Source organism: Streptomyces griseiscabiei (genome assembly GCF_020010925.1).
GTDB classification, from domain to species: Bacteria; Actinomycetota; Actinomycetes; order Streptomycetales; family Streptomycetaceae; genus Streptomyces; species Streptomyces griseiscabiei.
Window position 1 is genome coordinate 1 of record NZ_JAGJBZ010000002.1, and the last position, 57,671, is coordinate 57,671.

49 protein-coding genes (1 of these 49 running past the window's edge) are annotated in these 57,671 nt (G+C 69.6%); 24 read left to right on the forward strand and 25 right to left on the reverse strand.

Annotation, left to right across the window (positions count from 1 at the left end; all coding sequences use genetic code 11):
- Positions 1-105 precede the first annotated feature (105 nt).
- The 3 genes from J8M51_RS17620 to J8M51_RS17630 all read right to left on the reverse strand — a co-directional run bounded on the left by J8M51_RS17620 (position 106) and on the right by J8M51_RS17630 (position 1,459).
- Positions 106-354, reverse strand: coding sequence for a hypothetical protein (locus J8M51_RS17620; protein WP_086752679.1), 249 nt, complete (start codon positions 352-354; stop codon positions 106-108).
- Positions 351-845, reverse strand: coding sequence for a sigma factor-like helix-turn-helix DNA-binding protein (locus tag J8M51_RS17625; protein ID WP_256964052.1), 495 nt, complete (start codon positions 843-845; stop codon positions 351-353). The genes J8M51_RS17620 and J8M51_RS17625 overlap by 4 nt, the downstream gene beginning before the upstream one ends.
- 119 nt (positions 846-964) lie before the next feature.
- Complete coding sequence (locus J8M51_RS17630; RefSeq protein ID WP_179202896.1) at positions 965-1,459, reverse strand: MarR family winged helix-turn-helix transcriptional regulator; 495 nt, start codon at positions 1,457-1,459, stop codon at positions 965-967.
- 164 nt (positions 1,460-1,623) lie between these two features.
- Between J8M51_RS17630 and ilvA the strand changes: the two genes are divergently transcribed.
- From ilvA to J8M51_RS17645, 3 genes are all read left to right on the forward strand, one after another.
- Positions 1,624-2,853 (forward strand): threonine ammonia-lyase, encoded by a 1,230-nt coding sequence (ilvA, locus tag J8M51_RS17635; protein WP_086752696.1) that lies wholly within the window; start codon positions 1,624-1,626, stop codon positions 2,851-2,853.
- Positions 2,854-2,998: 145 nt separating this feature from the next.
- The gene (locus J8M51_RS17640) at positions 2,999-4,015 is read left to right on the forward strand and encodes an ATP-binding cassette domain-containing protein (RefSeq protein ID WP_086752675.1); all 1,017 of its coding nucleotides are present in this window, start codon (positions 2,999-3,001) and stop codon (positions 4,013-4,015) included.
- The gene (locus J8M51_RS17645; RefSeq protein WP_086752673.1) at positions 4,012-4,857 is read left to right on the forward strand and encodes an ABC transporter permease; all 846 of its coding nucleotides are present in this window, start codon (positions 4,012-4,014) and stop codon (positions 4,855-4,857) included. Before J8M51_RS17640 ends, J8M51_RS17645 begins: the two co-directional genes overlap by 4 nt.
- 151 nt (positions 4,858-5,008) lie before the next feature.
- Here the strand turns inward: J8M51_RS17645 and greA are convergent, their stop codons facing one another.
- The gene (gene greA / locus J8M51_RS17650) at positions 5,009-5,509 is read right to left on the reverse strand and encodes a transcription elongation factor GreA (protein WP_086752671.1); all 501 of its coding nucleotides are present in this window, start codon (positions 5,507-5,509) and stop codon (positions 5,009-5,011) included.
- A gap of 171 nt (positions 5,510-5,680) precedes the next feature.
- Positions 5,681-6,085, reverse strand: a complete 405-nt coding sequence (locus J8M51_RS17655; protein WP_086752669.1) for a DUF4307 domain-containing protein — start codon at positions 6,083-6,085, stop codon at positions 5,681-5,683.
- 270 nt (positions 6,086-6,355) lie between these two features.
- Here J8M51_RS17655 and mca point away from each other — a divergent pair, with 270 nt between their 5' ends.
- Positions 6,356-7,207 (forward strand): mycothiol conjugate amidase Mca, encoded by an 852-nt coding sequence (gene mca / locus J8M51_RS17660; RefSeq protein WP_179202895.1) that lies wholly within the window; start codon positions 6,356-6,358, stop codon positions 7,205-7,207.
- A 21-nt stretch (positions 7,208-7,228) separates the two neighbouring features.
- Positions 7,229-7,474, forward strand: a complete 246-nt coding sequence (locus J8M51_RS17665; RefSeq protein ID WP_086752667.1) for a hypothetical protein — start codon at positions 7,229-7,231, stop codon at positions 7,472-7,474.
- Between the two features lie 84 nt (positions 7,475-7,558).
- Here the strand turns inward: J8M51_RS17665 and J8M51_RS17670 are convergent, their stop codons facing one another.
- The gene (locus J8M51_RS17670; protein WP_086752666.1) at positions 7,559-10,822 is read right to left on the reverse strand and encodes a tetratricopeptide repeat protein; all 3,264 of its coding nucleotides are present in this window, start codon (positions 10,820-10,822) and stop codon (positions 7,559-7,561) included.
- A gap of 263 nt (positions 10,823-11,085) precedes the next feature.
- Between J8M51_RS17670 and J8M51_RS17675 the strand changes: the two genes are divergently transcribed.
- The 5 genes from J8M51_RS17675 to J8M51_RS17695 all read left to right on the forward strand — a co-directional run bounded on the left by J8M51_RS17675 (position 11,086) and on the right by J8M51_RS17695 (position 20,091).
- Positions 11,086-13,158 (forward strand): thioredoxin domain-containing protein, encoded by a 2,073-nt coding sequence (locus J8M51_RS17675; protein ID WP_086752695.1) that lies wholly within the window; start codon positions 11,086-11,088, stop codon positions 13,156-13,158.
- A gap of 213 nt (positions 13,159-13,371) precedes the next feature.
- The gene (locus J8M51_RS17680; protein WP_086752665.1) at positions 13,372-14,640 is read left to right on the forward strand and encodes a glycosyltransferase; all 1,269 of its coding nucleotides are present in this window, start codon (positions 13,372-13,374) and stop codon (positions 14,638-14,640) included.
- Entirely contained in the window at positions 14,637-16,307 is a 1,671-nt protein-coding gene (locus J8M51_RS17685; RefSeq protein WP_086752664.1) for an ArnT family glycosyltransferase, read from the forward strand. Before J8M51_RS17680 ends, J8M51_RS17685 begins: the two co-directional genes overlap by 4 nt.
- Positions 16,304-17,599, forward strand: a complete 1,296-nt coding sequence (locus J8M51_RS17690) for a glycosyltransferase (protein WP_086752663.1) — start codon at positions 16,304-16,306, stop codon at positions 17,597-17,599. Before J8M51_RS17685 ends, J8M51_RS17690 begins: the two co-directional genes overlap by 4 nt.
- A gap of 32 nt (positions 17,600-17,631) precedes the next feature.
- A complete protein-coding gene (locus J8M51_RS17695) occupies positions 17,632-20,091 on the forward strand; it encodes a galactose oxidase-like domain-containing protein (RefSeq protein ID WP_179202894.1) in 2,460 nt (819 codons plus the stop codon).
- A gap of 90 nt (positions 20,092-20,181) precedes the next feature.
- Here J8M51_RS17695 and J8M51_RS17700 read toward each other — a convergent pair whose 3' ends face one another.
- Positions 20,182-20,655, reverse strand: coding sequence for a MarR family winged helix-turn-helix transcriptional regulator (locus tag J8M51_RS17700; RefSeq protein WP_256964051.1), 474 nt, complete (start codon positions 20,653-20,655; stop codon positions 20,182-20,184).
- A gap of 96 nt (positions 20,656-20,751) precedes the next feature.
- Here J8M51_RS17700 and J8M51_RS17705 point away from each other — a divergent pair, with 96 nt between their 5' ends.
- The 4 genes from J8M51_RS17705 to J8M51_RS17720 all read left to right on the forward strand — a co-directional run bounded on the left by J8M51_RS17705 (position 20,752) and on the right by J8M51_RS17720 (position 25,705).
- Positions 20,752-21,945 carry an FAD-dependent oxidoreductase gene (locus J8M51_RS17705; RefSeq protein WP_086752660.1) on the forward strand — a complete coding sequence of 398 codons (1,194 nt, stop codon included), beginning with the start codon at positions 20,752-20,754 and terminating at the stop codon, positions 21,943-21,945.
- 119 nt (positions 21,946-22,064) lie between these two features.
- The gene (locus J8M51_RS17710) at positions 22,065-23,630 is read left to right on the forward strand and encodes a multicopper oxidase family protein (protein ID WP_256964050.1); all 1,566 of its coding nucleotides are present in this window, start codon (positions 22,065-22,067) and stop codon (positions 23,628-23,630) included.
- A gap of 190 nt (positions 23,631-23,820) precedes the next feature.
- Positions 23,821-25,194, forward strand: a complete 1,374-nt coding sequence (locus J8M51_RS17715) for a hypothetical protein (protein ID WP_086752659.1) — start codon at positions 23,821-23,823, stop codon at positions 25,192-25,194.
- 190 nt (positions 25,195-25,384) lie between these two features.
- Complete coding sequence (locus J8M51_RS17720) at positions 25,385-25,705, forward strand: hypothetical protein (RefSeq protein ID WP_086752658.1); 321 nt, start codon at positions 25,385-25,387, stop codon at positions 25,703-25,705.
- A 54-nt stretch (positions 25,706-25,759) separates the two neighbouring features.
- On the opposite strand, the gene J8M51_RS17725 is transcribed toward J8M51_RS17720, so the two are convergent.
- From J8M51_RS17725 to J8M51_RS17735, 3 genes are all read right to left on the reverse strand, one after another.
- Positions 25,760-26,020: a hypothetical protein gene (locus J8M51_RS17725; protein ID WP_086752657.1), complete on the reverse strand. Its 261-nt coding sequence runs from the start codon at positions 26,018-26,020 to the stop codon at positions 25,760-25,762.
- A 217-nt stretch (positions 26,021-26,237) separates the two neighbouring features.
- Complete coding sequence (locus tag J8M51_RS17730) at positions 26,238-26,429, reverse strand: hypothetical protein (RefSeq protein ID WP_086752653.1); 192 nt, start codon at positions 26,427-26,429, stop codon at positions 26,238-26,240.
- 294 nt (positions 26,430-26,723) lie between these two features.
- The gene (locus J8M51_RS17735) at positions 26,724-27,443 is read right to left on the reverse strand and encodes a GntR family transcriptional regulator (RefSeq protein ID WP_086752651.1); all 720 of its coding nucleotides are present in this window, start codon (positions 27,441-27,443) and stop codon (positions 26,724-26,726) included.
- Between the two features lie 57 nt (positions 27,444-27,500).
- On the opposite strand from J8M51_RS17735, the gene J8M51_RS17740 reads away from it, so the two are divergent.
- Positions 27,501-28,316, forward strand: a complete 816-nt coding sequence (locus tag J8M51_RS17740) for a class I SAM-dependent methyltransferase (RefSeq protein ID WP_086752649.1) — start codon at positions 27,501-27,503, stop codon at positions 28,314-28,316.
- A gap of 332 nt (positions 28,317-28,648) precedes the next feature.
- Here J8M51_RS17740 and J8M51_RS17745 read toward each other — a convergent pair whose 3' ends face one another.
- The 7 genes from J8M51_RS17745 to trhA all read right to left on the reverse strand — a co-directional run bounded on the left by J8M51_RS17745 (position 28,649) and on the right by trhA (position 37,126).
- Positions 28,649-31,498 carry an NACHT domain-containing protein gene (locus J8M51_RS17745; protein ID WP_179202892.1) on the reverse strand — a complete coding sequence of 950 codons (2,850 nt, stop codon included), beginning with the start codon at positions 31,496-31,498 and terminating at the stop codon, positions 28,649-28,651.
- A gap of 423 nt (positions 31,499-31,921) precedes the next feature.
- Positions 31,922-32,251 (reverse strand): hypothetical protein, encoded by a 330-nt coding sequence (locus J8M51_RS17750; protein ID WP_086752648.1) that lies wholly within the window; start codon positions 32,249-32,251, stop codon positions 31,922-31,924.
- A gap of 212 nt (positions 32,252-32,463) precedes the next feature.
- Positions 32,464-32,829 (reverse strand): hypothetical protein, encoded by a 366-nt coding sequence (locus tag J8M51_RS17755; protein WP_086752646.1) that lies wholly within the window; start codon positions 32,827-32,829, stop codon positions 32,464-32,466.
- 321 nt (positions 32,830-33,150) lie between these two features.
- Positions 33,151-33,921, reverse strand: coding sequence for a Mut7-C ubiquitin/RNAse domain-containing protein (locus tag J8M51_RS17760; protein ID WP_256965994.1), 771 nt, complete (start codon positions 33,919-33,921; stop codon positions 33,151-33,153).
- A 33-nt stretch (positions 33,922-33,954) separates the two neighbouring features.
- Positions 33,955-34,599, reverse strand: coding sequence for a TetR/AcrR family transcriptional regulator (locus J8M51_RS17765; RefSeq protein ID WP_086761058.1), 645 nt, complete (start codon positions 34,597-34,599; stop codon positions 33,955-33,957).
- Positions 34,600-34,603: 4 nt separating this feature from the next.
- Entirely contained in the window at positions 34,604-36,208 is a 1,605-nt protein-coding gene (locus J8M51_RS17770) for a DHA2 family efflux MFS transporter permease subunit (RefSeq protein ID WP_086761056.1), read from the reverse strand.
- 126 nt (positions 36,209-36,334) lie between these two features.
- Complete coding sequence (gene trhA / locus J8M51_RS17775) at positions 36,335-37,126, reverse strand: PAQR family membrane homeostasis protein TrhA (protein WP_086761054.1); 792 nt, start codon at positions 37,124-37,126, stop codon at positions 36,335-36,337.
- A gap of 353 nt (positions 37,127-37,479) precedes the next feature.
- On the opposite strand from trhA, the gene J8M51_RS17780 reads away from it, so the two are divergent.
- From J8M51_RS17780 to J8M51_RS17810, 7 genes are all read left to right on the forward strand, one after another.
- Positions 37,480-39,318 carry a phosphoenolpyruvate carboxykinase (GTP) gene (locus J8M51_RS17780; protein WP_216588057.1) on the forward strand — a complete coding sequence of 613 codons (1,839 nt, stop codon included), beginning with the start codon at positions 37,480-37,482 and terminating at the stop codon, positions 39,316-39,318.
- A gap of 596 nt (positions 39,319-39,914) precedes the next feature.
- Positions 39,915-40,904: a serine/threonine-protein kinase gene (locus J8M51_RS17785; RefSeq protein ID WP_216588056.1), complete on the forward strand. Its 990-nt coding sequence runs from the start codon at positions 39,915-39,917 to the stop codon at positions 40,902-40,904.
- Positions 40,891-41,436, forward strand: coding sequence for a hypothetical protein (locus J8M51_RS17790; protein WP_179203313.1), 546 nt, complete (start codon positions 40,891-40,893; stop codon positions 41,434-41,436). The genes J8M51_RS17785 and J8M51_RS17790 overlap by 14 nt, the downstream gene beginning before the upstream one ends.
- A 177-nt stretch (positions 41,437-41,613) precedes the next feature.
- On the forward strand, positions 41,614-42,792 hold the full coding sequence (locus tag J8M51_RS17795) for a hypothetical protein (protein WP_317852981.1): 1,179 nt from the start codon (positions 41,614-41,616) through the stop codon (positions 42,790-42,792).
- Between the two features lie 74 nt (positions 42,793-42,866).
- On the forward strand, positions 42,867-43,628 hold the full coding sequence (locus J8M51_RS17800) for a vWA domain-containing protein (protein ID WP_086760119.1): 762 nt from the start codon (positions 42,867-42,869) through the stop codon (positions 43,626-43,628).
- A 1-nt stretch (position 43,629) separates the two neighbouring features.
- Positions 43,630-44,418 (forward strand): PP2C family serine/threonine-protein phosphatase, encoded by a 789-nt coding sequence (locus J8M51_RS17805; protein WP_086760117.1) that lies wholly within the window; start codon positions 43,630-43,632, stop codon positions 44,416-44,418.
- 70 nt (positions 44,419-44,488) lie between these two features.
- Positions 44,489-45,652, forward strand: coding sequence for a hypothetical protein (locus J8M51_RS17810; protein WP_086760115.1), 1,164 nt, complete (start codon positions 44,489-44,491; stop codon positions 45,650-45,652).
- A 381-nt stretch (positions 45,653-46,033) separates the two neighbouring features.
- On the opposite strand, the gene J8M51_RS17815 is transcribed toward J8M51_RS17810, so the two are convergent.
- The 6 genes from J8M51_RS17815 to J8M51_RS17840 all read right to left on the reverse strand — a co-directional run bounded on the left by J8M51_RS17815 (position 46,034) and on the right by J8M51_RS17840 (position 53,024).
- Complete coding sequence (locus tag J8M51_RS17815; protein ID WP_086764691.1) at positions 46,034-46,618, reverse strand: hypothetical protein; 585 nt, start codon at positions 46,616-46,618, stop codon at positions 46,034-46,036.
- A gap of 28 nt (positions 46,619-46,646) precedes the next feature.
- Entirely contained in the window at positions 46,647-48,227 is a 1,581-nt protein-coding gene (locus J8M51_RS17820) for a substrate-binding and vWA domain-containing protein (RefSeq protein WP_086764688.1), read from the reverse strand.
- Positions 48,224-49,435 (reverse strand): toxic anion resistance protein, encoded by a 1,212-nt coding sequence (locus J8M51_RS17825; RefSeq protein ID WP_086764685.1) that lies wholly within the window; start codon positions 49,433-49,435, stop codon positions 48,224-48,226. Before J8M51_RS17825 ends, J8M51_RS17820 begins: the two co-directional genes overlap by 4 nt.
- A 21-nt stretch (positions 49,436-49,456) precedes the next feature.
- The gene (locus J8M51_RS17830) at positions 49,457-50,530 is read right to left on the reverse strand and encodes a substrate-binding domain-containing protein (protein ID WP_086764682.1); all 1,074 of its coding nucleotides are present in this window, start codon (positions 50,528-50,530) and stop codon (positions 49,457-49,459) included.
- Positions 50,531-51,319: 789 nt separating this feature from the next.
- Complete coding sequence (locus tag J8M51_RS17835; RefSeq protein WP_086763684.1) at positions 51,320-51,739, reverse strand: SCO4983 family protein; 420 nt, start codon at positions 51,737-51,739, stop codon at positions 51,320-51,322.
- A 73-nt stretch (positions 51,740-51,812) separates the two neighbouring features.
- Complete coding sequence (locus J8M51_RS17840; RefSeq protein WP_086763686.1) at positions 51,813-53,024, reverse strand: pyridoxal phosphate-dependent aminotransferase; 1,212 nt, start codon at positions 53,022-53,024, stop codon at positions 51,813-51,815.
- A gap of 248 nt (positions 53,025-53,272) precedes the next feature.
- Here J8M51_RS17840 and J8M51_RS17845 point away from each other — a divergent pair, with 248 nt between their 5' ends.
- Together J8M51_RS17845 and J8M51_RS17850 are read left to right on the forward strand one after the other, a co-directional pair.
- Entirely contained in the window at positions 53,273-54,178 is a 906-nt protein-coding gene (locus tag J8M51_RS17845) for a hypothetical protein (protein WP_267299304.1), read from the forward strand.
- Between the two features lie 212 nt (positions 54,179-54,390).
- Positions 54,391-55,293, forward strand: a complete 903-nt coding sequence (locus J8M51_RS17850) for a S1 family peptidase (RefSeq protein ID WP_267299305.1) — start codon at positions 54,391-54,393, stop codon at positions 55,291-55,293.
- A gap of 80 nt (positions 55,294-55,373) precedes the next feature.
- On the opposite strand, the gene J8M51_RS17855 is transcribed toward J8M51_RS17850, so the two are convergent.
- Both J8M51_RS17855 and J8M51_RS17860 read right to left on the reverse strand, forming a co-directional pair.
- Entirely contained in the window at positions 55,374-56,996 is a 1,623-nt protein-coding gene (locus J8M51_RS17855; RefSeq protein ID WP_267299306.1) for an N-acyl-D-amino-acid deacylase family protein, read from the reverse strand.
- A 27-nt stretch (positions 56,997-57,023) separates the two neighbouring features.
- Positions 57,024-57,671, reverse strand: the 3' portion of a protein-coding gene (locus J8M51_RS17860; protein ID WP_398856365.1) for an amino acid deaminase. 666 nt of this gene lie beyond the right edge of the window; only the last 648 of its 1,314 coding nucleotides appear in the window; the start codon falls outside the window, past its right edge — the gene reads right to left on this strand; it ends in the stop codon at positions 57,024-57,026.

Genomic DNA, 57,671 nt, shown 5'->3' on the forward strand with positions numbered 1-57,671 from the left:
CGCCGAGAGCACGCACCGGACGCCGCTCCTTGACGGGCAAACGTTGCCTGCCGCGGCACTGGTCACGACCGCGAGCCGGGCCCTTCGGGGCCCGGCCCCGGGCGCTCACCAGCCCGTCACCTGCGGGGTCGTCGTCGACGGCGGCTCCACCCAGGGGCGGGCGGTCAGCGCCCACACGAAGAACGCGACCACGGCGGCCGTCAGCACCAGCCACATCACGCGCCGGGCCACCGTCCGGCGCCGCAGCATCCGCCCGCCGCGCCGCACCGCCGCCCCGCACAGATCGGGCGGCACCGGCACCGGCCCGCGCTCCAGGATCCGCCGTACGGCCGCCTCGCGCTCCCGCAGACTCATGACGGCGCCACCTCCACGACCTTCTTCTCGGGAGCGACCGCGCGCGGGGGATGCAGAACGGTCGCCATCGCCCGCAGACAGATCGTCCGCACCCGCTCCACGGGCAGCCCGAGCAGCGCCGCCGTCTGCTCCTCCGCGACGCCCTCGTGCAGCCGCAGGACGAGGACCAGCCGCTCCTGGGGGCTGAGCACGCTCAGCACGCCCCCGCGCGCGTGGCCGAAGAGAGTGTGGTGGTGCCATGCCTCGCGCGCGAAGCGGACGGCCAGCTGCTGCCGGGTCCGGTCGTAGGGGTCCTCGCCGCGCAGCCGGTCCCAGCCGGCGTACGTGTGGGCGAGGGCGTGGGTCAGCAGCCGCCGCGCGCGTGGATTGGCGTCCGCGGGCTCGGCCGTGAGCAGGGTGGCGGTCCGCAGCAGCCGTCCCGCCGCACCCGCGACGAACGCCTCGAACTCCCGGGCCCGGCGGGCGCCTTGGGCCACATGCCGATCTCGCACCACGCCCTCCCGTCCGACGCCGGTCCTGAGGGACCGAGATCGGCCGAGTCCGGACTCGGCCGCCGCCCACCACGGGTCCCGGTCTCATATCAGGCCAGGAGCGGGGGTGCGGTCAAGGGTCAGGAGGGCGCCGGTGCCTCGGGGGCGGCCGCCATACGGGTCGACAGCGCGGTGTTGAAGCGGGTGAGCAGGGAGCAGAAGGCCTCGCGCTCCTCGGGGGCCCAGTCCTGGGTGAGTTCGGCCATCAGCTGACGCCTGGAGGAACGTACCTCCTCAAGGCGGGACAGTCCGCGCGGCGACAGCTGGAGCACCACGGCCCGGCCGTCCTCCGGGTGGGAGGTGCGCTTGACGAGTCCGGTGTCCACGAGCGGCGCCACCTGGCGGGTCACCGTCGAGGAGTCGATCCCCATGCTCGCCGCGAGCGCCTTGACGCCCATCGGACCCTCGTTGTCGAGGCGGTTGAGCAGCAGGTACGCGGCACGGTCCATGGAGTTGCGCACCTGCCCGACGCCGCCGAGCCGGGTCTGTTCGGCACGGCGTGCGAACACCGCGACCTCGTGCTGCAGCGTGTCGAGAAGACCGTTGTCACCGACGGTCGTCATGTCCATCGACATTTCAGGTGTTGTGGGCATGGCCAAAGGCTCAATTCATGCGTGGGGCGCTGGGTTGGGGGACAGAGTACGCGGACCGGGCGCGGGGTGTACGGGCCCCGCTGAAACCGGGTCCCGCCCCTTGGTCACACCCGCCTGCGGCCCCTGTGAACTGCGAGACTGTGGTCATGAGCTACAGCACGGCTGACTCCTTTCCGCGCGTGACGATCGACGACGTGCGGGGCGCGCAGAAGATGCTTACGGGTGTTTCACGTGTCACCGCCATGGAGGGCAGCAGGCATCTGTCGCAGCTCGTCGGCGCCCCCGTGCACCTCAAGTGCGAGAACCTGCAGCGGACGGGCTCGTTCAAGCTGCGCGGCGCGTACGTCCGGATCGCGGGCCTGCTGCCCGAGGAGCGCGCCGCCGGTGTCGTCGCCGCGAGCGCCGGCAACCACGCCCAGGGCGTCGCCCTCGCCTCCTCGCTGCTCGGGGTGCGCTCCACGGTCTTCATGCCGAAGGGCGCCCCGCTGCCGAAGATCAGCGCGACCGAGGAGTACGGCGCCGAGGTGCGGCTGCACGGCACGGTGGTCGACGAGACGCTGGCCGCCGCCCGGGAGTACGCGGAGGAGACGGGCGCGGTGTTCATCCACCCGTTCGACCACCATGACGTCATCGCGGGTCAGGGCACGGTCGGCCTGGAGATCCTGGAGCAGTGCCCCGAGGTGCGCACGATCGTCGTCGGGATCGGCGGCGGCGGGCTCGCGGCCGGTATCGCGGTCGCGGTGAAGTCGCTGCGCCCGGACGTGAGGGTCGTCGGCGTCCAGGCGGAGGGCGCCGCCGCGTATCCGCCGTCGCTGGCCGCCGGGGTGCCCGTGGCCGTGGAGAACCCGGCGACGATGGCCGACGGCATCAAGGTCGGACGCCCCGGCGACGTACCGTTCGCGATCGTCGCCGACCTGGTGGACGAGGTCCGTACGGTCTCGGAGTACAACCTCTCCAGCGCCCTGCTGCTCTGTCTGGAGCGGGCCAAGCTGGTCGTGGAACCGGCCGGGGCCAGTCCCGTCGCGGCCCTGCTGCGGGATCCGGGGTCCTTCGCGGGCCCGGTCGTCGCGGTGCTCTCCGGCGGCAACGTCGACCCGCTGCTGATGCAGCGCATCCTGCGGCACGGCATGGCCGCGGGAGGCCGCTACCTGCAGGTACGCCTCCGTCTCACCGACCGCCCCGGCGCCCTCGCCACACTTCTGGGAGTGTTGTCAGTGGTCGACGCTAATGTCCTGGATGTGAGTCACGTACGGACCGACCCCCGGCTCGGGCTCACGGAGGTGGAGGTCGAACTGCACCTGGAGACGAGGGGCCCCAAGCACTGCGCCGAGGTCAACCACGCGCTCCGCGAGGCGGGTTACACCGTCATCGACTGAGCCGGGCGCCCCTTCGGTCCTCCCTCGTCACTCGTTCGGGAAAGTCCATTGAGAGACGCGATACATCGCGTTATGGTGTGTCTCGTGTTCGTTGCGAAGAACCCGATATCGCTGTGAAGAACCCCCAAAGACGTGGAGACATCACATGCCAGGCGCCATCCATGCCGAAGGTCTGGTGAAGACCTTCGGCGACGTAAGAGCCCTCGACGGCGTCGACCTCGACGTCCCCGAGGGCACCGTCCTGGGTCTGCTCGGGCCGAACGGCGCGGGCAAGACGACCACCGTCCGCTGCCTCACCACCCTGCTCCGGCCCGACAGCGGCAGAGCCGTGGTGGCCGGCATCGACGTGCTGAAGGACCCCGACGCCGTACGGCGCTCGGTCGGCCTCTCCGGCCAGTTCGCCGCGGTCGACGAATATCTGACGGGCCGGGAGAACCTCCAGATGGTCGGCCAGCTCTACCAGATGCGGGCCAAGGCCGCGAAGGTGCGCGCGGGTGAGCTGCTGGAGCAGTTCCATCTCGCCGACGCCGCCGACCGCCCCGCCAAGACGTACTCGGGCGGAATGCGCCGCCGGCTCGACCTCGCCGCCGCGCTGGTGGTGTCGCCGCCGGTCATGTTCATGGACGAGCCCACCACCGGCCTCGACCCACGCAACCGCCAGGAGCTGTGGGGAGTGATCAAGCAGCTGGTCTCCGGCGGTACGACCCTGCTGCTCACCACCCAGTACCTCGAAGAGGCCGACCACCTCGCCCACGACATCGCCGTCGTCGACCACGGCCGGGTCATCGCCCGCGGCACCTCCGACCAGCTCAAGGCCCGCACCGGCGGAGAGCGCGTCGAGGTCGTCGTGCACGAGCGCGAGCGCATCCCGGACGCCGTCGAGGTGCTCACCGGCTTCGGCAAGGGCGACACCACGGTCGAGGAGCACACCCGCAAGCTCACCGTGCCCGTGACCGGCGGTGCCAAGCTCCTTGCCGAGGTCATCCGCGAGCTGGACACCCGGGGCATCGAGATCGACGACATCGGCCTGCGCCGCCCCACCCTGGACGATGTGTTCCTCTCCCTGACGGGACACCTCGCCGAGGTGAAGGACGAGGCCGAGGAGACCGGCGGGGCCGCCGACGCCAGAGGCCACGGCCGCCGGAAGGAGGGGGCGAAGTGAGTGCCGCCACCGGCGCCGCGCGCGTCGCACCGTCCGGCAATCCGATCACCCGGTCCGTCCGGGACTCGATGGTCGTCGCCAAGCGCAATCTGATCAGGATGTCCCGTATTCCAGAAATGGTAATTTTCGGGCTTATTCAACCCATCATGTTCGTGGTGCTGTTCACCTATGTGTTCGGTGGCTCCATGAACATCGGCGGCACCACGGACCCCGACGTCTACACCGAGTTCCTGATGGCCGGCATCTTCGCGCAGACCGTCACCTTCGCCACCGCCGGTGCGGGAGCGGGCATCGCCGACGACATGCACAAGGGGCTCATCGACCGCTTCCGTTCGCTGCCCATGGCGCGCGGGGCCGTGCTCACCGGGCGGACGCTCGCCGACCTGGTCCAGACGGCGCTCACCCTCGCCGTGCTGGCCGTGGTCGCCCTGCTCGTCGGCTGGCGCACCCACACCAGCTTCGGCGAGGTGCTCGGCGCGTTCGGCCTGCTGCTCCTCCTCGGATACGCCTTCACCTGGGTCGGCGCTCTCATCGGTCTCTCGGTCCGCACCCCCGAGGCGGCCACCTCCGGCGGGCTGATCTGGCTCTTCCCGGTCACCTTCATCTCGAACGCGTTCGTGGACTCCAGCCGTATGACGCCCTGGCTGCAGCATGTGGCCGACTGGAACCCGTTCAGTGCCACCGTCCAGGCCTGCCGTGAGCTGTTCGGCAACCCCGGGGTGTCACCGTCGGACGCCTGGCCCATGCAGCACCCGGTCTGGGCCTCACTGATCTACTCGGTCCTGATCATCGTCATATTCCGGACCCTGTCCGTACGGAAGTACCGCTCGGCGGCGGGATGAGCGGGACGAGCGGGATGGCGGGATGAGAAGGAGAGCGAGCGCAAGGCCGAGCGGCGACCGGCCCCGGACATGACCGTGGCCCCCGGCGCCGAAGGGGCGCCGGGGGCCACGGGACGAGCGACGGTGGAGCGCTCGGCTCCCCGGATATCGCTCAGCTCTGGTAGGGCACGGCCTTGAGGATCTTCACCGAGGCGAACTTGCCGTTCGGCAGCTCGTACTGCGCGTCCTGGCCGACCTTCTTGCCGGTCACGCCCGAGCCGAGCGGGGACTGCGGCGAGTAGGTCTCGATGTCGGAGCTGGCGTACTCACGGGAGGCGAGGAGGAAGGTCACGGTGTCGTCCTCGTCGCCGTCGAAGGCGATCGTCACGACCATGCCGGGCGCCACCGCGCCGTCCGCGGACGCCGGCGCCTCGCCGACCTTCGCGTTCTCCAGGAGCTGGGTCAGCTGCCGCACACGGAGTTCCTGCTTGCCCTGCTCTTCCTTGGCCGCGTGGTACCCGCCGTTCTCGCGCAGGTCGCCCTCCTCGCGCGCGGCCGCGATCTTGGCGGCGATCTCCGTGCGCGCAGGACCAGACAGGTACGCCAGCTCGGCCTTCAGCTGGTTGTACGCCTCCTGGGTCAGCCAGGTGACGTTCTCACTGGTCTGGGTCACAGGTGCTCCTCGTAGGTACTGGGAATACAAAGCATCGCCCTACCCAGAAGAATGTTCCTTCACGAGTGGGCGAAACCACGAGCCTAACAATTCAGCGGCGGAAGGGGGAGGACATAAACCACAAGCGTTACGTCCACGCAGGTCAGCCCGCGCTCACGGAGAGCCGAGGGCTCAGCTCGCGCTCGCGTGACAGCCGAGCAGTTCGGCGGTGGTGCCGCGCGAGGTGGTCTTCAGGGTGACGACCTCGTCGATGTCCGTGGTGTCGGCGGCGAAGCGGAAGTCGGCGCGGCCGACCTCGGCACCGTCCTCGGACTGGGAGCGCACCGTGCAGTACGCCTCGACACCGGCGTCCTTGTCGCCCCTGAGATGCACCTTGACCGAGTTCGCCGAGGTATCGAAGGTGTAGACCTCGACGCTGATCTTGTTGCCGGCCACATAGTGGTAGGCGAACCAGCCGATGAGCACGAGCAGGGCCGCGCCCAGGACACTGCCGATGACCTTGAGTCTGCGGTCGGCGCGCTCGTCCGCGGAGGGGCCGTAGCGGCCCTCGGGAGGCCGCGTGCTCGCCGTGGTCATCGTCGTCCTCTCGGAGTCCTCATCGGAAAGGGGCCGGGAGGATGCCCCCGGCAGGGCGTCCGGGCCGTGGAACGGTCCGGGCCGGGAATTTCCCGCCCCCCGATGCCGTCACTATAGAAGCCCCCCGCCCAGAGCCTGACGGCCGCCCCGTACGGGTGTCCGCGCGGGACGGCAGTATGGACTCACCGGATCGCGCCGGGCCGAGTCACCGAAGTCCAGGCCGGGCGCCGAGTTACGAGGGAATGAGTCTTGACTGACCAGCTGCGACTGATGGCCGTGCACGCACACCCCGACGACGAGTCGAGCAAGGGTGCGGCCACCATGGCGAAGTATGTGTCCGAGGGGGTGGACGTGCTGGTCGTGACCTGCACGGGCGGGGAGCGCGGCTCCATCCTCAATCCGAAACTGCAGGGCGACAAGTACATCGAGGAGCACATTCACGAGGTGCGCAAGAAGGAGATGGACGAGGCCCGGGAGATCCTCGGCGTCGGGCAGGAGTGGCTCGGCTTCATCGACTCCGGTCTCCCGGAGGGCGACCCCCTGCCGCCTCTTCCCGACGGCTGCTTCGCCCTGGAGGACGTCGACAAGGCGGCCGGCGAGCTGGTCCGGAAGATCCGCGCCTTCCGTCCCCAGGTGATCACCACCTACGACGAGAACGGCGGATACCCGCACCCCGACCACATCATGACCCACAAGATCTCCATGGTGGCGTTCGAGGGGGCGACGGACACCGAGAAGTACCCCGAGGGCGAGTACGGCCCGGCGTACCGGCCGCAGAAGCTGTACTACAACCAGGGCTTCAACCGCGCCCGCACCGAGGCGCTGCACAACGCGCTGATCACGCGCGGCATGGAGTCCCCGTACGGCGACTGGCTGAAGCGCTGGGACGAGTCCGAGCACAAGGACCGCACGCTCACCACGCATGTGCCCTGCGCCGACTTCTACGAGATCCGTGACAAGGCTCTCATCGCCCACGCCACACAGATCGACCCCGACGGCGGCTGGTTCCGTGTCCCCCTGGACCTGCAGAAGGAGGTCTGGCCCACCGAGGAGTACGAGCTCGCGAAGTCCCTCGTGGACACCTCGCTCCCCGAGGACGACCTCTTTGCGGGCATCCGTTAGCCCTGGGGGACAATGCCAGGCATGAGCGTAAGCCTGGCAGTCGCACACCTCGTCCCCCTCGCCAAGGAGGTGGACGAGGACAAGGTCACCCCCGGCGTCCTCGGTTTCATCGTCTTCGCGGTGATGGCCCTGGCCGTCTGGGGTCTGATGAAGTCCATGAACAAGCAGATGGCCAAGGTCGACTTCAAGGAGTCACCCGACCCGGACGCCCCCGTCGGGGAGACGACGACGGACGCGGCCGGGAAGTCGACTCCGGCGAAGAGCTGACCGCCGCGTCGACCGGCGCGACAGGCTCCACGGCATGACTCTGCGGCACCGCGCCGGTGCCGCAGGGTCACGTCGTGCCGTCGCTCAGCGCACCGGCACCCCCATCACCTCCCGGGCGTGGCGGTTGGGGACCATGCCCAGGGTCCAGGCCCGCCAGCCGGTCTCCAGGTTGATGCCGCGTTCGAGGAGGAGTTCGTAGGCCTCGATGTACTCGGTGAGTTTCTCGTCGCGCAGGGGATGGGCCGTGCGGGAGAGGTGCGCCAGGTCCTCCTGGGCGACGGCGGTGCCGATCTCCACGCCGCCGGGGGCCGCGTAGGGGAGCAGGGTGCACTTCAGGAAGCGGGCCCAGTCCTCGCCGCGGCGGTCGCCGTAGGACGTGAAGAGGCGGACGGCCTCCTCGCAGAGGGCCAGGGCCTGCGGGGTGCGGGTGTTGCCCGCGTCCACGACCGCCAGCTCCAGGCAGGTCCAGGCCTCGCCGTGGGCGACGCCGATGCGCTGGAAGTCGGCGCGGGCGTCGACGAGGAGCTGCCGGGCGAAGCCGGAGTTGCGCAGCGAGCCGGTCTGCACGGCCCGCTGGTCGCGGGTGACACGGGCCGAGTGGTGCCGGGCGCAGGCCAGACCGTAGACGTCCCGCATCCGGGAGAACATCGTGCGGGAGCGTTCCAGTTCACGGACCGCCTGGTCGAGGTTGCCGGTCTCCTCCAGCGCCTGGCCCAGGTAGTAGCCGGACCAGGCCTCGCCGCGCGCGTCCTCGTTGTCGCGGTGGCGGGAGACGGCCTGGCGCAGCCCGTCCACGGCGGCCGAGGGGTCGCCGGCGACGAGCCGGGCACGGGCCAGCTGGGTCATCGACCAGGCCTGGCCCCGGGCGTCGCGGGTACGGCCGAACAGGTCCAGGGCGGTCCGCAGTTCGCTCTCCGCCTGCGGTATCTCGCCCATGCGCAGCAGGAGTTGGCCGAGCTGGAAGTAGGCCCAGCCCTCGCCGTGCAGGGACTCCTGCTGGCGGTGGACGACCAGGGCGCGGGTCAGCAGGTCCAGGGCGTCCGCCAGATGGGAGCGGTCGCGTTCCACCGCCGCCAGCGCGTGCATCGTCCACGCGCGGTCGGCCGCCAGCTCGGGGACCGACTGCATCTGCAGCGCCTCCAGGAGCTTGGCCGCCGCCTCGGTCAGATTGCCCTGGTGGTGGAGGGTGATGCCCAGGGAGCACAGCGCACGGGCGGCGCCCGCGTCGTGGTTCGTCTCGCGGTAGAGGTCGACGACCGAGGCGAGCGTCGTGCGGGCCTTGTCCAGCTCGCCCAGCTGCCGGGCCGCGATACCCGTACGCCACTGGACCGAGCGGGTCAGCAGGCCCTGGTCCACCGACTGGGCCAGTTCGCTGAGTTCACCGAGGCGGTAGAGGTCGCCGCGCAGCAGGCAGTAGTCGCACAGGGCGCCCAGGAGGCTCAGGACGGCGGCTTGGTTGACGCCCTCCGCGTGCCGGAGCGTGGAGGTGATGAAGCTGGTCTCGTCGTCCAGCCAGCGCAGCGCCTCCTCCAGTGACACGAAGCCGTGCTGGCCGAAGCGGTCCGAGCGGGTCGACATGTTGCCGTCGACCAGACGCAGCACGGAGTCGGCGAGGTCGGCGTAGGTGACGATGAGGCGTTCCTGCGCGGCGGTGCGCTCGCTCGCCGGCTCCTCGTCGAGCAGCCGGGCGTGGGCGAAGGCGCGGACCTGGTCGTGCAGCCGGTAGCGGTTGCCGTGGACGTGGTCGATCAGGCCGGCGTGGGAGAGCGCTCTGAGATGGCGGGTCGCCTCCGCCTCGTCGGTGGCGAGGAGCGAGGCGGCCGCCGCCGCGCCCAGGGAGGCGCGGCCCGCCAGCGCCAGCCGGCGGAACAGCTGGCGCGAGGACTCCCCGAAGTCGGTGTAGCGCAGCCACAGGGCGCGCTCGACCGGCTCGACCGGGCCGTACGCGCCCAGGTCGGTGGCCAGTCGGCGGGGCTCACGCGGGCCGAGGGAGGAGCCGGCGACGCGCAGGGCGAGCGGCAGGCCGCCGCACAGCTCCCGGATGCGGGCGACGGCTTCGGCGTTGTACGCGTACGGTTCGGTCACTTTCACGGCTTTCGCCGAGCCCGAGTTGCCGTGCGCCTGTGCCGGGGGCCCCGAAGACAGCACCTCGGCCGCCTGAGCCACCGTCTCCAGGAGTTCCAGCGCGCCCTTCCCGTCGAGCGCCTCGACCGGGAGCTGGTGGACCCAGGCGGGCAGGTCGGCGGGGAGGGCGAGCGGGGCGCGGGAGGTGATGAGGACGAGGCTGTCGGAGCGTTCGGGGACGAGGGTGCGGACCTGCTCGGGGTCGGCGGCGTCGTCGAGGACGATGGCCACCGGCAACGCCGTCAGATGCTGGTGGTACAGCTCGCTGAGCCGTTTGACCTGCTGGTCCTGGGAGGTGCGCTCCCGGAACAGGAGCTGGTCGCGGGGGGCGCCGAGACGATTCAGCAGGTGCATCAGCGCGTCCCGGGTGGACAGCGGGGTCTCCTCCGGGCTGTCGGCGCGCAGATCGACCACGCACGCCCCGCGGAAGTGGTCCCGCAGCTCGTGCGTCGCGTGGACGGCGAGCGCGGTACGGCCGGAGCCGGGGGTGCCGTGCAGCACGACGACGGTCGGCCGGGTCTCGGTCTCCGCGCGGGCTGCCTGCACCCACTGGCGGATCTTGCCCATCTCCGCCTTCCGGCCCGCGAACCGGTCGTCGGCCTCCGGGAGTTGGGCGAACGACTGCTCCAGTACGTTCCGCCGCCGGGCCGCCGCGCTCTTGTCGGCGCCGCGCAGCTGGGGCGCCTTCTTCTTCGCCGTGGACGCGGCGAGGACGCGCTGCTGGTCGAGGAACGGCCGTATCCCGCGCACCTCCAGCGCCGTCAGCCACTGCAGCCGCAGCTGTTCGGGGCCGCCGGGCTGGCCCAGGGCGCCGGCCCGGTGGTGGTTCGCGGGGACGTGGGACGCGGTGACCTTCAGGACCGTGGCCACGGCGCTCGCGATGCCGACGATCACGCCGGTGCTCACGGCGGTACCGGCGTCGACGCCGAACGACAGGTCGGTCACGACCGCCGTACCGGCCGCGACGGCCGCGACCAGCAGGGGAGTTCCGGAGCCCTCCTTCGCGTAGCGCTGGCCGAAGGTGAGACGGCCGGCCTCCGACTCGTCCAGCGCGCGGGTGTACGCCTCGTACTCCTCCGCGGCGTTCCGCGCCATCGTGTCCAGGGCGGAGCGGGCCCGGCCGAGCAGGACGACGCCGTCCGTGCGCCCGCCCGACCTGCGGACCTCGTCCTCGACCGCCCGCACCAACAGCCCTTCGGCGTCTCCCCGGTGGCTGTCCCGCATCACGATTCCCCCTGTCGCCGAAACGGTTGCCTCCGGCCAGTGTGCGGGGCGTAGTCCAACTAGGCGAGAGGGCCTGATCGATGGTGAAGGTTCAGGTGCGGGGGTGCGCCGTGGGGCATCAGGGTGGTTCGCCGGGTGCGGGTGCGTCGTGGTTGCTCGCGCTCACGCGGCGGAGCCGCATATCGACTCGGCCCCGCGCCCCTTTCAGGGGCGCGGCCCTGTGCTGAACCGTCATCCCCGGGTACTGGGTGATGATGGTGACCATGGCGAATCGACTGGCCCACGAGACCTCCCCCTACCTCCTCCAGCACGCCGACAACCCGGTGGACTGGTGGCCCTGGTCGGCCGAGGCGTTCGAGGAGGCGCGGCGGCGCGGGGTGCCGGTGCTGCTGAGCGTGGGGTACAGCTCCTGCCACTGGTGCCACGTCATGGCCCACGAGTCCTTCGAGGACCAGGAGACCGCCGACTACCTGAACGCGCACTTCGTGAGCGTGAAGGTGGACCGGGAGGAGCGGCCGGACGTCGACGCCGTGTACATGGAGGCCGTGCAGGCGGCGACCGGGCAGGGCGGCTGGCCCATGACCGTGTTCCTGACGCCGGAGAGGGAGCCCTTCTACTTCGGGACCTACTTCCCGCCCGCTCCCCGGCACGGCAGCCCCTCCTTCCGGCAGGTGCTGGAGGGCGTGCGGGCGGCCTGGGCCGACCGGCGGGACGAGGTCGCCGAGGTCGCCGGGAAGATCGTGCGGGATCTGGCGGGCCGGGAGCTGACGTTCGGGTCGGTCGAGGTGCCCGGGGAGGACGAGCTGGCGCAGGCGCTGCTGGGGCTCACCCGGGAGTACGACGCGGCGCGCGGCGGCTTCGGCCGGGCGCCCAAGTTCCCGCCCTCGATGGTGATCGAGTTCCTGCTGCGGCACGCGGCCCGCGCCGGCTCCGAGGGCGCGCTGCAGATGGCGCGGGACACCTGTGAGCGGATGGCCCGCGGCGGTATCTACGACCAGCTCGGCGGCGGCTTCGCCCGGTACTCGGTCGACCGTGACTGGATCGTGCCGCACTTCGAGAAGATGCTGTACGACAACGCCCTGCTCTGCCGGGTCTACGCCCACCTCTGGCGGGCCACCGGCTCCGAGCTGGCCCGGCGGGTGGCGCTGGAGACCGCCGACTTCATGGTCCGTGAACTGCGGACGAACGAGGGCGGGTTCGCCTCCGCCCTGGACGCCGACAGCGACGACGGCACCGGCACCGGGAAGCACGTCGAGGGGGCGTACTACGTCTGGACGCCCGGGCAGCTGACCGAGGTGCTCGGCGAGGAGGACGCCCGGCTGGCCGCGCACTACTTCGGGGTCACGGAGGAGGGCACCTTCGAGGAGGGCGCGTCCGTGCTGCAACTGCCGCAGCACGAGGGCGTGTTCGACGCGGAGACGATCGAGTCGGTCAAGGCGCGGCTGAGCGAGGCCCGTTCGCGCCGCCCCGCCCCCGGCCGCGACGACAAGGTGGTGGCCGCCTGGAACGGCCTCGCCGTCGCCGCGCTCGCCGAGACCGGCGCCTACTTCGACCGTCCCGACCTGGTGGACGCCGCGATCGCCGCCGCCGACCTCCTCGTACGACTGCACCTGGACGAGAAGGCGCGGCTCGCGCGGACCAGCAAGGACGGGCGGGTGGGGGCCAACGCGGGGGTGCTGGAGGACTACGCGGACGTCGCCGAGGGGTTCCTGGCGCTGGCGTCGGTCACGGGGGAGGGGGTGTGGCTGGAGTTCGCCGGGTTCCTGCTCGACCATGTGCTCGCCCGGTTCGCCGACCCGGAGTCCGGGGCGCTCTACGACACCGCCGTGGACGCGGAGAAGCTGATCCGGCGCCCGCAGGACCCGACGGACAACGCCACGCCGTCCGGGTGGAGCGCGGCGGCCGGGGCGCTGCTGGGCTATGCCGCGCACACCGGCTCCGAGCCCCATCGGGCCGCCGCCGAGCGGGCGTTGGGCGTGGTGAAGGCCCTGGGCCCGCGCGCGCCGAGGTTCATCGGGTGGGGGCTGGCCACGGCCGAGGCGCTGCTCGACGGACCGCGCGAGGTGGCGGTCGTGGGACCCGAGTCCGGGCCCGGGGCAGGGCCCGAGGGGCATCCGGGGACGCGGGAGCTGCACCGGGCGGCTCTGCTGGGCACCGCGCCCGGTGCGGTGGTGGCTGTCGGGACGGCCGGGAGCGACGAGCTGCCGCTGCTCGCCGACCGTCCGCTCGTCGGCGGTGAACCGACCGCGTATGTCTGCCGTAATTTCACATGTGATGCTCCGACGACCGATGTGGACCGGTTGCGTTCGACCCTTGGAACGGTCTCGTCCGGCTGAAAGTCGCCGGTCAGGGACCGGGGCAAGGGCGCACAACTGACCGGAAACGGCATGGTGTGCGGACACGTCCGATTAGATGTTCTACCGAACGGAAACACGCTTTTTATCGGAAGGGTCCCCAGGGTTCACAGTTTCCCCCTAGTCTCTGCACAGTGACGCGTCGGGAGTAACTCCCGCCGCGACAGGGGGTATTGGGATCCGGGGGGATCTATTTTGCTGACGTCTGTCTTCATAGCCGTCGTTTCGCTTGCCTTGTTCTGGATGGCGGCCTTCACCTTGTGGTGGCAGATGCACGCGTGGCGAACGCCCGAAGTGCTGGCCTCCACCCGCTTCAGCAGACCGGACGGCGACGAGCATGTGTCGTTCTCACTGCTGCTGCCGGCACGCCATGAACAGGCCGTGCTGGACCACACCATCCAACGACTGCTCGAATCCAGCCACGACGACTTCGAGATCATCGTGATCGTCGGGCACGACGACCCGGAGACCACCGCGGTGGCCCGGGCCGCCGAGGAACGGGACCCGCGGGTCCGTGTGGTGGTCGACCACCACGAGAAGAAGAACAAGCCGAAGGCCATGAACACGGCGCTGCCGCACTGCCGCGGCGATGTCGTCGGGGTCTTCGACGCCGAGGACCAGGTCCATCCCGAGCTGCTCACCCATGTCGACCACGCCTTCCGCACCACGGGCGCGGACGTGGTCCAGGGCGGAGTGCAGCTCATCAACTTCCACTCCAGCTGGTACAGCCTGCGCAACTGCCTGGAGTACTTCTTCTGGTTCCGGTCCCGGCTGCATCTGCATGCGCAGAAAGGGTTCATCCCGCTCGGCGGCAACACCGTCTTCGTCCGCACCGACGTCCTGCGCGAGGCCGACGGCTGGGACCCGCACTGCCTCGCCGAGGACTGCGACCTGGGCGTCCGGCTCTCCAGCGTCGGCAAGAAGGTCGTCGTCGCCTACGACTCCGACATGGTGACCCGGGAGGAGACCCCCGGCAGCCTGATGTCCCTGATGAAGCAGCGCACCCGCTGGAACCAGGGCTTCCTCCAGGTCTACCGGAAGAAGGACTGGAAGCAACTGCCCGGATTCCGGCAGCGGTTGCTGGCCCGCTACACCCTGATGACCCCGTATCTCCAGGCGATCTCCGGGGTGATCATCCCGCTCAACGTGGCCGTCGCGCTCTTCCTCGACGTCCCCGTCGGCGTCGCCTTCATCACCTTCCTGCCGGCCGTCACCGCCCTCGTCACCTTCGTGTTCGAGCTGGTCGGACTGCACGACTTCGGCAAGCAGTACGGCCTGCGCGTGCGGTTCGTGCACTACGCCAAGCTCGTTGTCGGCGGCCCCTTCTACCAGGTGCTCCTCGCCTTCGCCGCGGTGCGCGCCGTATGGCGTGAGCAACGCGGCCGCAACGACTGGGAGTTGACCAGTCACGTCGGCGCACATCTCGTGAACGCGAACGTGGACCGAGAGGACGTTCCCGCGTGACCTCCATACTTCCCGCGGCGACCAAGACGGAAGTCAAGGTTCCCGCGCAGCGGACAGCTGCGCCCGCAGCCGGTTCGACCAGTCGAACGACTCCGTCCCCTGTCGCTCCGCCGGGCCCCAAGCGGCTGCGCGACTCCCGCCTCGACCTGCTGCTCTGCGGTCTCCTGCTCGTCGCGATCATGATCGTGCAGGGCTGGAACATCGCCGACTACCCGACCCTCAGCGACGACGAGGGCACCTACCTCGCCCAGGCCTGGGCCGTGCAGGAGGGCAGGGGACTCGCCCACTACACCTACTGGTACGACCACCCGCCGCTCGGCTGGATCCAGCTCGCCGTACTGACCTGGATCCCCGCCCAGCTCTCCCCCGAGTCGATGACCGTCGGCTCGATGCGCGCGGTGATGCTGCTGATCAGCGCCGTCAGCGCGATCCTCGTCTACGTCCTCGGCCGCCGTCTGTCGCTGCCCCGCTGGGCCGCCGGCCTCGGCATGGCCCTCTTCGGGCTGTCCCCGCTGTCGGTGGTGCTCCAGCGGGAGATCTTCCTCGACAACATCGCGGTGATGTGGACGCTCCTCGCGTTCTGCCTCGCCGCCTCACCGAGCCGTCACCTCTGGCACCACTTCGGCGCCGGCATCGCCGCCGCCGCGGCCGTGCTCACCAAGGAGACGATGCTCCTCGTCCTGCCCGCCGTGCTGCTCACCATGTGGCGGCACAGCCACCGCGACACCCGGAAGTTCGCCCTCACCGGCGCCGTCACCGCCTGCGTCCTGATCGGCGTCTCGTACCCGCTGTTCGCCCTGCTCAAGGGCGAGCTGCTGCCCGGAGCCGGCCATGTGTCGCTGTGGGACGGCATCGTCTACCAGATGAGCCGCCCCGGCTCCGGCTTCATCCTCACCGAGGGCACCGGCTCGTACGGCGTCCTGCAGTCCTGGCTGTACTACGACCGGGTCCTGCCGCTCGGCGGCCTCGCGGGTGCCCTGCTCCTGCTGGTGACCTGGCGCTGGTCGGTGACCGCGCGCGCCCTCGCCGGACCGGCGCTCGCCGTCGCGATCCTCGCCGGCATGGCCCTGCGCCCCGGCTACCTCCCCGCGATGTACGTCCTCCAGGCCCTGCCCTTCCTCGCCCTCGTCCTCGCGGGCGGCACGGCGAGCGTCGCGCACGGCGTACTGCGCCGGTGGCGGAGCACGACCGAGCACCGGGCCCTGACCTGGGCACGGCACGGTGTGGCCCTGGCGCTGGCCGCCGCCGCGACGGTGTACGTCGTCCCGCGCTGGTACGACGGCAACCACACCGCGATGACGTTCGACGCCAACGCCCCCTACCAGCAGGCCGCGAAGTGGCTCGGCAGCGAGGTCGAGGACCCCGCGGGCACCCGGGTCCTCGTCGACGACGCGCTCTGGCTGGACCTCGTCCACGAGGGCTACAAGCCGGGGCTCGGCGTCATCTGGTTCTACAAGGCCGACCTCGACCCGGCGGTGACGAAGACGATGCCGCGCGGCTGGCGCGACCTCGACTACGTGGTCGCCTCCCCGACCGTACGGCGTGACGCGGTCGACCTGCCCAACGTCAAGGGCGCCATCGAGAACTCGACCCCGGTCGCCACCTTCGGCACCGGCGAGGACCGTATCGAGATCCGCAAGATCGAGGCCGCTGGAGGCGACCGATGAACAGCGGAAGCCACGAGTCCACCGCGCCCGGGGCACTCGGCGATCCGGCCGCGCGGGGTGCCGAGGTCCCCGAGCCGGGCGCCGTCACCATCGTCGTACCGACCTTCAACGAGTCCGCGAACGTACGGGAGTTGCTGCACCGGATCACCGAGACGGTCCCCGGGCGGCTGCCCTGCGAGGTCGTCTTCGTGGACGACTCCACCGACGACACCCCCGAGGTGATCGAGAAGGCCGCGCAGGACTGCCCGTTCCCGGTGACCGTGCTGCACCGCGACGAACCGGTCGGCGGCCTCGGCGGCGCGGTGGTCGAGGGCATCAAGGCGGCCACCTCCGACTGGATCGTCGTCATGGACGGCGATCTGCAGCACCCGCCGTCGCTGGTACCGGATCTGGTGGCGACCGGGGAGCGGTCGTCGGCTGGCCTGGTGGTCGCCTCCCGCTACATCAAGGGCGGCAGCCGCGCCGGACTCGCGGGCAGCTACCGGGTGGCCGTCTCACGCGGGGCGACCTGGCTCACCAAGTCCCTCTTCCCGCGCCGGCTGCACGGCATCAGCGACCCGATGAGCGGCTTCTTCGCGATCCGGCGCAGCGCGGTCACCGCCGAGATCCTCCAGCCGCTCGGCTACAAGATCCTCCTCGAACTGGCCGTGCGCAGCCGTCCGCGCCGGGTCACGGAGGTGCCCTTCGTCTTCCAGGACCGGTACGCCGGCGAGTCCAAGTCGACCGCGCAGGAGGGCCTCAGGTTCCTGCGCCACCTCGTCGGACTGCGCACCGCGTCGCCGCTGGCCCGCATGATGGTCTTCGGGCTGATCGGTGTCACCGGCTTCCTGCCGAACCTCGCGGGTCTGTACGCCCTCACCTCGGCCGGGATGCACTACGTCCCCGCCGAGATCCTCGCCAATCAGCTCGGGGTGCTCTGGAACTTCTTCCTCATCGAGCACCTCTGCTTCCGCGAGCGGCGCCAGTACCGCAAGGGGTGGGACCGCGTCGGCCGGTTCGCGTTGCTCGCCAACGCCGACCTGGTGCTGCGCATCCCGCTGATCGCCCTGTTCGTGGGGGAGTTCGGGATGGGCGCGCTGCCCGCGACCGCGCTCGCCCTGGTGACGACGTTCGTCCTGCGCTTCGCCGGGACCGAGGCGCTCGTCTATCTGCCCCGCAAGAAGTCCCGCCGCGGGGAGCGCGGCGGGCGGAAGCGGGCCGAGAAGCAGGCCGAGCGGTCAGGCCGGTCCGATGCGACCGACCGGTCCGGGCGGCCCGCGGAGCCCGAGCAGTCGGCAAGGAGAGCCGCGTGAAGAACCACCTGAAGAACCGTCTGACGGGCCGCTTGGCGGTCTGGGTCGGACACGGAAACAGACCCGGACCGAGACCGAGACCGAGGGTCAGACGCAGAACCGCCCTGCTGGCGGTCGGAGCACTCGCCTCCGGCCTCCTGCTGATCTCACCCCAGCCCGCGTCCGCCGCCAACCTCATCCAGAACCCCGGCTTCGAGACGGCCGGCGGTGACGACATGCCGTACTGCTGGGAGAAGTCGGGCTGGGGCGACAACGACTTCTCCTTCACCACCACGTCCGACGCCCACACCGGCGCCAAGGCCATGAAGGTCGAGCTGACCCGCCGGGTCTCCGGCGACCGCAAGGCCCTGATCACCGAGTCGGCGGCCTGCGCGCCGTCGGTCGCGGTGGGCAAGCAGTACGACCTGTCCCTCTGGTACAAGTCGACGACCCCGGACACCTCCGTCACCGTCTTCCGGCACGACACCACGGCCGGCTGGCAGTACTGGACGGACCTCAAGACGCTGGAGATGGCGGGCAGTTGGACCGAGGCGACGGTCCGCACCCCCGAGATCCCGGCGGGCACCGACCGCATCACCTGGGGCGCCTCCGTCTACGGCACCGGCTCCCTCACCACCGACGACTACACGATGGACGTCGTCGCCGACCCCGTCCCCGAACCGGAGTGCACGGGCACGGCGGACGAGTGCCTCAACGGCCGCTGGGACGTGCTGCCCACCCAGAACCCCGTCCGCTCCATGCACTCCGTCGTCCTCAACAACGGCAAGGTGCTGCTGATCGCCGGCTCCGGCAACAGCGAGGAGATGTTCGAGGCGGGCACCTTCACCTCGGCCGTGTACGACCCGGTGAACGGCACGTACAAGCAGATCCCCACGCCCGACGACATGTTCTGCGCGGGCCATGTCCAGCTGGACGACGGCCGGGTCCTCGTCATGAGCGGCAACAAGGCGTACCCGGCGGCCAACGGCTCGCACGGCTACGAGGGCTACAAGGACTCGTACATCTTCGACCCGGTGACGGAGACGTACAGCAAGACCAACGACATGAACGACGGCCACTGGTATCCGTCGGCGACGATCCTCGGCAACGGTGATGTCATCTCGTTCGGCGGTCTGCGCGAGGACTCCACGGGTTCGGTGACGGCCGAGCTGTGGTCGGACGCCGAGCAGCAGTGGCAGCCGCTGTGGAAGGTCAACCAGACCTGGTCGTACTGGGGTCTGTACCCGTCGATGATCCTGATGCAGGACGGCCGCCTCTTCTACTCCGGCAGCCATGTCTTCGGCAACAACATCCCCGGCACGGGGTCGGCGATCTACGACTACGACGCCAACACGGTCACCCAGATCCCGGGCCTGCAGCGGAAGGACGAGCGCGACCAGTCCGCGAGCGTGCTGCTGCCGCCCGCCCAGGACCAGAAGGTCCTGACGATCGGCGGCGGCAACATCGAGTCGAACCCCGAGGCGAACCGCCTCACGGACGTCATCGACCTCAAGGCCGCGAACCCCGCGTACGTGGCGGGCCCGCCGATCCCGCAGGGCACGGTCGACCTGGGCAACGGAAAGGTCGCGCAGACAGGCAACCAGGGCAAGATGTACGTCTCGGCGGTGCTCCTCCCCGACGGCAAGGTCCTGGAGACGGGCGGCGCCCTGCACAACCGCGCCGACCCGGTCTACGAGACGTCGCTCTACGACCCGGCCACGAACACGTTCGACCCGGTGGCGACGGACCCGGAGGAGCGCGGCTACCACTCGTCCGCCTTCCTGCTCCCGGACGGCCGTGTCATGACCACGGGTGACAACCCGGGCAACGGCTCCTGGAACCACGACGTGTCGATCTACACCCCGCCGTACCTGCTGAAGGGCGACCGCCCGGACATCACCTCGGTGATCGACAAGGAGTGGGTGTACGGCGACACGCAGCGCATCACGGTGGACCGGCCCATCGCCAAGGCGGAACTGATCCGCCCGGCCGCGGTGACCCACTCCTCCGACCCGAACCAGCGCTTCGTGGATCTCCCCTTGTCGGTCGACGGCAACAACGTCGACCTGAACGTGACGAGCAACCCCAACCTGGCCCCGCCCGGCTGGTACATGCTCTTCGCGGTCGACGCGAACGGTGTCCCGTCGGTGGCGGAATGGGTCCACCTCCAGGGCCCCTCCGCCCTCGCCGAAGCCTCCGGTGAGGCTCCCTCGGCCCATGTCCACGAGTTCGCCGAGTCCCCGAAGGGCAAGACCACGGGCCCGGGGAAGAAGGCGAAGTCCAAGAAGGTCAGCCCGACGATCTCCGGCTGCGACCGCCACTACGGCACGGCCAACGTGTGTGTGCCGACGGTCTTCCCGGACGAGGTCACGAACACGACGGCCGCGCGCTGCGCGTGGCTGAAGGAGAACGACTACGGCCGTCTGAAGGTCAACGGCAAGGACGATCCGCTGAAGCTGGACCGCGACAAGGACGGTCTGGCCTGTGGAAAGGCGGATGTGAAGCGCCGCTGACGGCTCGCTTCAGGTCCCATGGCCCCGTATTCGGCGGATGTCCGCCGGGTACGGGGCCGTCTCATGTGCGGTGGGGTGTGGTGCGGGCGTTCAGCTCTGCCCGGTGAGCGTGCCCGTGGCCCGCTGCTGGATCGCGGCCGACCGGCGGAGGAAGTCGAGGATCACGGCGAGCTGCTCGTCGGTGTACCCGGCGTACAGGGCTTCCAGACCGGTGACGAAATCGGCGAACAGCGGGCCGAAGCTCGCCACATGCTCCCGTTCGATCTCGACGATCACCCGGCGCCCGTCGACGCTGTCACGGGTCCGGCGGACGAAGCCCTTGCGCTCCAGCCGGTCGACCAGCCCGCTCACCGACGCGGGCGCCAGACCGGTGCGTGCGGCGATCTCTCCCGAGGTCAGCGGCCCCTCCCGCTCCAGCAGGTCGAGGGTCTTTTCCTCGGTCATGCCCAGGCCCATACGGGCGCCGACGGCGGCGTGGAACATCACTGCCGCGTTGCTGTGCTCGCGGCCCGCCTGGTGCAGCGAGGCAAGGAGTTCGCCGCGCCGATCAGCGTCGCTTGACACCCGTGCCACCCTCCTCATACATTTCGTTCGTGCGAACTAAATAACTTAGCGTCACCATGCTAGCACCGAGGGGGCGGAGCCACAATGACGAGAGTCATGACGAGAGTACTGATCATCGGCGGGGGGATCGGGGGCCTGACCATGGCCCTGGCGCTGCGGCGCGCGGGCTTCGAGCCACTGGTCCACGAGGCGTACGACCGGCCCGACGACTACGTGGGGTCGTTCCTGAACACCGCCTCCAACGGACTCGACGCGCTGCGCGCCATCGGCGTCGACCTCGCCCAGCGGGTGGACGGCGTCCCGATCCCGCGCATGATCCTGTCGAGCGGCTCCGGAAAGCGGCTCGGCGAGGTCGCCAACGGCACCACGCTGCCGGACGGCACGGTCAGCCTCTGCCTCCGGCGCGGCGAACTGCAGCGGGCCCTGCGCGAGGAGGCCCACGACCAGGGCGTCCCCATCGCCTACGGCAAGCGCCTCGACAGCTACCGGGCGCTGCCCACCGGGGTGGTCGCCCGGTTCACCGACGGCACCGAGGCCGGCGGCGACCTGCTCATCGGCGCCGACGGCATCCACTCCCGCACCCGGGGACTCCTCGACCCCGACGCGCCCGCGCCCCGCTTCACCGGTCTGCTCAGCGTCGGCGGATACAGCGACGGCACCGGGCTGGCCCCCACCACCGACACCCAGCATCTGGTCTTCGGCAGGCGGGCGTTCTTCGGCTACCTGGTCCGCGAGACCGGCGAGACCTACTGGTTCGCGAACCTCCACCGCCCGCAGGAGCCGACCCGGCGGGACCTGGCCGCCATGACCTCCGACCGGTGGCGGAGCGAGCTGACCGGCCTCTTCGCCGACGACACCCCCGTCGTGCGGCGCATCCTCGACCACACCGTCGGCGAGATCGGCGCCTACCCGGTGCACGACATCCCCACCAGCCCGGTCTGGCACCGCGGTCCGGCGGCGCTGATCGGCGACGCCGTGCACGCCACCTCGCCGTCCGCCGGCCAGGGCGCCTCGATGGCCATGGAGGACGCCGTCGTCCTCGCCCAGTGCCTGCGCGACGCGCCCGACACCGCCACGGCGTTCACCACGTACGAGCGTCTGCGCCGCCCCCGGGTGGAGAAGGTGGTGGCGTACTCCCGGACCCTGTCCGACAGCAAGACCGCGGGCCCCGTCGCCCGGGCCCTGCGCGACCTCATGATGCCCGTGGCGCTGCGGTTCTTCGCCAACCCCCGGGCGCATGCCTGGATGTACGACCACCACATCGACTGGGACCAGCCGGTGGGCGTCTGATGGGGGACCGGCTGAAGGGGGATCGGCTGATGGGGGACCGTCTGATAGGTGGGCGACTGATGGGTGGACGTCCGACGGGGGGAAGTCCGGCGGGTGGAAGTCCGACGGGCGGGCGTCCGGTGGGTGGACGGCTGACGGGGGGAAGTCCGGCGGGTGGACGTCCGACGGGCGGACGGCGTATCGACCGCCGGACCCTGCTGAAGCTGGGCCTGATCGGGGTCCCGGCCATCGCCGCCGCTGCCGGGGGCGGTCTGGCGTACCTCTGGGCGGGCGCGGACCTCGACACCGCCGGAAAGCTCGCCTTCACCAACCGGCTCGCCATACCGCCGCTCGATCGCGGGCGCCGTGACGACGCAGGCCGCCGGGTCTTCGATCTGCGGATCGCTCCCGGCAGGCACCGGTTCCGGCCGGGGCGGGCGACCCGGACCTGGGGCGTCAACGGCGCCTATCTCGGACCGACCCTGCGCGCGGCCGGGGGCGAGACCGTCCTGCTGCGGGTGCGCAACGACCTCCCGGAGGCCACCAGCCTGCACTGGCACGGAATGCATCTGCCCGCCGCCATGGACGGGGGACCGCACCAGCCGATCGAGCCGGGCCGCACCTGGTCGCCCACCTGGCGGATCGACCAGCCGGCGGCCACGCTCTGGTACCACCCGCATCCGCACGAGCGGACCACCCGGCACGTCTACCGGGGCGTCGCCGGCCTCTTCGTCGTCGACGAGCCGACGCCCGGACCGCGCGGCCTGCCCGACCGGTACGGCGTCGACGACTTCCCGGTCGTCGTCCAGGACAAACGGTTCCACGACGACAACCAACTCGACGAGTCCGGCCCGACGATGAGCGGAGCGGGCCCGGTCGGCGACACCGTCTGTGTCAACGGCACCCTCGCGCCCTACCTGGACGTCACCACCCGGCAGGTGCGGCTGCGGCTGCTCAACGCCTCCAGCACCCGGGTCTACCGCTTCGGACTGGCCGACGACCGCCCGTTCGCGCTGGTCGCTACGGATGGCGGGCTGCTGGCCGAGCCGTACCGGACGGACGAGGTGCAGTTGTCGCCCGGGGAGCGCGCCGAGATCGTCGTGTCCCCGGAACCGGGTGAGCGGATCGTGCTGCGCAGCCGTCCGCCCCGGCTCGGCCTCGACCCCTGGAACCGCCGTTTCGCCGGCGGCGACGACACCCTCGACATCCTCGAACTCCGGGCCGCGGACCGCCTGGAACCCTCGGCGCCCCTGCCCGAACGGCTCGCCGACGCGCCCCGGATCGACACATCGAAGGTCGCGGCGACCCGCGCCTTCGAACTCTCCGGCAACCGGATCAACGGCCGGGGCATGGACATGGCCCGCGTCGACTTCGCCGTCACCAAGGACACCACGGAGATCTGGGAGGTCACCGCCAACGACGGCGTACCGCACAACTTCCATGTCCACGACGTCCAGTTCCAGGTGCTGACCATCGGCGGCGAACCGCCCCCGGAGACCCTGCGCGGCTGGAAGGACACCGTCTACACCCCGCCCAACACCCCCGTCCGCCTCGCCCTCCGCTTCCGCGACCACGCCGACCGGCGGACGCCGTACATGTACCACTGCCATCTGCTCTACCACGAGGACCAGAACCTGATGGGCCAGTTCGTCGTCCTCGAACCGGGCGAGACCCCGGGCCGGCCACCGGTCCACCACGGCGGCTGAACAGGCGTCTCCGGGAGCGGTCTACCGGCTGGCAGGAATGCGTTGACAGCAATTTCGCGCGATGGTCTGATGGCCGTTCGTGAGTGAGTTGTCGGATGACGGGGGAATCGTGATATCTGCAGCGAAATCGGCAGCGAAATCGGCAACGAAATCTGCAACGAAATCTGCAACCAGGAAATTCGCGCGGATAATGTCCGCCGCCGCAGGAGCGCTTCTGCTGGTGGCGAGCGGCGGTGTGTCCCAGGCCGCCGATGTGTACGACGAGGTCAGAAAAGTGACCGACTCCGCCGAACTGACGAAACACCGGCTGCTGGAGCGACGGGTCTCAACCGCCACCATCGCAGAGCTGGACTCCCGACTTCCCAATGTCGGAGTCGGCGATGTACTCGCCAGCGCCAATCACCCCATGAAGTCGGTCAATTCGGGCCAGTGCGCGGCAAGAGAGGCCAAAGCGCTCCCCGTCAAGCCCGGCTATTCCTCCGGCTACTGCTGGGACACCGGCGACGCGATCACACAGCGCTGGCTCCCGCAGGGTCTGACCTCGTCCGGCGACGCCGACAACGACGGTCTGTGGGGGACCAACAAGGTGATTCTCTCGGGGTGGAAGTCCAACGACACCGGATTCTTCGACGAGTACGACCCGTCGAAGACGAAGTATCCCAACAGCCGCAACCTGACGCGCGTGGCGTTCATCGACGCGAATGACCCGTCCGCGATGAAGTACCGCTGGGTTCTGCTCGTGGTGCCCACCGAAGGCGGCGCCAACTTCGACAATCTCGGCGCCAACATCGGTGGAATGGCCTGGTTCGGCGACAAATTGATGATCACGGCGAAGGGGGAAGACTCACGCGACAACGCCCTCTTCGTCTTCTCCATGAAGCACATTCTGCAGGCGACGGTCAACGACGACGCCATCGGCAGAGTGAGCGGCGGATACTCGGCCCACGGATATCAGTACGTCATGCCGGCGATCGGCTCCTACGGTCTGATGAACGGCGGCTGCGGCACGGCCTCGGGAATCGCCTGCGCCGCCTCCATGTCGGTCGACCGGAGCGCCACGCCGGACAGCATCGTCCTCAACGAGTGGCACTCCTCCAGCGCCCCGAAGATCGGCCGCACCTGGAGCTACCGCCTGGCCGCACCGTCCGAGGCCGGAATGCCCCTGGAGGTGGACGCCTCCGGGTACGCCAAGGTCTCGGAGATGTACACCGCCGACATGTCCGGTGTGCAGGGGGCGCTCTGGTACACCGACCCGGCCACGGGCAAGCGGTCCTGGTACCTGCCCAAGCACCGCGGCGGCCCGGGCCAGCAGGGCGTCTACTACAACCGCGACACCCAGGGCAGAACGACGACGAGCTGCACGGGCACGGACTCGTCCGGAGCCTGCTGGGCGGCCCACTCGCAGGGCATGTCCCTCTGGTGGAACGGCAAGACGGTCTGGAGCCAGACGGAATGGGCCGCGAACGCGTCGGGGAAGTGGATCGACGAAGCGGTTGCGGGCTGGCAGTCGAAGGTCGTCCGCGAACGCGTCCTGTTCTCGGTGCCGCTGTCCTCCATGCCCTGAGTGTCAATGCTCTGAGGGCTGATGCCCTGAGCGATGGCCGGCTGCCGCGCGGCTCTGTACCTTGTTGCCATGACCGACAACCAAAGGGGCAGTGCCGCGTAGGCGCCCGTCCGTCCTGCGGGACGAGCGTCGAGTCCGCCGGACCAACCGACGCCTGTATCCATCCATCGACGGCCTGTCAGGCTCCTGCATGGCCGCCCTGCGCCGCCTCGAACGCGCCCGCTTCCTCCCCGACGCGACAGCGGAGGCGTTCTGGCACTGGAAGAGGCTCGCCCACGGCCCACTCCGGGACCTCGCGGCCCCGGAGACGGCCAACCGGTGCGGCCTCCCCGGCTGTTGCGACGTGGGCTACTTCCGCGACCACCTCGAAGCCGTACTGAACGCCCTGCCGACGAAGAGCGCACGCGAGCTACGCCTGCTCGTGACGGCCCTCGACGACAGGATTCTGCGGCGAGCACGAGCGATCCAGGTCGACAACCGAGGCGTGCCGTGGTGGCAGGACCAGCTCTAGGTCCGGCTCAGGGGCCCACATCCTCGGCCTCCTGCCTGATCGTCCCCATGTCGGTCAGGCTCGACCGACGATGCGAGCGGCACCGGGCGAGACTTGAACGGACTGACGGCAGTCCGGCGCGGCCAGGGGCACAGGCTCGCCGTCGAGGGCGCGGCAGAGGGCGGCGTGCAGGTGCTCGGCCTCGGCGAGGGTGAGGGGCAGCTCGGTGTCCGTCGGGTCTCCACCGGTACGAGTCACCCGTAGCGGTACGGCGAGATGACCGTCGCCGGTGCGCCGTACCGGCCGCTCGGGCGTGCGCTCGATGCTCCACCTCATGGCGTCTCCCTGCCCCTCCCGATGCGGGCGAGACGGTACGCGCCCCAAAGCCGCCGCCCCTCCCCGCACCCGTCCTGGGCCTTGGGGCGACCCTTGCAGCCATCGGTGCACTTACGGGTGTGCTCGAACCACAGCCGGTAGGCGCGAAGCATGGGAATCTCGGCGCGCCGGGTGACGCCCTGGACCCGTCCCCGTTCCTGCTCCTGTTCGCCGATCATCAGATCACCTCCGTGAACTGACGTGCCTGCCTGGCTTGTTGGCGCACCTCGGGAGTCAGGATGTACGCGCCGACGAGGGTGCTGGCGATGTCCTCGGCGCTGATGTCCGGCAGTTCGGTGCGCGGCCACGGACATCGGGTGCGGGCTCGGCCTCTGCGGCGCCGAGCGCTGGCGAGGAAGGCGGCCCACATCTCGGGGGAAGGGTGGTTGGTGGGTGTGCTTGGGGCGGTGGTCGGTGCGGTTACGGGTTCGTGGGCCGCACGGTCGGATTCAGGTTCAGGTGGCCCGAAGAGCGCGGCCCTCACTCGTACGAGTGCCCGTGACAGAAGGTGCATCGTCGGTCTCCTTGTCAGGTCGGATCGGCCATGCCCCGCGACCGTGTGCGGGTGGTCGCCGGGGTCTGCCGTGCCTGTTGCGGGGGTGGCGTTGGCCCAAAAAAAGACTGGACCGGTGGACCGGTCCAGTCAAGCGAAACGCCAGATTCCCTACCGCATGGGGTAGTTGTCGACCTGCTCGAACACATGAGAGGCCGTCACTCCCACTTCGCAGACGAGCGGCCGGTGATCCTGGTCGAAGGCCACGTGCAGTACGACGGCGACCGCGGCCGGTTGCTCCACTTCGAGCAACTGGGCCTCATCGCTGTCGGCCAGTCGCACCGTCGTCGTGTCAGTTCCCTCCACCGGCATACGACCTGTCTCGCGCCGCACGTAGTGCGTGGTCCCCTCGGCGATGGGCCCCTTCAGCGCCAGACGCGGGGCGGCGTCAGCGATGGCGGCCGGAAACCAGGCAGTCACGAGCGTGTGTGGGGAGCCGTCGTCGAGCAACACGAGCCGGATTCTCCGCAGTGCTTCCTCGCCCGACTTCAACTCCAGCGCTGCCGCGACGTGGGGCGGCGGCACCGTACGGTCGGGGACACCGATGCGTCGGTACGGGGCACCACCTGTGACCCGGGTGGAGTCGGCACGGCGGGCGCCGGCGGGCCGGGCGACGGGGGTTTCGGCGACGACGAACCCCGCACCCTGCCGAGCGCTGACAAGGCCGTCGTTGCGCAGAACGTCGTACGCCTTGACGACGGTGGCTCTGGACACATCCCACTGCTCGGCCAGATCGCGTCCGGACGGAAGCAGGCTCCCGGGACCGAACTCGCCGTTCGCGATCCGGGTGCGTAGATCCTCGGCGATCTGCTCGTACTTCAGCTGCGGCATGGGTGTCTCGCTTCCGATCACTGGACTGGTCCACCGGTTCGCCACCAGAATGCCCGTATGACGAGCCCTGAGGTAGCGCCGGAGATCGTGAGGTTCTACACGGAGACGATCGACGAGTCCGACCGCCTGTCCACGACGGCTGACGGACACCTGGAACTGGTCCGCACCCAGGAACTGCTACGCCGTCACCTGCCGCCCCCACCCGCCCGCATCCTCGACGTGGGCGGCGGCCCCGGCACCCACGCGCGCTGGCTGGTGGCCGACGGCTACGAAGTCCACCTCATCGACCCGATCCCCCGCCACTTGTCCCAGGCCGAACGGGTCGGCGCCACAGCGGAGTTGGGCGACGCCCGCCACCTCACGTCTCCGGACGCCTCGTACGACGTCGTCCTCCTCCTGGGCCCCCTCTACCACCTTCCCGACCGCACCGACCGCGACCGTGCCCTCGCCGAGGCCTACCGCGTACTCAAACCGGGCGGCCTCCTCGCCGCGGCCGGCATCAACCGCTACGCCTCCCTCTTCGAGCACACAGCCTTCGCCCACCTCCACAAGGAGCCCCTGCGCGACAGCATCACCAACATCCTCGCCACCCAGGTCCACGACGGCAGAAAGGCGTTCACGAAGGCGTACTTCCACAGCGGCGCCCAACTGCTCGGAGAGGTAGCCGCCGCCGGTTTTACCTCCGCCGGGGTCTACGGCATCGAAGGCCCGGCTTGGTCCCTCCTGGCGGCAACGGAACGCCACACGGGGGAGCCTCTCACCGACTCGCCGCTCTTCGAATCGGCACTGACCGCGGCGCGGATGGCGGAGCCCTACCCGGAGTTGCTGTCAGCGAGTTCGCATCTACTAGCGGTTGGCCAAAGGCCTAAATAACCGGTTGTCCACAGGCGGCCATGGCGCGCTTAGAAAGGCCTCACAGCCACCGTCAACCATCAGCTGGGATCGAAGTGTCAAGCATCACCCGGGACCGGACAAAGCCCAGCGGACCGACTGAGTTACAACTTTCTCTACTGGTTCAAGGCCCGCGCACAGCGCGGGCGCGCGCCGCCGGGTGGGCTCGCCGCTCTGTCTTCGCCAGCGGCGAGCCCACCCGGCGGCGCGCTGGCGACTGCATGCAGAAGATTCCCCCTCTCGGGCGTTCGCCCGGCTCTATGCAACCACTTTGGCATGCCCCTCGAAGATCATGGACCCGACATTTTCCCAGCTCAAGCATCTTCCGGAGTCGACAAAGAAAATTCGCTTCTAGCCCACCGCAAAACGAAATCTCTGAATTGCGGATCAAGTTCGCTGCTGCAGCTATCAAAACGGTGATCGTGGGAGCCGTTTCGGCGCATTTCCGCAACAGAGGCGAAAAGTGCGTGAGTGTCAGCGTAATTAGATTCCCCGTCCTCACTGTCACGCTCAGGGGAATCTTCGCCAGAAAACTCCATTTCAATGCCGAGCATCCAGCTCAGCAGCATGCATGCTGTCATGTTTTTATCTTCACCCAGCTCCATGGAATAGAAGTTGAAGCTTTGTTCGCCATACATCCAGGGAGTTTGCGCGTCCATGAGTTTGTTAATCACATCACCGGAAATTCGCTCACGCTCTTCGTAATTCCATCGCTTTCTCGGATATGCGAGTTCGGAGATCAGATTGTGGGATCCGCGCCTGCCCGTGTGCGGGCTGATTCCTTGGATTGTCGCAACTGAAGCGCCGTGCCATGAAATTGCAGTTTCGACTTCAAGTAGGCCAAAGAGAACAGCTGCAGCAGCAGCCCTCTTATCCGTTCGAGCTAGCGCAGCCAGGTTGATTTCTCGAGCGCTACGAAGATCCTGCTGAGACCAGAAATCCCGCACCTCGCTGCTCGCATGGTGCGGAACTGATTCAACCATAGAGATCTGCCAGGTAACATCATGATAACTGAGCTGCGCATCACGCTTGAAATTAAGGAGCTCGTCAACTGCAACTCCCCTCATTTCAGGCGTACACATGCTGACTCCAGACCAAGCGCTGACGAGGGCGTCAGTATCTTGTCGGCTTACACGCCTTGCAGGCGACCGCAAACTACAAGTCACCTGAAGCTCGGATACGATTTCACGTACGATGGCAGGACGGAGAGCCATGAATTCCAGGAGCCGAGCGCAGAAGGAAATCAAAGCCGTCTTCTGTTTAAAGTTCTCCAAACCGCGGGCGTCGTTCAGAGCTAGACGAACAAAGTCATTGGCTGCATCCCCCAGTCGTTCATCCAGAAACTGGACAGCCAACTGCGAAGTCACATCCCAGGATTCATCGATCAAATGATCTCGGAGCTTTACGTACAGGGCATCAGCGCCTCCGCTATCTCGCACTAGTTGTCTAGCAGAAAAGTACTCAAGAAACGTCCTGTGGGTGAAAGAGTAAATCCGTTCTCCGTCTGGATTTGTGCCGACGTCAGTTAGTACCCAGGCCCGTCCTCGGCAATACTGAACGAACGCCTCAGCGGCAGCATCTGCGCTATCTCGGTCCTCATACTGCTGGCCCAAGAGATAGTCAGAGGTGTAGCGAATTAGCTCCCTCTCGGTCATTCCCCCCTTACTTCCAGAATTATCCAGCATGCTCAGAGCCAGACTGAACATGGCGAACCTGATGCCTTGTTCAAAGGGCTTCTGGACAGAGATCCCTCGTGACGCATCCCACCTCTCAAAGAGAAACTCTGAGCATCTCCGATAGAGGTCCGGGCGGTTTCTAGGAATGTACCCCTCCCCTCTATATAGTGCGCACATGAGCCCGAGCATAAGAGGGTTAGAAGTCAAGTCCGAAGCGTGAGATGATTCGACCAAGAATCGGGTAGACATATCGCCATCGCCAACTGATCCCTTAACTTGGGAAAACCACTTCTGAACATATTCCTGCTTCTGCATGCCACCAAAAGGAGAAAGTTGAGCCACGGCGAACATGTTCTCGTCCAGAGGGGCCATTTCATAGCCTACTCGGCGGGACGTAACGAGAATCGGTGTTGTTGGATACGCATGGGCGAAGGCTTCGACAATATCGACGATTGTCTCGCGGAGGCTAGTATCAGTGAGTTCATCCAAACCGTCGAATACAACAACGGCTCGCCCGTTCAAGAGAAGGTACTCGATGGCACCTTCAGATGCAGGTGTTGAGTAGACCGCCTCAGACTGCTTCTCGAGAAAACGGATAATGGATTCTTGGTTCGCTTTATAGTGGCTAGCATATTCTCGAAGAACAACACGCAGAGGTGTCTGTAGAGCTGACCCTGTTCCTAGTCCTCTAGCCACATCCAGGGTGAGCTTAAGTGCCAGTGTTGTCTTGCCACCCCCAGGGTCACCGAGAATAACTAGCCTAGTAGTCTGCTTGAGAAGGTTTCGCACATCGGATGGTCCTTCATCATCTTCCTCTCCGAGCTTCAGATTCGGCGGAACGTATAGACTTTCAAACGCAACCCGGGCGCCGGATTCGGTTTGCGCTGGCCGGATTCGACCGTGCACCTTAGCGCTTTGTCGAGAAAGGCGCACTGAAAAGAGATCAACCTCCGAGAGATCTGCCAGCTTACGGTGGATTTCTGCATTTCGCGCCGCAGACGCAATATGTGATGAGATAATCTCGGGCGTGAGAGCCCGCTTTGCGATGCCACTTTCTTTCTGGTGGCGATTTACTTCCCGCCAAGAAATTGACACGATCTCCGTAAAGAGAGCCTGTGAAATCATCTTGATGTTTGAATCCGCCACGCCAGCATACCTGCGCAGGGAGATTTCGAAAGTTTCCTTCAGTGCTTGCAGATGGCTGTCAGGATTTTCTGGCATGCACCCCGCAATTGCTACTTGGAAGCAAAGGTTCTCAAATTCGGCTGACCTCATGAATTTGAGGGTTTTTTCTCGGTCGACCATGGAAATGTCCACGATGGCCTGTTCTACTTCTCCTGTGCCATGAAACTCGACCTCGGCAGTCCGCTTCTTAATCGCACGACGCTCAAGACGCGAGCGGACCCCACCAAGCAACAACGGCCCTGCCGCTCGTCCTGCCGCTGAACCTGCCGCAGACACAACACCGGTCGTGATCGGGTCTGGCATCGCTCCCCCTTCAGTGGTTAAAAAATCGTGAGACGAGACTAGGGTAAAGAGCTCCTGTCTGAGGCCCATATGCGTAAAGCCCATCATGATAGATGTTGGTGCGGGCATGCGAAATCGAGCGAGAGGAAGTGTGGCGTCTAACGTCTGCCGAAGTGGCTAGTGCTCACCGTTCGCACAGGTCAGCGCCGTAGCAGAGGCAAGAGCAACGCACTTCTCCGACCCGAGAGTTTGAGAGCCAAGTTCCCTCAAGCAGTCACGTTCACGGGTCGGCCGTCGCGGCTTGCTCTGGTCGACGACGCGGCAGCGTGGCTGAGGCCGGTGGGGGTGCAGCGAGGCACACGCGCGCCTGATGGGTCGCAGCGCCCACCATCGTGGCTGACTGTCGTCGGCTGAGGCACAGGCGCCAGCCTCTCCCCGCTCCGTTCAGGACCAGGCCGTGAAGTCGGCGGATTCGTCGAGGTGGAACGCGGAGCCCAGAGCCGTCGGAGTCCAACCCGCACGGAGAGCAAGCTGAATGGCCCGGGCAACATCGGACGGCAGTACAGCCGTGGCCTCGCGTCCGAACCAGTTACTCGGGTGCGGTTGGTTGGTGGTGACCACGAGCGTCATACCCGGGGTGTCTGCATGCTCGACCGCGAACGTGCACGGCGACCAGGCCAAGCCCTGGCAGTACGTCGGCCGGCCTCGCAGCCGCCAGCGGTAGGCCGTGCCGTCGACGACGATCCGTCGTGATCCCTTGCGGACCAACGCCATGACTCCCCCTCCAACAGCGAAGATGCTAGCGAGCCCGGCCCCGCCGTCCGTCTCAGTTTCCGTCTCATTCAGCGCCGTTCGCGGCCGTTCAGACGGGACCGAAGACGGTAGCCGCTTCCACGGCCGACCGCCCATGAACGCAGGTGAACGGCCCCATACGCGACCCCGGGGCGCACCACCACAGTTGGAACGCGTGTTGGCGATGCAGAGCTTCAGCAGGTGTCCGGTCGTGGTGGGCCCGGTTGGGTTTGCCGGACTCCGGTGCACGCCACCAGCGTGCTGCCGTCCTCGTCGAGAAACAGCATGAAGACCCACGTTCCGTCAGCCGTCCTGATCTGACCCAGTCGTACTGGTCGACCGTACAGGTCGAGGCGTTGCACGGCCCGCGCCAAGCCGGAGGTCTCGATGCTCCTCCGAAGGGTGTGACGGAGTCGGCGCCCATAGACCGTCGCGAGCGACTTGGCTGACGACGTTCCGTCCCAGACGATGTAAGAAGCGCCGGCGCGGAGAGCAGACAGAGCGGCCAACGACGTCTCGTCACCACCGCCCAGCAGCCGTTCGAGCTGCTCCCACTCCATGGCTTCACCCCCAGGCCGGGATCCTGCTGTATAGCAACGAAGTACAGCAACCCGAGTAGCCGCCACCGACCGACAGCGGCTCTCGTGACTCTCCCCGCAGCCTGTGTGACCCCCCAATGACCGACCTCTACAGAGCTACGGATCAGAAGGTGCACGGGCCCCATCCGTGCCCGATCCAGCGGGAAACCACGGGGAACCACGGCTCTGAGCGGGCAACGCACACGTGATCGGCCCCTGACCGTCATACCTGGTCAGGGGCCGCTTCACCTGGCGGTGGGTGTGGGATTTGAACCCACGGTGACATCGCTGCCACGACGGTTTTCAAGATTGTTCGCGGACAGGCTTGGCCATGGGGCCCGCCTCGGTCCTCCTCAGCGCCTCCCGCACGATCGCCTCCAACTTCTCGTGATGCGCCCCCTTCCAGTACGCGCGGCCGCAGGTGTCGCACTGGGCGAAGACGTCGTACGACCGTTCTGTCCCGCCCTCAAGACGGTCTGCGACCTCTTCCTTCGTCGCCGGCTTCAGCAGGCCGTTGCAGGCGGTGCAGCGAGTCCAAGGCCGCAGCTCTGGGGCGAACCGGTCCAGGACGTCGCGGAGTTGGTCCTCCGGCTGCGTGCTGTAGATGTACGCGCCCGCCCACAGCTCCCGGCGGCGGAGGAGGCCCCGGTCGCGGCTGAGCATGACGCGTTGTTCGGTGGCGGAGAGGGTGGCGAGGGCCGGGTCGCCGAGGTCGGTCGACTCGTAGGCCGCGTCCACTCCCAACAGGCGCAGGCGGCGGGCCAGGGTGCCGAGGTGGACGTCGAGGAGGAAACGGAGCGGGGCGCCGGGGATGTGTTGGGGGCGCTCCACCGCCTGTACGGTCACCGACTCGCCGGCCGTCGGGATGTGGGAGACCGGCACCGTACGGCCGTCCACCACCAGCGCGCCCACCTCCGTCAGGGGGACGCCCAGGGACTCCACGACATGGCCGAGCGTCGAGACCCCGTCGGTGGCCAGCGGGGTCGCGGGACCTCGGCGGGCGTGGGGGACGAACAGGGCCAGTTCGGGGGCTACTTCGATGTGGATTTCGGTGTGGATCTCGGCGGGTTTCACCTGGTCAGGATGGCATGGGGGAGGGGGGACGGCTCAGGGGTTTTCCGTCGGCAGGCCCTGTTGGATCGTGGTCAGGGCGCGGTCCACCAGCGTGGCGAAGTCGTCGCGGTGGTCGTTCTCCGCCCAGTAGAGGAAGGTTTCCATCAGGCCGCCGATCAGGGACATCGCCCAGACGCGGACCTCCAGGCTGTGCGAGTCGAGGCCGGTGCGTTCGGCGATGGCGGTGCAGAGCATGCGGCCCGTCACCGACATGCTCTCCATCATGCGGGAGCGGACGGCCGGGACCTGGACCATGAGGTGGGTGCGGAGCTTCGCCACCTCCAGGTCGTCCTCGATGCCCGTGCGGACCGCCTCCCGCATGACATACCTCAGGGCGTCCGGCAAGGGCTCGTCCGCCGGGCGGGCCCGCAGTTCCTCCAGGAGGATCGGGTCGTACTCGTCGGTGAGGACGATGTCCTCCTTGGTCGGGAAGTAGCGGAAGACGGTCGACGGGGACACCTCCGCCCGGTCGGCGATCTGCTCGATCGTCGTGGCGTCGTAGCCCTGCTCCCGGACGAGCGCGTAGGTCGCGGCGCGGATCGTCTCGCGTGTCTTGATCTTCTTCCGCTCACGCAGTCCGAGCGGAGCGGGAGAGTGGGCGGTGGGAGTGGTGGGAGTAGTGGGATGTGCGGCCGTCATGGGGTCATTGTCGGGCATCGGCCGCGGAGGGGGCCAGGTCACGGCCGGTGCCGGTGCCGGTGCCGGAGTCGGGGCCGGTGGTCCCTTCGCCCCTGGCGTCCCCGTCCGTCTTCGTCCCCGGCAGGAACGCCGCCGCCAGCAGCGCCGCGACCAGGGACGCGCTGCCGCAGACCAGCAGGACCACGCCCATGCCGTGGACGTACGAGGTGTTCGCGGAGGTGAGGAGGTCGGCCGTGCCCGTCCGTTCGGCGATCAGGTGTGCCGCCACCACCGAGTCCCCGGCCGTGTCCGCAGCCCGCGCGGGCAGCCCGGTCACGTCGAGGCGGTCCCGGAACACGCCCGCGAGCAGACTGCCGAGCAGGGCGATGCCGATCGCGCTGCCGACCTGGCGCAGTGTCATCAGCAGCCCCGAGCCGCTGCCGGCCCGGTCGGTGGGCAGGGTGCCGAGCGCGTCGGACATCGCGGGCACGATCGCCAGCCCGAACCCGGCCCCGGCGCACGCCAGCCACAGCGCCGTGAAGCCGTAGCCGGAGTCGACCGTCGTCCGGCTGCCGAAGAGCGCCGCGAAGGCCAGCACCACCAGGCCCGCGCTCACGACGGCGCGCGATCCTAGGCGGGCGACGAGCGGCTGCGCGGTCCGGGCGCCGACCAGCAGGCCGCCCATCAGCGGGAGGAGGCGTACGCCGGTGCCCAGGGCGTCGTGGCCGAGGACGGCCTGGAGGTAGGGCGGCAGGACGAAGAGCAGGCCGGAGAGGACGAACATCCCGAGGGTCGCGGCGAGGGTGTTGAAGAGGAAGCCGCGCTGGGCCAGCAGGCCCATGTCCAGCATGGGGCGGACGGACCGGCGTTCGCGCAGCACCAGAGCGGTGATGAGGACCGCGGCGCCGGCGAACATGCCCAGCACCAGCGGGTCGGTCCAGCCACGCGTGGGGGCCTCGATGATCGCGTAGATGAGGGAGCCGAGGCCGGTCGAGGTGAGTGCGGTGGAGACGGTGTCGACGCGCGGCGAGGCGGGGTCCCGGGTCTCGGGGAGCAGGAAGACACAGGCGGCGATGCCGATCGCGGCCATCGGGACGTTGATGAGGAACACCGAGCCCCACCAGTAGTGGTTGAGGAGCCAGCCGCCGATGATCGGGCCGAGCGGCAGACCGAGCATGGAGCCCGCCGAGACGATGCCGACCGCCTTGGTGCGCTCGGCCGGGGTGAAGAGCGAGGGCAGCACCGAGAGGGCGAGCGGGGTGACCAGCGCGGCGCCGATCCCCATCACGGCGCGGGCCGCGACGACCGCGTTCACGTCCTGGGCCAGCGCGCCCACGACCGATCCGGCCAGGAAGATCCCGAGACCGACGATCAGCATCAGCCGCCTGCCGAACCGGTCACCGAGCAGTCCGGCCGGGAGCATCAGCGCCGCGAACACGACGATGTACGCGTCCGCCATCCACTGCTGCTCACCGGTGGTGGCGCCCAGATCCCCGGCCATGGTCGGCAGCGCCACGTTGAGGATCGTCATGTCGAAGCCGAGCGTCAGCATGCTCGCGACCAGGGCGGCGAGGGCCCACCAGCGGCGGGGGTCGGGCCGGGCCTGAGAAGAGCTAATGACAGTGTCCATGAAATGAGAGTAGCTCTCAAAAGGTGGGGAGTGTCAATATGGGGCTGGTGCGCGGGCATACGAAAGTGGCCGCGGCTTGGTAGCCACGGCCACTGGAGAGGACGGCGTTTCCGGTCGTCCCGGAGGTTATCCGTGCTGGTAGGCCACCAGCGAGATCCCCACGTAGTGCACGACGAACGCGGCGAGGGTGAAGGAGTGGAAGACCTCGTGGAAACCGAACCAGCGCGGTGACGGGTCCGGGCGCTTGAGGCCGTAGATGACTCCGCCGACGCTGTAGAGCAGGCCGCCGACGATCACCAGGACGAGGACGGCGATCCCGCCGGTGCGCATGAAGTCGGGCAGGAAGAAGACGGCCGCCCAGCCCATCGCGATGTAGCAGGGGGTGTAGAGCCAGCGTGGGGCGCCGACCCAGAAGACCCGGAAGATGATGCCGGCCAGTGCCGCTCCCCAGATGCCCCACAGCAGCCAGTCGCCCTTGCCGTCCGGCAGGAGCAGCATGGTCAGCGGGGTGTAGGTGCCGGCGATGATCAGGAAGATGTTGGCGTGGTCGAGCCGGCGCAGGATGCCGTCCATGCGCGGGCTCCAGTTGCCCCGGTGGTACAGCGCGCTGACACCGAACAGCAGACAGGCGGTGAGGACGTAGATCCCGCAGGCGATGCGTCCGCGGGTGGAGTCCGCGAGGGCGGTGAGCACCAGGCCGGCCACGAGGACCGCCGGGAACATGCCCAGATGCAGCCAGCCCCGGAGTTTGGGCTTGATCTCGCCGGTGATCTGGTGGATCTCGTCGGTGATCTGGTGGGCGATCTGCTGCGGCAGGGATCGCGTGTCCTGGGGCGGCAGGGATCGCGTATCGGAATCGCGGCCGTCGGCCGGCGTGTCCGTGTGTGCATCGGGGACGGACGCTGTCATGCCTTGCATCGTACCTACGGAGCCGTAACTTACGGGACCGTGCGGGCTGTTCGCGTTCCTCGAAGTGGCCATCATCTCACGCGGGGCCGGGGCGCGGGGTGTTCGAGCACACATCCGGGCACCCGTGGTGAGGCCGTGGTGACGCACGGAAACCTCCCGGGCGGGAACCGGTGAGTGGCGATGGTCACGATGCTCAGGTGTGAGGCCCTCTGGACATATGGGCACTCCCGTCGGATGATCAAATGAGTGTGGTCGGCACCGGATGAGCGCCCATAGATCGATTCCGCGATCGAATCCGTGAAGCATCCGGGTCGCAGCCCCCACGGGGCCTCCAACAAAAAATCCCTCATTTAGGAGCAATCGTGGCGCGCGACATCGCGGCTCCCCCTTCCACCGTCCCGACCACCCACCGAGAACTCGTGGCGTGGGTGAACGAGATCGCCGAACTGACCGAGCCGGACAACGTGGTCTGGTGCGATGGATCCGAGGCCGAGTACGAGCGCCTGTGCGGGGAGCTCGTCGAGAAGGGCACCTTCCGGAAGCTCGACCCGATCAAGCGCCCGAACTCCTACTACGCCGCGTCCGACCCGACCGATGTCGCCCGGGTCGAGGACCGCACCTTCATCTGTTCCGAGAAGGAGGAGGACGCGGGCCCCACCAACCACTGGAAGGCCCCCGCCGAGATGCGGGAGATCTTCCAGGGCGAGGACGGTGAGAAGGGCGGGCTGTTCCGCGGCTCGATGCGCGGTCGCACGATGTACGTCGTGCCGTTCTGCATGGGCCCGCTGGGCTCGCCGCTCTCCGCCATCGGCGTCGAGATCACCGACTCCGCGTACGTCGCCGTCTCCATGCGCACCATGACCCGTATGGGACAGCCGGTGCTGGACGAGCTCGGCTCCGAGGGCTTCTTCGTGAAGGCCGTGCACACCCTCGGCGCCCCGCTGGAGCCCGGCCAGGCCGATGTGCCGTGGCCCTGCAACTCCACCAAGTACATCTCCCACTTCCCCGAGACCCGCGAGATCTGGTCGTACGGCTCCGGGTACGGCGGCAACGCGCTGCTCGGCAAGAAGTGCTACGCCCTGCGCATCGCCTCGGTGATGGCACGGGACGAGGGCTGGCTCGCCGAGCACATGCTGATCCTCAAACTGACCCCGCCGCAGGGCGAGTCGAAGTACGTGGCCGCCGCCTTCCCGTCGGCCTGCGGCAAGACCAACCTCGCGATGCTGGAGCCGACGATCTCCGGCTGGACCGTCGAGACCATCGGTGACGACATCGCGTGGATGCGCTTCGGCGAGGACGGGCAGCTCTACGCCATCAACCCCGAGGCCGGGTTCTTCGGGGTCGCGCCCGGCACCGGTGAGCACACCAACGCCAACGCGATGAAGACGCTCTGGGGCAACTCCGTCTTCACCAACGTGGCGCTCACGGACGACGGCGACATCTGGTGGGAGGGGATGACGGAGGAGACCCCGGCCCACCTCACCGACTGGAAGGGCAACGACTGGACACCGGGCGCCGAGGCGCCGGCCGCCCACCCGAACGCCCGCTTCACGGTCCCCGCGTCCCAGTGCCCGATCATCGCGCCCGAGTGGGAGAACCCCAAGGGCGTGCCGATCTCCGCGATCCTGTTCGGCGGCCGTCGTGCCACGGCGGTGCCGCTGGTGACCGAGTCCTTCGACTGGAACCACGGCGTGTTCCTCGGCGCGAACGTGGCGTCCGAGAAGACCGCGGCGGCCGAGGGCAAGGTCGGCGAGCTGCGCCGCGACCCGTTCGCGATGCTGCCCTTCTGCGGCTACAACATGGGCGACTACATGGGCCACTGGGTCGATGTCGCCAAGGGCAAGGACCAGGCGAAGCTGCCGAAGATCTACTACGTCAACTGGTTCCGCAAGAACGACGCGGGCAAGTTCGTGTGGCCCGGCTTCGGTGAGAACAGCCGGGTCCTGAAGTGGATCGTGGACCGGCTGGACGGCAAGGCGGAGGGGGTGGAGACGCCGATCGGCATCCTGCCGGCGCCGGGGGCGCTCGACACGGAGGGGCTCGACCTCTCCTCGGCCGACCTCGACTTTCTGCTGACCGTCGACAAGGAGGTGTGGCGGGAGGAGGCCGCGCTGGTGCCCGAGCACCTCAATACCTTCGGTGATCACACGCCGAAGGAGCTGTGGGACGAGTACCGGGCGCTGGTGAGCCGCCTGGGCTGACGCCCCCTTCTGCTCCGCGGTCGGCCGGGTATGGGTTGCCCTGACCAGTGACTTCTCCTTGGCCGACCGCGGATTTTTTGTGCGCCTTCGGGGTGGGGTGGGGTGGGGTGGGGTTCGTGGGCGGGTGCGGGTCCGGTGGGGGCTGGTCGCGCAGTTCCCCGCGCCCCTAGAAGACCCAGGCCCCTGCGGGCCTGAAAGACCAGGCTCCTGGGGGTTCGTGGGCGGGTGCGGGTTCGGTGGGGGCTGGTCGCGCAGTTCCCCGCGCCCCTAAAAGCAACAGGCCCCTGCGGGCCTGAAAGACCAGGCCCCTGCGGGGCTGAAAGGCCATGCCCCTGCGGGGCTGGAAGGTCGCGGTCCCGTGGGTCTGGAAGGTGGCTGGGGGCGGGGCTGAAAAGCAGGGGGCGTAGCCCCTGCTTTTCAGGGGCGCGGGGAACTGCGCGGCCCGCCCCCACCGGACGGACTTCTGGGGGTCGAAGGGGCGCAGCCCTTTCAGGATGGGACGGGTAGGGGCGGAGGGGGCGAAAAGTGCTGCCGCTGACCGGAATTCGCGGGACACTCGGGACATCCGCACCGAACCCCGAAATGAGGTGAGCGGGGTGCGTACACCCGTAAGTGACCCCCTGAAGATCGGCCCGTACAAGATAGTCGGCCGCCTGGGATCGGGCGGCATGGGCTGGGTCTACCTGGGCCGCTCACCCGCCGGACGCGAGGTCGCCGTAAAAGTCGCCCGCCCCGAACTCGCCGCCGAACCCGAGTTCCGCGAACGCTTCGCCCGCGAGGTCGCCGCCGCCCGCGTGGTCAGCGGCGCCTACACCGCCGCCGTCGTCGACGCCGACCCCACCGCCGAACTCCCCTGGCTGGCCACGATGTACGTCCCCGGCCCCTCCCTCGCGGAAGCGGTCCGCGCCGACGGCCCCCTCCCCGAGGCCCAGGTCCGCCCCCTCGGCGCAGGCCTCGTCGAGGCGCTGCAGGCCATCCACGCCGCCCACGTCATCCACCGCGACCTCAAACCGGCCAACGTCCTGCTCGCCCAGGACGGCCCCCGCGTCATCGACTTCGGCATCTCCCGCGTGGACGGCGCCCCCGGCCTCACCCGGGTCGGAGTCGTCGTCGGCACCCCGCCGTTCATGTCGCCCGAGCAGATCCGCGGCGACCGGGTCGGCCCGCCGAGCGATGTGTTCTCCCTGGGTGGCGTCCTTGTTTACGCGCTGACCGGCCGTCCGCCGCACGGCAGCGGGGAGGCCGTGCGCGTGGAGGTCGTACGAGGCGCGCCCCGGCTCGACGGCGTACCGCCCGGACTGCGGCCCCTCATAGCCGGCTGTCTGGCCAAGCGACCCGAGGACCGGCCCCGACTCGCCGACCTTCTGGCGGAGTTGGTGGGGGAGACCGTCAGGGCCGAGGTCTGGCCGCCGCCGCAGGTGGCCCGGACGATCGAGGTGCGGTACGAGGAGTTGCAGGAGCGGCACCGGCGCCGTACGACGAGCGAGTCCGTCCCCTCCTGTCTGCTGCTGCACGCGCAGGCGTTGCTGGACGCCGGGCTGACCGACGCCATGGTCGCCGGGGCGGTGGTCCGTGACGGCGCCTGACTCCTACCCGGGCCGCGACTCCTTCTCCGGTCGCGACGGCCGCGACAGCCGTGACAGCCGTGACGGTCGCGACGGCCGTGACTCGTACCCGGGACGCGGTGCCGAGATATACGACCTCGGCACGCACTGGCGGCAGTTGGTGCAGAACTGGGTGGCGCGGCGGAATTACCACACGGTCCATGACACCGTCTCCGTCTCGCTGCAGTTCGATCTCCATGAGGTGGGGCGGACGGTCACGCTGCGGTTCATGACCACGAAGAGACTTCTCGTGGTCTTCGCGACGGACGGGAATTTCCTCCGGCAGGATCAACTCGCTGTTGCCGCAGCTGCGTCGAACGCGTGGAATACCGAACAATTGAACCCCATGCTTTCCGTGTGGGATGTTCGCGGGCCGCGCCCCTGTCTCGCCGGGGTCTGTGATCTGCCGTTGACGTGCCGGATCACCCAGGCGGATTTCGATGCTTTGGCCAATGACTGGGTGGAGCGGGCGCGGCAGATGTTCAGTCGCTGCCATCAGGTGTTCAAGTTGTAGAAGTGAAAAGCGTACTGATCGAACGTCGGCGTAACTCGCCGTAATTCCATCGGCGGAAATCACCAAACCCTTCCGGCCGCCCGGCTGCCTGCTCCACTATTGGATGGGCTTTTTCAGGGCCGCGGGGGCGTGCCTTTCAGGCCACGGGGGGTTGGTGCGATGGGTGCGATCGGGCGTTTGTCGTTTCTGGGTGTGCTGGTGGGGCTGTTGGTCGCGCTGGTTCCGGGGGGTTCCGCCTCGGCCGGGGAGTCGTGCGAGAAGTCTCTCGCGCGATGGCTGGCGTGCTGGACGACGGATGTCGGCAAGGGCGAGCCCTACGTCGTCCTGCTCGACCAGCAGTTGTCGCTGACCGGACCCAAGGGGGAGCAGGACGAACTGCTCGATGACGGCATGGTCAAGGACCGGTACCGGCTGGTGGTGGAGGTGCCGAAGGGCGGCCGGACGGGTGAGGGCGGGACGGCCCTGCTGGTCCTGGCCGGGGGCCGGATGGTCCACCCCGACGCCGAGATCGACCGGATACCGAAGTGGGCCGTCGACAAGTTGGAGAACGTGGGTGCCTGCGTACCGGAGACGCTGTGCCAGCGGATCGTCGAGACGGGCGAGCAGAAACAGCCACTGACGGGCGGGGACCTCATCAAGTTGGGGGCCGTCGCCGACGCGTCCACCCGCGTCCCCGCCGTCGCGCCCGTCCCGAAGTCCCCGGACCCCACTCCTACGAAGACGTCCACCAAAGGCGGTGACTCCGGTGGCACAGAGGGCACCCTCGGCCCCGAAGCCACCGACTCCGGCTACGGCACCGCCACCTGGACCGCCTTCTGGATGTCTCTCCTCCTCGCCCTCCTGCTCCTCGCCTTCGTCGTCGTGATCCGGCGGTCCAGGGGGCCGGTCGCCGTGGGCCACCGGGCTCCGCCTCCCGGGCGGGCGGCCGGCGGGGGCGTGCGCGGCGGACCCGCGCGTACCGCCCCGGCGCACGCGGCGCGCGGCGGTGGCGCGAGCGGTGCCGGGGGCGCGGATGTCGGACTCGACGGCGCGGGCGGTGCCGGTGGCGCCGGCGCGGACGAACGCACCACCCGGCTGCGGGTCGCGCCCGCGTCCGCCCCCCGGCACGGGCGGCAGGTCGGCCCCCGCCCCGCGCACGCCCGTACCGCGGTCGTACGCACCGAACTCCACCCGCAGGGCTATGTCGAGGTCGACCGGGTGCTGCGCCGGGCGGTGTGGGCCGAACCGGGGCGCCCGCCACCCGCGCCCGGCAGCCTCGTCGACGTCACCGACGCGCGGGAGCGGGACTCCGACGTCCTGTACGCCTTCCCGCCGACCGCGGCCCGCCACGCGAAGGGCACCACCCCGCCCAGGTGAACCCGGCCCGGCTCCCGGCCCAGCACATCAGCAGCACCGGAACGCGCACCACCAGAAGCACAGGGGGATGAACCATGCACAGTGAATACCCGCCCACCCTGCCGGCCGAATACGCCGACATCGAGTTCGAGAACAACGCGCAGCGCATGCCGCTCGTGCTCTGCCTCGACACCTCCAGTTCCATGGCGGGCCAGCCGATCCAGACGCTCAACAACGCGCTCGCCGAGTGGACCAGGGAACTCCACGACGACGTCAGCCTCAGCTACAGCGTGGAGGTCGCCGTGGTCACCTTCGGCGGCCAGGGCGTCGGGGCCTGGCGCGGGCCCCAGCTCCTCGACCCGCGCACCCGGACCAGCCCCTTCATACCCGCGCACGCCTTCCAGGCCCCGCAGCTGACGGCCGCCGGGGTCACCCTGATGACCGAGGCGCTGGAGCTGGCCATGCACATCGTCACGGCCCGCAAGAGCGAGCTGAGGGCGTCCGGGCTGCAGTACTACCGGCCGCAGATCTGCCTCGTCACGGACGGTCTGCCCACCGACCCGACCGGCCATCTCACCGAGTCCTGGCGCCGGTTGGTCCCCGTCCTCGCCCAGGAGCAGAGCGCCCGCCGGTTCCGGCTGTACGCGATCGGGGTCGGCGGGATCACGGACATGGGCGAGTCGGTGCTGCGCGCGTTCGCACCCAAGTTCAACGCCCGGCTGCAGGGATTCCCGTTCCGGGAGCTGCTCCAGATGATGTCCGCCAGCGCCAACGCCGAGCAGAAGGGGGCGGGGGACGAGGTGTTCGAGAAGATCTTCAGCCAGTTCAAGACACAGCGCCCGGCCTGGGAGGCGTGAGATGACCGCCGCCCCGCCCTGGCGGATCCACGGTCTGAGCGTCGAGGGCTACCGGCACCGGCGCCAGGGCCTGCCCTGCCAGGACGCCTGCGCCGCCGCCGCGACACCCTCCGTCGCCGTGCTCGCCGTCGCCGACGGCGCCGGCAGCCGTCCCCGCTCGGAGGAGGGCTCGCGGCTCGCGGTGCAGCTGGCGTCCGACTACTTCGTACGGCGGGCCGAGGCGGCCGTGGAGGTGCGGCCGGGCGAGGCCGTGCACGAACTGCTGCGGGACGCGCTGCACGACGTGAGCACGGACTTCCTCGACCGGACCGGCGCCGACGCGCAGGACTTCGCCACGACGCTCACGGTGGTGGTGCTCACGCCCGGCTGGCTCGGGCACGTCACCGTGGGGGACGGGCTCGTCGTCGTACGGGCCGGGACGGAGGACGGGGAACGGCAGTTCCATCTGCTGCCGCAGGCCGCACCGGTGAGCGAGTACAGCAACGAGACCGTGTTCCTGACCTCGCCGGACGCGGCGCGCTGGACCCGTACCGAGTGCGTCGCGGACGACGGGGTGGACGGGGTGCTGCTGTCCACGGACGGACTGGCCCAGGCGATGGTCAACCGGTCGGCGGACGGCGCGCCGTCGCCGAACACCTCGTTCGCCGACGCCGTCTTCCGCTCCCTGGACATGGCCGGGGACGACGACCGCGACTCCAATCTGGCCGCCCTGCTGCGCTCCGACCGTCTCACCGCGCTCAACGCCGACGACAAGACCCTGTTGCGCGCCGTCCGCACGGACCGGCGATGACCCCGACGACCACGCGACAACGATGCGACGACGACTCGACGACCATGTGACGACCACTCGGAGGTAGGCCATGAGCGGCCGCACGGTCTTTCTCGACGGCAGGCGGGTCACCCTGGCCGAGCTGCCGTTGAAGGGCGGTGGACAGGCGGCCGTGTTCCCGGTGGAGGGGGACACGGGGATCGTCGTCAAGATCTACCGGGACACCCCCGGGCCCGACCAGGAACGACGGCTGGCCCGCATGCTCACCATGTCCCCGCTGGCCGCCCGCCCCACGGACGCCAGCCAGCCGCCCGAACTGGCCTGGCCCACCGCGATCGCCCGGGGCACGAACGGCGAGTTCCTCGGCTACGCCATGCGCCGCTTCGGCGAACCCCAGCACGTGCAACTGGTCGGCCTGTTCACCCGCGTCCAGCGTCTCAAGCTCTTCCCGGACCGGGCCGACTGGCGCTTCCTGCTCGGCGTCGCCTGGAACCTCGCCTTCATGACGGCCCGGATGCACTACGACAACCTCGTCATCGGCGACTTCTCCAGCAGCAACGTGGTCGTGGACGCCAACGGCTTCGTCACCTTCCTCGACTGCGACTCCATCGCCTTCACCGACCCGGCCACCGGTGAACTCTTCCCGTGCCTGATGCACACCACCGACTACTCGTCCCCCGAGCGGCAGGCGGGCGGCCCCGCGACCCGGCAGAGCGACGACTTCGCCCTCGCCGTCCTCGTCTACCAGCTGCTCACCGCCGGCAACCACCCCTTCGGCGGGGTGCCGCACGAGAGCGCCTCCGAGTCGACGGTCAAGGACAACATCGCCGCGAGCTGCAGTTATGTCGTCCGGCCGGAGAAGGTCACCATTCCGCGCGGCACGATCGACCCGTCCGTCCTGCCGACCGAGATCCTCACCCTCGCGAAGGCGGCGTTCGGGGCGGGGGTGCAGGATCCGGAGGCGCGGCCGAAGGCGGAGGCGTGGCTGCGGGCGCTCGACAAGGAGCGCGGTGAGGTGCGGGCGTGCACGGTGCGGCCGCTGCACACGTACGGGTCCCATCTGCCGACCTGTCCCTGGTGCACGCGGGCCGCGGTCACCGGGCACGACGTCTTCAACGGGCCCCGGCCGACGTCGGTTCCCGTCCCGCCGGTGGCTCCGCCGGATCAGCCGCCGTCCCCGTACGCGGCGTTGAAGGTGCTGGCGGTGGTGGTGGGGGTGGTGCTGTTGATTGTGATCCTGGCGAGTGTGGGGTGAGAGTCGCGGAATGGAGGGGGTGTCCGGGGTCCTTCGGCGGGTGCGGGTCCGGTGGGGCTTCTCGCGCAGTTCCCCGCGCCCCTGAAAAGCAGGGGCTCCGCCCCATGCTTTTCCCCGCCCGCCCGTCGGCTTCAGGCCCCCGCGCGCCCGTCGGCTTCAGGCCCCCGCGCGCCTGTCGGCTTCAGGCCCCCGCGCGCCGCCCTCGTCTGCGGGCGGGCGCCTTCAGGTCCGCGAGGGTCGTGGTTTCCAGGCCCGCAGGGGCCTGGGCTTTTAGGGGCGCGGGGAACTGCGCGAGAAGCCCCACGCACCCGCAGCCGACAACGCACCCGCACCGCCCCCGACACAACGCACCCGCACCCCCCACCCGGCGGATGCCCACCCTCACCCCGACCGGTCCTCCAAATACCGCGTGTGGGACTCCTGGCGGCGGGCCTCCGTGTCGCGGAGGGTGGCGGCCAGGCGGTCCAGTTCCTCGTGTAGTAGGCCCAGTTGGCGCTCGAGATGCCGCTCAGGCGGATCCGTGCCGGGGGTGAGGCGGGTCCACCACCGGGTGCGGACGTAGGTGTCGACGGCCTCGGGGACGTCCTGCCGTACGGCCCGGGAGAGGGCGTGGACGCCCTCGGGGTCGCGGGCGAGGACCGCGGCGACCCAGCCGGGGTCGAGAAGGGCCGTGAGCAGGTCGGTCAGCTCGGTGAGCCGGCCGGCCGCGGCGGGCGGCAGCTCGACCCCGCCCAGGTACTCCCGGAGCGTCCCGAAGTCACCGCGCAGCTCGTCCAGTTGGGCGGACGGGTCAGGAAAGTCCGGCACCGGCGTCCGCTCCGGCGGCGCGATCAGCGCGCCCGCGCCGTACAGCCCGACGACCACGACCGGCCAGTACGGCCCCGCGACCCCCGCGAAGGTCAGCCCGAGTCCGGCGACCCCGAGGGCGCTGCCCGTGAGGTTCTTCCGGGACTCGACGTACGCCATGAGCCGGCCGCTCACCCTGGAGATGGATCTACTGGTAGCCACGGATCTCCTCGAAGGCGCCGTCCAGCGAGCCCTGCCGGGCGTCGAAGAGACGGCCGCCGGTCAGCTCGGCGATGTGCTCCAGCTCGCTCCTGTCGGAGTCGCCGAAGAGGATCGGGAAGACGGGGACACGCCGCTCGGCGGCGGGCAGCCGGTCGTAGAACGCGTCGAAGTCGGCGGGACTCGCGCCCCGCGTGTTCTCGCCGTCCGTCATCAGCACGATCGAGGTGAAGGTGTCCCGGTCGGCGGTGCCGAGATGCTCGTACGCCTTCCGCAGTGAGGTGTAGATGGCGGTGTCGCCGCCGGCGGAAAGCTTCCGGGTGTCGGCGCGGATGCCGTCGAGCCCGGCCTTCGGATCGTCCGGCCGTACGACATGCGTCCGTACGCTCTTCACGTCCGACCCGAACGGCATCAGCGTGACCTCCTCCCGGTCCCGGAAGTCGCCGGTCAGCTCGGCGAGGGCGGTCTTCAGCCGGTCGAGGCGGTCGCCCTCCATCGAGCCCGAGGTGTCGAGGACGTACACGGTCCGCGACGGACGGCGCAGCTCGTTCTCGTAGGCGTCGAGGAGTCCGTCGGCGACGGAACGCGTGCCGGGGAAGGGGAGTTCGCGGCGGCGCGTGGTGTCGAGGCCGGCCGCGGGCGGCACGGAGGCGACGACCGGGCGGCGCAGCGTCCTGTCCGTGATCAGCCGCTGTATGTCCGGGGTGCGCAGCGCCTCGGTGAGCCGACGGACGTCGTCGCGGACCTCCTTGCTCGTGGACGCCAGCGAGGAGAGCGGATAGTCGGCGGTGACGACCCCGTCACGCGGCCGGATCACCGTCAGGCCCTTCTTCCCCTTCAGCACCGACTCGTAGTTGAGCAGCGCGTCGACGTCCCCGCGCCGATCGTACGCCGCCGCCAGCCAGCCCGACGACCCCGAGGTCAGCTTCTGCCCGCCGAAGAACTCCTTCAGCCGGGGCGTCGCCCTCGCCACGTCCGCGTCCGTGAGCGCGGACTGGGCCCCGGAGAGCCCCGACGCGACCGAGACGAGCGTGGAGAAACCGGAGTTGGAGCGGGACGGGTCGGTCATGCCGTACGTCAGCTTCCCGTCCGCCACGGCCCTCTCGATGTCCGTCCAGGTGACGTCCTCCGGCTTCCACCCCAGCTTCCGCACGGTCGCGTCCCGTACCCCGATCGCGACGGGGCTGGACATCACCGGGGTCTCCGACACGATCTGCTTCGCCGCGTCCGGGCGCAGCCGCAGATAGTCGTTGGAGGACAGCCACACCGCGTCGTACGAGCCCTTGACCCGCCACTCGGTGAGCAGGTCCACCGCGTCCAGCGTGCCCAGGTAGGTGGGCCGCACCTTGATCCCGGTGTCCTTCTCCACCTGCTCCAACACCGGCTTCATGTCGGCGAGTTCACTGGAGGCGAGGACCCGGAGGGTGCCGGGGGCGTAGGGGGTGGCCCCGGTGGGGTCGGGCGAGGCGGAGCCCTGGTCCGCGGCGGTGCAGGCGGTCGCCAGCAGGGCGGCCACGGCTGTCAGGGCGACGGCCCCCCTGGTCGTACGCAGTGTCCCGCGTCCTCTCATACGAGCCCACCGCCTTCCAGCGCGCCCTGGTTGCGGCTCCGCTCCAAGTACCGTGTGGCGCTCTGGAGTTCGGAGGTCAGGGACTCGACGGTCGTGGCCATGGTCTCGGTCGCCTGCACCTTGTACGTGTCGATGGCGTCGAGGGTGCGGTAGATCTGCTGGAAGGCCGAGCGGAGCGTCTCCGCGCCGACGGCCGGGTCGGCGGCGATGCGCTGGATCTCGCCGCTCTGCGTGGCGAGCATCTCCGCGTTGCCCCGGATCAGGTCCTCCGTCGTCCCGCGCAACGCGTTGACCTGGTCGACGACCTTCTTCTGGTTGTCGAGGGCGGAGGCCAGCATCACCGAGATGCGCAGCGCCGAGACCGTGGTCGTGGCGGCCCGGTCGACGCCCTTGATCAGCTCCTCGTTGTTGCGCCGTACGACGTCCATGGCGAGGTAGCCCTGGGCGCAGACGGCCAGTTGGGTGAGCAGGTCCTGGTGCTTCTGCCGGACCGGGAAGAGCACATCGGCGCGGAGGGTGTCGCCCTGCTGCGGGTCGATCCCGTCGACATGGGTCCCGATGTGCGCCTCGACGGCCGTGTCCAGGGCCTCCGTGAGGACGACGTACTCCTGGAGCTTGCCCATCGTCTCCCACAGCCGGACCCGCTCGGTCTGCAACGCGGCGTTGTCGCGCCGCAGTTCGTCCTGCCCGCCCCGCAGCGAGCCCACGATCCTGTTCAACGTCCCTTGTGCGGAGGCGTACTTGGCGACGTGGTCGCGCAGCTTGTTGCCACCCGGCAGCCGGGACAGGAACTTGCGTCCCCTGCCCGCCGGCAGATCACGCGGGTCCAGGTCCTCCACCACACGCCGGAGTTCGACGAGCGAGCCCGCGACCTGCGACTGCGCGTCCCCGCCCTTGCTCGGCAGACTGCGTACGGTCCGCTCCAGCATCCGGTTGGACTGCGCGGAGGCGGCCCGCATCTCGCCCGCGCCGAGCGAGGTGATCTCCCCGACCCGGCCGGCGAACTCCGGGGACCGGGCGTCGAGGGCGGCGAGCCCCCGCACGTACTCCTCGGCCTTGCGGGTCATGTCCGTCCGCACGGACTCCTCGACCGGCACCAGCCCGCCGGCCTTCTCCCGGGGCACGGCCGCGACCGGCTCGGGAGGGGTGAGGGTGAAGACGCTGTCGCCCCCGCCGCTGCTTCCGCTGCCGCTGTTCTCGATGCTCATGTGTCGTGTTCCCCCGTCGTCCTACTGGCCCCTGGCCCGGCGCGCCATCTCGTGCAGCACCTCGGAGGTGGGCACGGGCGCCTGCCGGACCGTCAGCCTCGGCATCAGATACGTGGTGCTGTCGGCGGTCGCCGCCGTGAACTCGGTGGCCGCGCCCTGCGGGCGGAACCCGTGCCGGGCGGCCAGTTCGCGCAACGTCGGGTCGGTGCCGAGGAGTTCGCCGAGCGCGCGGCCCTCGTCCGTGACCGGGACGACGGTGTGGTCGCTGAAGACGGTGGTGTCCGGGTAGAGGACGACCAGGTCGTCGATGCCCTGCCCCTCCGTCAGCAGCGCGGCGACCTGCGACTCGTAGACCAGGACGAGCGGATTGCCGACCCCGCTGACGAAGTCGCGGAACGCCGCGTCGGTGCTCGGCTGCTGGGCGCCCTGGACGCTGATCAGCTCGCGCATCAGCGGTGCCGTCCGGTCCAGGTCCGCCTTGCTCGCGACCACCCGGCCGCCGTTGGCGACGTTGGAGGTGGCGGCGAGGTAGAGGGCGCCCGAGTTGGAGGTGGTCGGATCGGTGGTGGCGATGTAGAGGAGTCCCATCAACTCCCCGTACCTCCGCGCCCCCTTGAGGTCCTGCCAGGTCCGGCCCGCCTCAGCGGCCTTCAGATACGCGCCCATGTCGAGCACGCCGCGGTCCTTGTCGAGCGTGGCGAGCCCGTTCTGCCGCAGCACCTCGGCGGCGCCGCGGTGGGCGACCACGACGAGGGGCGAGTAGAAGGGGCGGGGGAGCGGCTCGCGTATGCCGTACTTCGCGGCCAGCTCGTCCGCGGGTGCCTTGCTGGACGGGAACGCGAAGTCGTACCCCTTGAGGTCCAGGCCGTCCATGGCCCAGGAGCCCGACGTCTCCGTCTTCACGGTGTAGCCCCTGGCGGCCAGGGCCTTCACCACCTTCGGGTCGGCGAAGAACTCCGCCTTCTCCGATCCGATCACGCCTCGCACGGTCTTCGTTGCCGTGCCCGTGTCCCCGTTGTCCCGGCCCGCCACGACGGCTGCCACCACGCCGCCGATCAGCAGGACCGCGAGGACGATTCCTGCGATTCGTCTCACACCGGGAGAGTGCTCCCGGAACCCAACGTTCCGTACGAGTCTGCGTGAACCGCCGGTGAACTGGTGGTCCCGGATCGCAACGGACGTCCAGTGCGCGAGAGTTCGATTCGTTCTCGGCCGGGTGGGTGGGTGAGTGAGTGGGTGAAGGGTGGGGGGCGGCTGGGGCGCGCTGCCGACCGCGGGCCCGGTGGGGCTTCTCGCGCAGTTCCCCGCGCCCCTGAAAGACCAGGCCCTGCGGGCCTGAAGGGCCAGGCCCCTGCGGGCCTGAGGCGGTGGTGGGGCGGGCCGGAAGGAGTCGGGCCGGGCGGGAGTGGCAGGTGGCGGTGGCGGGCCGGAAAGAGTCAGGCGCGGTGGGGTGACAGGCGGCGGGTGGGGCGGACCGGAAGGGGGCAGGCCAGGCGGGGCCAAAGGCGGTGGGGCGGGTCAGGCGGAGTCGGACCGGGCGGGAGCGCCAGGCGGTGGGGTGGGCCGGAAAGAGTCAGGCCGCGTGGGGGATATAGGCGGTGGGGCGGGCCGGAAGGAGTTAGGCCGGCGGGAGCGACAGGCGGTGGGGCGGTCGGAAAGGGTTAGGCCGGGCGGGGCGACGGGCGGTGGCGGGCCGGGAGGAGTCGGGCCGGGCGGGGCGAAGGGTGACGGTCGGGCCGGGGAAAAGCGTGGGGCGTAGCCCCGGCTTTTCAGGGGCCCGGGGAACTGCGCGAGAAGCCCCACCGGAGCCGCAGACGCCGACGCACCCGCACCCCCGAGCCACCAGGCGCCCAACGGCACACCCGCACCCGCACCCCCGAGCCACTAGGCACCCAACGGCACACCCGCACCCGCAGCCGCACCCGCATGCGCATCCATCCGCTCAGCCGCCAGAATCGCCGAAGCCGTGTCCGCCCGGGACGCCGCCACGACCAGCGCCCGCCCGGCCAGCGCGTGCGCCCGCCGGTGCAGCCCGGCGACATCCCCCTCACCCGCGCCGGAGGCGGAGCGGGCCGGCGCCCGGCCACCCCGCAGCCCGGCGACCCGCGCGGCCAGCGCCTCCGCGGCCGCGTCCAGCTCATCGGAGGGGGCAAGCCCCCGCAGCGCGTCCGTCGTCGCCAGCAGGGCTGCCAGATGCCCGGCGAGCTGGATGTCCAGCTCCTCCTCGCGCGAACGGTGCGGGAAGTCGGAGGAGGCCGTGCCGGCCATCGTGTGGACCGACTTGGTGCGGATCGGCTCGTACATGGGATGGCCTCCAAGCGCTCTCGGACGACCAGCCTACCTTGGAATCCGTCTAAAGTTGAGCGAAGTCCGAACGCTACGCTTGCCCGTATCCATCCAGGAAGTTCCCGATCCGGGTGATCGCGGACCGCAGGTCACCCACCGTCGGCAGGGTGACGACCCGGAAGTGATCGGGCTCGGACCAGTTGAACCCGGTGCCCTGGACGACCATGATCTTCTCCTGTCGCAGCAGGTCGAGGACCATCCGCCGGTCGTCCTTGATCTTGAAGACGTTCGGGTCGAGGCGCGGGAAGAGATACAGCGCCCCCTTCGGCTTCACACACGACACACCCGGGATCTGCGTGAGCAGCTCGTACGCCACGTCCCGCTGTTCCTTCAGCCGTCCGCCCGGCAGCACCAGGTCGTTGATCGTCTGGCGCCCGCTGAGCGCGGCGACCACTCCGTGCTGCCCCGGCATGTTCGCGCACAGCCGCATGTTCGCGAGGATCGTCAGACCCTCGATATAGGAGTCGGCGTGCGCGCGGGGCCCGGAGATCGCGACCCAGCCCACCCGGTAGCCGGCCACCCGGTAGGCCTTGGACATGCCGTTGAAGGTGAGGGTCAGCAGGTCGGGGGCGACCGAGGCGGTCGGGGTGTGCGTGGCGCCGTCGTAGAGGATCTTGTCGTAGATCTCGTCGGAGCAGACCAGCAGGTTGTGGCGGCGCGCGATGTCCGTCAGACCGCGCAGCATCGCCTCGTCGTACACCGCGCCCGTGGGGTTGTTCGGGTTGATGATGACGAGCGCCTTGGTGCGGTCGGTGACCTTGCGCTCGACGTCCGCGAGGTCCGGCATCCAGTCGGACTGCTCGTCGCAGCGGTAGTGGACGGCGGTGCCGCCCGACAGCGACACGGCCGCCGTCCACAGGGGGTAGTCCGGGGACGGTACGAGCACCTCGTCGCCGTCGTCGAGCAGGCCCTGCATGGCCATCACGATCAGCTCGGAGACGCCGTTGCCGATGAAGACGTGCTCGACGTCCGTCTCGATACCGAGGGTCTGGTTGTGCATGACCACCGCGCGGCGGGCCGCCAGCAGGCCCTTCGCGTCGCCGTAGCCATGGGCGCTGGAGACGTTCCGGAGGATGTCCTCCAGGATCTCGGGCGGGCATTCGAAGCCGAACGCCGCCGGGTTGCCGGTGTTCAGCTTGAGGATGCGGTGGCCTGCCGCCTCCAGGCGCATCGCCTCCTCGAGAACCGGGCCCCGGATCTCGTAACAGACGTTGGCGAGCTTGGTCGACTGGATCACCTGCATGTCCGTGAGCTTACGGCCCGGTAACGCGTTCCGGGCCGTGTTTTCCACCACGTGGGACGGCCGCGATACCCCGAAATGCCCCGACGCCCCGCCCTCGGACCTCACCTCTCTACAATCCGCGAGCGGGTACGGCCGACCCCCCACCCCACGGCCGCCGACCGCACGGCACCTGGCCGTACGCCCCCTGGCGCCGGGGCGTACGGCCCCTGGGACGAAGGCAGTGGAACGCGATGGATGGGGTGGACGACGTGGACGACACACACGGTCCGGACCGGAACGACGCCCGCACCGGGACACCGCCGAACGTGTACCACCCCGTCGGCGACCCCCTCTCCGCCCCGGCCTACGAGGGCTTCAAGGACCCGGCCACCGCCCACGGCTGGCAGAACGCCTACGACGACACGGTCCAACTGGACGAGACCGTGACAGGTGCGACGGGCGCCGCGTACGGGCAGACCGCGTCGTACGCGGAGGAGGGTGCGTCCTACGGGGAGGAGGGCGCGTCGTACGGGGAGGAGGGCGCGTCCTACGGGGAGGAGGGCGCGTCCTACGGGGGCGGTGTGCCCTGCGGCGACGACGCGCCCCACGGTGACGACGTGCCGTACCGGGGCGGGCGCCAGGGAGCAGTCGGCCGGCCATCGGCTCCGCCGGACGGGCCGGGGGCCCCGGGAGCCGGACGGCGGGCGCGGCCGGTCGACGGGCGGCGGGGCACGCTCGGCCGGCGGCGGGCCCGGAGGCGGGGCGCGCTGATCGCGGGCGGGATCGGGGCCGCCGTGCTCGTCGGTGCCGCCGTGGCCGGGTCGGCCGGGCTCGGCACCTCGGAGGAGGGGCCCGGTGTCCCGGCCCCCGCGTCCGCCCCGGCGGGCGACCGCCCCGGTGACCCGGACGAGGGCTCCCCGTCGGCGGGCGCGACCTCCGGCGGCGGCGCCACCGCATCCCCCGGTGCCCCCTCGCCGGACAACTCCACGTCCCCGTCCCCCTCGGCCACCGCCTCCGCCGAGCCCTCCGCCTCCGTCCCGCTGTCCGCGGCCCCCACCTCCTCCACCGCCCCGTCCGTCACGCCGACCACCTCGTCCCGCGGCAACGGCAACGGCAACGGCAACGCCAACGGCGACCAGGGCCGGGGGCAGGGCGCGACAAAAGGGCCGAAGTAGATCACGGGGCGCCCCGCCCCGCGGGCCGATCGGCCCGCGGGTCTCCGCCCGATCCATCACCCCTGGCCGAAGGCCACACGGCCGGAACCAACTCCTTGCTCGTCCTCCACGTCGCCCTCACAATGCGCATGACAAACTGCGGTGGCCGCAAGATCTTCTGCCACCACGCAGCAACGCAGCCATATGGCCAAGTAGCAAGAGGGGACCCCCACATGAGAAAGCCTCTCGTCGCCTCGCTGTTCGCCCTGGTGATCACCGGGACGGGCGCGGCACCGGCGGTCGCGGCGCCGGAACCGGCGGACACGGCGGTCAAGACGGTGGTCGGCGATGTCGTCGACACGGCGAACAGGACCGTCGCCGACCTCACGGCCCCGTCCGTCCAGGCCGTCAACTTCGCCGGCACCGTCTCGCTCAGCAACTGCTCCGGTTCGGTCGTGCGGATGCCCGACTCCGAGGACAACGACCCGGCGCTGGTGATGACCAACGGCCACTGCCTGGAGAGCGGCTTCCCGGACGCCGGCGAGGTCATCGTCGACCAGGCCTCCACCCGCACCTTCGGCCTGCTCAACTCGGCCGGCACCCGCGTCGGCACCCTGCGGGCCAGCAAGATCGCGTACGGCACCATGACCGACACGGACATGGCGGTGTACCAGCTCACCACCACGTACGCGCAGATCAAGAGCACGTACGGCATCGACGCGCTCGTCTACGACACGGCTCGCCCGACCGTCGGCACCGCCATCACCGTCGTCTCCGGGTACTGGAAGCGGACGTACAGCTGCGCCGTCGACGGGTACGCGTACCGTCTGAAGGAGGGCGACTGGACCTGGAAGGACTCCATCCGCTACACCTCCGCCTGCCAGACCATCGGCGGCACCTCGGGCTCCCCGGTCCTCAACGACGCCACCGGCAAGGTCGTCGGCGTCAACAACACGGGCAACGAGAGCGGGCAGCGCTGCACGGTCAACAACCCGTGCGAGGTGGACGCGAACGGCACCGTGACCGTCCGCCGGGGCATCAACTACGCCCAGCAGACCTGGCACGTCCCCGCGTGCTTCGGCGTGGACAACAAGCTGGACCTCGACGCGAGCGGCTGCATCCTGCCGCAACCGTAGGCGGTCGTTCTCCGTCCGCGGCCCGGTGGGGCTTCTCGCGCGGTTCCCCGCGCCCCTGAAAAAACAGGGGCGGGCCCGCGTCAGGCAGTCGCCCTCCTGACCGCCCGGCCCGCCAGCACGTCCGTCCTGCGCCCGTCCTCGATGACGAAGCGGCCGTCGATCAGGACGTATGGGATGCCGGTGGGCAGGGTGCGCGGGGCCTCGTACGTCGATCCGGCGGCCACGGTCGCCGGATCGAAGAGGACGAGGTCGGCGCGGTACCCCTCGCGGACGCGTCCCCGGTCCGCGAGGCGGAGCCGCGCGGCGGGACGCGCGGTGAGATGGGCGACGCACTCCTCCAGCGAGAGCACGCCCAACTCCCGTACGTACCGGCCGAGATAGTGGGGGAACGTCCCGTAGGCCCGCGGATGCGGCTTGTCGCCGCGCAGGATGCCGTCGGAGCCGCCGGTGTGCACCCGGTGACGCATGATCGTCCGTACGTTCTCCTCGTGGCCGACGTGCTGGAGGATCGTCGAGCCGAGCCGGTCCTCGACCAGCAGCCGGCGCGCGGTGACCCAGGGCTCCTCGCCCAGCGCCTCGGCCGACCGCGCGACCGTACGGCCCACGTACGAGGACAGCGCCGGGTCGGCGACCCCCGAGATCTCGATCGTGTCCCACTCGATGGGCACGCCGTGGCAGCCGTCGGCGCCCACGACCTCCATGTGGTGCCGGATGCGCCCGGCCGTCTCCTCGTCGCCCAGCCGCGCGAGGATCGCCTCCGGACCGCCCTCGCCCGCCCAGCTCGGCAGCATCGCCACCAGCGTCGTACAGCCGGGGGTGTACGGATAGGTGTCGAGCGTGATGTCCGCGCCGGCGGCGAGCGCGTCGTCCAGCAGGCTCAGCAGCTCGGGCGCCCGCCCCTCGTTCACCCCGAAGTTCATGGTGGCGTGGGCCAGATGCAGAGCACAGCCCGCCTCCCGCGTCAGCGCGACCATCTCCTCGTACGCCCGGAGCGCGCCCGCCCCATACGAGCGGTGGTGCGGGCAGTAGTAGCCGCCGTACGACGCCACCACCCGGCACAGCTCGGTCAGTTCGGCGTCCTCGGCGTACATGCCCGGGGTGTACGTCAGCCCCGACGACATCCCGACCGCGCCCTCCCGCAGCCCGGCTGCCACCAACTCCCGCATACGGTCCAGCTCCCGGGCCGTGGCCGGCCGGTCCTCCCACCCCACGGCGAGCATCCGCACCGCCCCCTGCGGCACCAGATAGGCGGCGTTGAGGGCGATGCCCTCGCCCCCGAAGCCGTGGTCGAGCCGGTCCAGGTACTCGCCCACCGAACGCCAGCCGAAGTCGATGTCCTCGCCGTAGCCGTTCCAGCCGGTGATCGCGCGGCGGACCTCTTCGAGGGTGCGGTCGTCGACGGGCGCGTACGACAGCCCGTCCTGGCCGATGACCTCCAGCGTCACCCCCTGCGCCGCCTTCGCGGTGTGATCGGGGTCCCGCAGCAGCGCGAGGTCGCTGTGGGCGTGCATGTCGATGAACCCGGGGGCCAGCACGAGCCCCTCGGCGTCGATCTCCCGCCCGCCCCTCGGCCGCTGGCACCCGGCCGCGGCGGCCTCCTTCACGATCGACGTGATCCGGCCCTCCGCCACCACCACATCGGCCCGGTAGGAGACCTCACCGGAACCGTCCACGACCTCGGCATCACGGAAGACCAGGTCCATGCTCGTCACCTTTCAGGACTCGGGGGCTCAGAAGAACGTCCGGACGTACCCCGTCACGGTCCCGTCCCCCTCCACCACCGGGATCAGCTCCCACTTGTCGAACGACGTGCACGGATGCGACAGCCCGAGCCCCACCCAGTCGCCGACCTCCAGCGCCGCGCCCTCCTCGGTCCGCAGCCACGCGTGCTGGTCCGACAGCCCCGTGACCGCGATCCCGGAGGCCTCCCGCACCACCCCCGTACCCGCGTCCCGCACCACCTCCGCCGACGGCAGATCGAGGTCGTACGCGGCGTCCCGCTTGCCCGCGTTGGCGAACGCCTGACCGGGGGAGGGCCGGGAGACGATCTGGGCCCAGAGCCGGAAGGCGGGCTCCAGGGCGCCCTCCTCGGGCACCCGGTTGAACGGGGTGATCCGCCGATAGTGCCCGGCGTCGTGCGAGACATAGGCCCCCGACCGCAGCAACTTCAGCACCGGCACGGACAGTTCGGGCAGTTCGGCGAACACCTCGGCCACCGAGTCGAACCAGGCACTCCCGCCCGCGCTCACGATGATCTCCTCCACCCCCGCGAACCGCCCGGCCCTGTCGAAGCCGACGGCCAGCGCGGTGAGCCGGCGCAGCCACGCCCCCACCCGCTCAGGATCGGCGTCCGGCACCTCGCCCTCGTACCCGGCGAC

Excerpts from the sequence above, each read along its gene's own strand:
- J8M51_RS17655 (WP_086752669.1), bottom strand. The coding sequence starts at position 6,085 with ATGACCACGGCGAGCACGCGGCCTCCCGAGGGCCGCTACGGCCCCTCC.
- J8M51_RS17620 (WP_086752679.1), bottom strand. The coding sequence starts at position 354 with ATGAGTCTGCGGGAGCGCGAGGCGGCCGTACGGCGGATCCTGGAGCGC.
- J8M51_RS17690 (WP_086752663.1), top strand. The coding sequence starts at position 16,304 with ATGAACAGCGGAAGCCACGAGTCCACCGCGCCCGGGGCACTCGGCGAT.
- J8M51_RS17745 (WP_179202892.1), bottom strand. The coding sequence starts at position 31,498 with ATGCCAGACCCGATCACGACCGGTGTTGTGTCTGCGGCAGGTTCAGCG.
- J8M51_RS17730 (WP_086752653.1), bottom strand. The coding sequence starts at position 26,429 with ATGTGGGCCGCCTTCCTCGCCAGCGCTCGGCGCCGCAGAGGCCGAGCC.
- trhA (WP_086761054.1), bottom strand. The coding sequence starts at position 37,126 with ATGCAAGGCATGACAGCGTCCGTCCCCGATGCACACACGGACACGCCG.
- J8M51_RS17675 (WP_086752695.1), top strand. The coding sequence starts at position 11,086 with ATGGCGAATCGACTGGCCCACGAGACCTCCCCCTACCTCCTCCAGCAC.
- J8M51_RS17715 (WP_086752659.1), top strand. The coding sequence starts at position 23,821 with ATGTCCGCCGCCGCAGGAGCGCTTCTGCTGGTGGCGAGCGGCGGTGTG.
- J8M51_RS17770 (WP_086761056.1), bottom strand. The coding sequence starts at position 36,208 with ATGGACACTGTCATTAGCTCTTCTCAGGCCCGGCCCGACCCCCGCCGC.
- mca (WP_179202895.1), top strand. The coding sequence starts at position 6,356 with ATGGCCGTGCACGCACACCCCGACGACGAGTCGAGCAAGGGTGCGGCC.
- J8M51_RS17740 (WP_086752649.1), top strand. The coding sequence starts at position 27,501 with ATGACGAGCCCTGAGGTAGCGCCGGAGATCGTGAGGTTCTACACGGAG.
- J8M51_RS17810 (WP_086760115.1), top strand. The coding sequence starts at position 44,489 with ATGAGCGGCCGCACGGTCTTTCTCGACGGCAGGCGGGTCACCCTGGCC.
- J8M51_RS17735 (WP_086752651.1), bottom strand. The coding sequence starts at position 27,443 with ATGCCGCAGCTGAAGTACGAGCAGATCGCCGAGGATCTACGCACCCGG.
- J8M51_RS17705 (WP_086752660.1), top strand. The coding sequence starts at position 20,752 with ATGACGAGAGTACTGATCATCGGCGGGGGGATCGGGGGCCTGACCATG.
- J8M51_RS17765 (WP_086761058.1), bottom strand. The coding sequence starts at position 34,599 with ATGACGGCCGCACATCCCACTACTCCCACCACTCCCACCGCCCACTCT.
- J8M51_RS17755 (WP_086752646.1), bottom strand. The coding sequence starts at position 32,829 with ATGGAGTGGGAGCAGCTCGAACGGCTGCTGGGCGGTGGTGACGAGACG.
- J8M51_RS17820 (WP_086764688.1), bottom strand. The coding sequence starts at position 48,227 with ATGAGAGGACGCGGGACACTGCGTACGACCAGGGGGGCCGTCGCCCTG.
- J8M51_RS17725 (WP_086752657.1), bottom strand. The coding sequence starts at position 26,020 with ATGAGGTGGAGCATCGAGCGCACGCCCGAGCGGCCGGTACGGCGCACC.
- J8M51_RS17840 (WP_086763686.1), bottom strand. The coding sequence starts at position 53,024 with ATGCAGGTGATCCAGTCGACCAAGCTCGCCAACGTCTGTTACGAGATC.
- J8M51_RS17850 (WP_267299305.1), top strand. The coding sequence starts at position 54,391 with ATGAGAAAGCCTCTCGTCGCCTCGCTGTTCGCCCTGGTGATCACCGGG.
- J8M51_RS17720 (WP_086752658.1), top strand. The coding sequence starts at position 25,385 with ATGGCCGCCCTGCGCCGCCTCGAACGCGCCCGCTTCCTCCCCGACGCG.
- J8M51_RS17800 (WP_086760119.1), top strand. The coding sequence starts at position 42,867 with ATGCACAGTGAATACCCGCCCACCCTGCCGGCCGAATACGCCGACATC.
- J8M51_RS17665 (WP_086752667.1), top strand. The coding sequence starts at position 7,229 with ATGAGCGTAAGCCTGGCAGTCGCACACCTCGTCCCCCTCGCCAAGGAG.
- J8M51_RS17805 (WP_086760117.1), top strand. The coding sequence starts at position 43,630 with ATGACCGCCGCCCCGCCCTGGCGGATCCACGGTCTGAGCGTCGAGGGC.
- ilvA (WP_086752696.1), top strand. The coding sequence starts at position 1,624 with ATGAGCTACAGCACGGCTGACTCCTTTCCGCGCGTGACGATCGACGAC.
- J8M51_RS17815 (WP_086764691.1), bottom strand. The coding sequence starts at position 46,618 with ATGGCGTACGTCGAGTCCCGGAAGAACCTCACGGGCAGCGCCCTCGGG.
- J8M51_RS17825 (WP_086764685.1), bottom strand. The coding sequence starts at position 49,435 with ATGAGCATCGAGAACAGCGGCAGCGGAAGCAGCGGCGGGGGCGACAGC.
- J8M51_RS17640 (WP_086752675.1), top strand. The coding sequence starts at position 2,999 with ATGCCAGGCGCCATCCATGCCGAAGGTCTGGTGAAGACCTTCGGCGAC.
- J8M51_RS17750 (WP_086752648.1), bottom strand. The coding sequence starts at position 32,251 with ATGGCGTTGGTCCGCAAGGGATCACGACGGATCGTCGTCGACGGCACG.
- J8M51_RS17835 (WP_086763684.1), bottom strand. The coding sequence starts at position 51,739 with ATGTACGAGCCGATCCGCACCAAGTCGGTCCACACGATGGCCGGCACG.
- J8M51_RS17670 (WP_086752666.1), bottom strand. The coding sequence starts at position 10,822 with ATGCGGGACAGCCACCGGGGAGACGCCGAAGGGCTGTTGGTGCGGGCG.
- J8M51_RS17855 (WP_267299306.1), bottom strand. The coding sequence starts at position 56,996 with ATGGACCTGGTCTTCCGTGATGCCGAGGTCGTGGACGGTTCCGGTGAG.
- J8M51_RS17630 (WP_179202896.1), bottom strand. The coding sequence starts at position 1,459 with ATGTCGATGGACATGACGACCGTCGGTGACAACGGTCTTCTCGACACG.